38 protein-coding genes (1 of these 38 cut by a window edge) are annotated in these 43,258 nt (G+C 73.3%); 16 read left to right on the plus strand and 22 right to left on the minus strand.

Annotated elements, in window-relative coordinates:
• Nucleotides 1–403: the 5' portion of a hypothetical protein gene (locus ABZ261_RS03460; protein WP_356854958.1), read on the minus strand. The gene continues 137 nt to the left of window position 1, outside the view; 403 of the gene's 540 nt are visible here — the first part of the coding sequence; it begins with the start codon at nt 401–403; the stop codon falls past the left edge of the window.
• A 303-nt stretch (nt 404–706) separates the two neighbouring features.
• Nucleotides 707–952, minus strand: coding sequence for a hypothetical protein (locus ABZ261_RS03465; protein WP_356854879.1), 246 nt, complete (start codon nt 950–952; stop codon nt 707–709).
• A 95-nt stretch (nt 953–1,047) separates the two neighbouring features.
• Here ABZ261_RS03465 and upp point away from each other — a divergent pair, with 95 nt between their 5' ends.
• On the plus strand, nt 1,048–1,683 hold the full coding sequence (upp, locus tag ABZ261_RS03470; protein ID WP_356854880.1) for a uracil phosphoribosyltransferase: 636 nt from the start codon (nt 1,048–1,050) through the stop codon (nt 1,681–1,683).
• A gap of 110 nt (nt 1,684–1,793) precedes the next feature.
• Here the strand turns inward: upp and ABZ261_RS03475 are convergent, their stop codons facing one another.
• The 4 genes from ABZ261_RS03475 to ABZ261_RS03490 form a co-directional block, all read right to left on the minus strand.
• Entirely contained in the window at nt 1,794–2,426 is a 633-nt protein-coding gene (locus ABZ261_RS03475; RefSeq protein WP_356854881.1) for a LytR C-terminal domain-containing protein, read from the minus strand.
• 97 nt (nt 2,427–2,523) lie between these two features.
• On the minus strand, nt 2,524–2,820 hold the full coding sequence (locus ABZ261_RS03480) for a type II toxin-antitoxin system VapB family antitoxin (RefSeq protein WP_004943146.1): 297 nt from the start codon (nt 2,818–2,820) through the stop codon (nt 2,524–2,526).
• A 379-nt stretch (nt 2,821–3,199) separates the two neighbouring features.
• Nucleotides 3,200–3,691: a hypothetical protein gene (locus tag ABZ261_RS03485; protein ID WP_356854882.1), complete on the minus strand. Its 492-nt coding sequence runs from the start codon at nt 3,689–3,691 to the stop codon at nt 3,200–3,202.
• A 94-nt stretch (nt 3,692–3,785) separates the two neighbouring features.
• Nucleotides 3,786–4,529: an HdeD family acid-resistance protein gene (locus ABZ261_RS03490; RefSeq protein ID WP_356854883.1), complete on the minus strand. Its 744-nt coding sequence runs from the start codon at nt 4,527–4,529 to the stop codon at nt 3,786–3,788.
• A gap of 440 nt (nt 4,530–4,969) precedes the next feature.
• Between ABZ261_RS03490 and ABZ261_RS03495 the strand changes: the two genes are divergently transcribed.
• The gene (locus tag ABZ261_RS03495) at nt 4,970–6,715 is read left to right on the plus strand and encodes a copper resistance protein CopC (RefSeq protein WP_356854959.1); all 1,746 of its coding nucleotides are present in this window, start codon (nt 4,970–4,972) and stop codon (nt 6,713–6,715) included.
• 48 nt (nt 6,716–6,763) lie between these two features.
• Here the strand turns inward: ABZ261_RS03495 and ABZ261_RS03500 are convergent, their stop codons facing one another.
• Entirely contained in the window at nt 6,764–7,666 is a 903-nt protein-coding gene (locus tag ABZ261_RS03500; RefSeq protein WP_356854884.1) for a hypothetical protein, read from the minus strand.
• A gap of 174 nt (nt 7,667–7,840) precedes the next feature.
• Between ABZ261_RS03500 and ABZ261_RS03505 the strand changes: the two genes are divergently transcribed.
• Nucleotides 7,841–8,377 carry a bacterial proteasome activator family protein gene (locus ABZ261_RS03505; RefSeq protein ID WP_356854885.1) on the plus strand — a complete coding sequence of 179 codons (537 nt, stop codon included), beginning with the start codon at nt 7,841–7,843 and terminating at the stop codon, nt 8,375–8,377.
• Nucleotides 8,378–8,458: 81 nt separating this feature from the next.
• Here ABZ261_RS03505 and ABZ261_RS03510 read toward each other — a convergent pair whose 3' ends face one another.
• Nucleotides 8,459–10,096, minus strand: coding sequence for a protein kinase (locus ABZ261_RS03510; protein WP_356854886.1), 1,638 nt, complete (start codon nt 10,094–10,096; stop codon nt 8,459–8,461).
• Nucleotides 10,097–10,438: 342 nt separating this feature from the next.
• Here ABZ261_RS03510 and ABZ261_RS03515 point away from each other — a divergent pair, with 342 nt between their 5' ends.
• On the plus strand, nt 10,439–12,088 hold the full coding sequence (locus ABZ261_RS03515) for a protein kinase (RefSeq protein ID WP_356854887.1): 1,650 nt from the start codon (nt 10,439–10,441) through the stop codon (nt 12,086–12,088).
• 59 nt (nt 12,089–12,147) lie between these two features.
• Here the strand turns inward: ABZ261_RS03515 and ABZ261_RS03520 are convergent, their stop codons facing one another.
• Nucleotides 12,148–13,164, minus strand: coding sequence for a phosphotransferase (locus ABZ261_RS03520; protein ID WP_356854888.1), 1,017 nt, complete (start codon nt 13,162–13,164; stop codon nt 12,148–12,150).
• 549 nt (nt 13,165–13,713) lie between these two features.
• Here ABZ261_RS03520 and pdhA point away from each other — a divergent pair.
• From pdhA to ABZ261_RS03535, 3 genes are read left to right on the plus strand one after another with little or no spacing between them, the layout of a single operon-like run.
• Nucleotides 13,714–14,973, plus strand: a complete 1,260-nt coding sequence (gene pdhA, locus ABZ261_RS03525) for a pyruvate dehydrogenase (acetyl-transferring) E1 component subunit alpha (RefSeq protein WP_356854889.1) — start codon at nt 13,714–13,716, stop codon at nt 14,971–14,973.
• Between the two features lies 1 nt (nt 14,974).
• The gene (locus ABZ261_RS03530) at nt 14,975–15,952 is read left to right on the plus strand and encodes an alpha-ketoacid dehydrogenase subunit beta (protein ID WP_356854890.1); all 978 of its coding nucleotides are present in this window, start codon (nt 14,975–14,977) and stop codon (nt 15,950–15,952) included.
• A 9-nt stretch (nt 15,953–15,961) separates the two neighbouring features.
• The gene (locus ABZ261_RS03535) at nt 15,962–17,368 is read left to right on the plus strand and encodes a dihydrolipoamide acetyltransferase family protein (RefSeq protein ID WP_356854891.1); all 1,407 of its coding nucleotides are present in this window, start codon (nt 15,962–15,964) and stop codon (nt 17,366–17,368) included.
• A 242-nt stretch (nt 17,369–17,610) separates the two neighbouring features.
• Here ABZ261_RS03535 and ABZ261_RS03540 read toward each other — a convergent pair whose 3' ends face one another.
• Complete coding sequence (locus ABZ261_RS03540; RefSeq protein WP_356854892.1) at nt 17,611–18,516, minus strand: D-alanyl-D-alanine carboxypeptidase; 906 nt, start codon at nt 18,514–18,516, stop codon at nt 17,611–17,613.
• Between the two features lie 186 nt (nt 18,517–18,702).
• Between ABZ261_RS03540 and ABZ261_RS03545 the strand changes: the two genes are divergently transcribed.
• Together ABZ261_RS03545 and ABZ261_RS03550 are read left to right on the plus strand one after the other, a co-directional pair.
• On the plus strand, nt 18,703–19,377 hold the full coding sequence (locus tag ABZ261_RS03545) for a GntR family transcriptional regulator (protein WP_356854893.1): 675 nt from the start codon (nt 18,703–18,705) through the stop codon (nt 19,375–19,377).
• Entirely contained in the window at nt 19,374–20,681 is a 1,308-nt protein-coding gene (locus ABZ261_RS03550) for an MFS transporter (RefSeq protein WP_356854894.1), read from the plus strand. The genes ABZ261_RS03545 and ABZ261_RS03550 overlap by 4 nt, the downstream gene beginning before the upstream one ends.
• 66 nt (nt 20,682–20,747) lie before the next feature.
• Here the strand turns inward: ABZ261_RS03550 and ABZ261_RS03555 are convergent, their stop codons facing one another.
• Nucleotides 20,748–21,572 carry a maleylpyruvate isomerase family mycothiol-dependent enzyme gene (locus tag ABZ261_RS03555; protein ID WP_356854895.1) on the minus strand — a complete coding sequence of 275 codons (825 nt, stop codon included), beginning with the start codon at nt 21,570–21,572 and terminating at the stop codon, nt 20,748–20,750.
• Nucleotides 21,573–21,792: 220 nt separating this feature from the next.
• Between ABZ261_RS03555 and ABZ261_RS03560 the strand changes: the two genes are divergently transcribed.
• Nucleotides 21,793–22,593, plus strand: a complete 801-nt coding sequence (locus ABZ261_RS03560; RefSeq protein ID WP_356854896.1) for a carbon-nitrogen family hydrolase — start codon at nt 21,793–21,795, stop codon at nt 22,591–22,593.
• 13 nt (nt 22,594–22,606) lie between these two features.
• Here ABZ261_RS03560 and ABZ261_RS03565 read toward each other — a convergent pair whose 3' ends face one another.
• Nucleotides 22,607–23,101, minus strand: coding sequence for an LURP-one-related family protein (locus ABZ261_RS03565; protein ID WP_356854897.1), 495 nt, complete (start codon nt 23,099–23,101; stop codon nt 22,607–22,609).
• Between the two features lie 65 nt (nt 23,102–23,166).
• Here ABZ261_RS03565 and ABZ261_RS03570 point away from each other — a divergent pair, with 65 nt between their 5' ends.
• Together ABZ261_RS03570 and ABZ261_RS03575 are read left to right on the plus strand one after the other, a co-directional pair.
• Complete coding sequence (locus ABZ261_RS03570) at nt 23,167–23,736, plus strand: hypothetical protein (RefSeq protein ID WP_356854898.1); 570 nt, start codon at nt 23,167–23,169, stop codon at nt 23,734–23,736.
• A 54-nt stretch (nt 23,737–23,790) separates the two neighbouring features.
• Nucleotides 23,791–25,629: a thioredoxin-like domain-containing protein gene (locus ABZ261_RS03575; protein ID WP_356854899.1), complete on the plus strand. Its 1,839-nt coding sequence runs from the start codon at nt 23,791–23,793 to the stop codon at nt 25,627–25,629.
• On the opposite strand, the gene ABZ261_RS03580 is transcribed toward ABZ261_RS03575, so the two are convergent.
• The 4 genes from ABZ261_RS03580 to ABZ261_RS03595 form a co-directional block, all read right to left on the minus strand.
• Nucleotides 25,617–25,871, minus strand: coding sequence for a DUF6458 family protein (locus ABZ261_RS03580; RefSeq protein WP_356854900.1), 255 nt, complete (start codon nt 25,869–25,871; stop codon nt 25,617–25,619). The two genes, ABZ261_RS03575 and ABZ261_RS03580, sit on opposite strands and share 13 nt — an antisense overlap.
• A 66-nt stretch (nt 25,872–25,937) precedes the next feature.
• A complete protein-coding gene (locus ABZ261_RS03585; RefSeq protein WP_356854901.1) occupies nt 25,938–27,236 on the minus strand; it encodes a M18 family aminopeptidase in 1,299 nt (432 codons plus the stop codon).
• 86 nt (nt 27,237–27,322) lie between these two features.
• Nucleotides 27,323–29,149, minus strand: coding sequence for an acyl-CoA dehydrogenase (locus ABZ261_RS03590; RefSeq protein WP_356854960.1), 1,827 nt, complete (start codon nt 29,147–29,149; stop codon nt 27,323–27,325).
• 132 nt (nt 29,150–29,281) lie between these two features.
• The gene (locus tag ABZ261_RS03595; protein WP_356854902.1) at nt 29,282–30,028 is read right to left on the minus strand and encodes an alpha/beta fold hydrolase; all 747 of its coding nucleotides are present in this window, start codon (nt 30,026–30,028) and stop codon (nt 29,282–29,284) included.
• Between the two features lie 135 nt (nt 30,029–30,163).
• Here ABZ261_RS03595 and ABZ261_RS03600 point away from each other — a divergent pair, with 135 nt between their 5' ends.
• The 3 genes from ABZ261_RS03600 (at nt 30,164) to ABZ261_RS03610 (ending at nt 33,148) form a co-directional block, all read left to right on the plus strand.
• Nucleotides 30,164–30,652 (plus strand): SseB family protein, encoded by a 489-nt coding sequence (locus ABZ261_RS03600; protein WP_356854903.1) that lies wholly within the window; start codon nt 30,164–30,166, stop codon nt 30,650–30,652.
• A gap of 122 nt (nt 30,653–30,774) precedes the next feature.
• On the plus strand, nt 30,775–31,746 hold the full coding sequence (locus ABZ261_RS03605) for a pirin family protein (RefSeq protein WP_356854904.1): 972 nt from the start codon (nt 30,775–30,777) through the stop codon (nt 31,744–31,746).
• 349 nt (nt 31,747–32,095) lie between these two features.
• Nucleotides 32,096–33,148, plus strand: a complete 1,053-nt coding sequence (locus tag ABZ261_RS03610; protein ID WP_356854905.1) for an AI-2E family transporter — start codon at nt 32,096–32,098, stop codon at nt 33,146–33,148.
• Here the strand turns inward: ABZ261_RS03610 and ABZ261_RS03615 are convergent.
• Nucleotides 33,112–35,253: a SpoIIE family protein phosphatase gene (locus tag ABZ261_RS03615; protein WP_356854906.1), complete on the minus strand. Its 2,142-nt coding sequence runs from the start codon at nt 35,251–35,253 to the stop codon at nt 33,112–33,114. The genes ABZ261_RS03610 and ABZ261_RS03615 overlap by 37 nt on opposite strands.
• Before the next feature lie 210 nt (nt 35,254–35,463).
• On the opposite strand from ABZ261_RS03615, the gene aspS reads away from it, so the two are divergent.
• A complete protein-coding gene (aspS, locus tag ABZ261_RS03620) occupies nt 35,464–37,227 on the plus strand; it encodes an aspartate--tRNA ligase (protein WP_356854907.1) in 1,764 nt (587 codons plus the stop codon).
• 81 nt (nt 37,228–37,308) lie between these two features.
• Here the strand turns inward: aspS and ABZ261_RS03625 are convergent, their stop codons facing one another.
• The 5 genes from ABZ261_RS03625 to ABZ261_RS03645 form a co-directional block, all read right to left on the minus strand.
• Nucleotides 37,309–38,064 (minus strand): nucleotidyl transferase AbiEii/AbiGii toxin family protein, encoded by a 756-nt coding sequence (locus tag ABZ261_RS03625; RefSeq protein WP_356854908.1) that lies wholly within the window; start codon nt 38,062–38,064, stop codon nt 37,309–37,311.
• A gap of 113 nt (nt 38,065–38,177) precedes the next feature.
• Nucleotides 38,178–38,411, minus strand: coding sequence for a hypothetical protein (locus ABZ261_RS03630; RefSeq protein ID WP_356854909.1), 234 nt, complete (start codon nt 38,409–38,411; stop codon nt 38,178–38,180).
• Nucleotides 38,412–38,439: 28 nt separating this feature from the next.
• Nucleotides 38,440–39,360, minus strand: coding sequence for a hypothetical protein (locus ABZ261_RS03635; RefSeq protein ID WP_356854910.1), 921 nt, complete (start codon nt 39,358–39,360; stop codon nt 38,440–38,442).
• Nucleotides 39,361–39,547: 187 nt separating this feature from the next.
• Nucleotides 39,548–41,263 (minus strand): methionine--tRNA ligase, encoded by a 1,716-nt coding sequence (gene metG, locus ABZ261_RS03640; protein WP_356854911.1) that lies wholly within the window; start codon nt 41,261–41,263, stop codon nt 39,548–39,550.
• 242 nt (nt 41,264–41,505) lie between these two features.
• Nucleotides 41,506–43,258 (minus strand): VWA domain-containing protein (locus ABZ261_RS03645; RefSeq protein ID WP_356854912.1); only part of this gene is annotated, 1,753 nt, incomplete at its 5' end.

Raw genomic sequence — 43,258 nt, forward strand, 5'->3', positions numbered from 1 at the left:
TGTGCGGCACCGCGCCGGCGCCGGCGGCGGCGCCGGTCTCCTCCTCCTCGTCCTCGGACTCACCGTCCTCCGTGCCGTCGAGGTCCAGGGAGTCCAGGTCCGGGCCGTCGTCCGCGCCGGGCTCCCGGCCGAGCAGCTCGTCGGTGAGCAGCAGCTCCCCGTACGCGCTGCGCCGGGCGGCGGCGGCGTCGGAGACGTAGATGCGAGGGTCGTCCTCGCCGTCCACGCGGACCACGCCGAACCAGGCGTCCTCCTGCTCGATCAGGACCAGCACCGTGTCCTCGTCGGGAGAGGCTTCCCGGGCCAGGTCGGCCAGATCCGACAGGGTCTCCACATCGTCGAGCTCCGTGTCGCTCGCTTCCCACCCGTCTTCGGTGCGCGCGAGCAGTGCGGCGAAGTACACCGTGACTCTCCCACTGGTCATAGGCGTGCCGGTTGGGGGTCCCCCCGGCGGAGGTACGTGGGCGGAGGAGAGCTGGGCTCCGAGCCCACCCACTCGGAATCGTGGCAGAAACAAGGCGTTCAGGGGACGTCTTCCGCTCCCTGTGTCCGGCTGTTTCGATCGCGGATCCGTGATCGGCTCGTCCGCGCGCTCGTTGCCGCCACCTGCGGATCGTACGCGGCTTCCGCCGGTGTTCCCGCACGCCCGCCTCCCCAACACCGGTGCGGGCGGGGTCCGTCCGCGAGTGAAGGGGCTCCCGCCGGCCTACCAGCGGAAGGTCCGCATGCGCATCGCGTGGCGCAATCGGGCGACCTTGGCGCGCCGTGGCTGGACCCGTGCGCGCAGTGCCCGGGCCTCGGCGAGTTCGCGCAGGAACTGGGCGCGTCGCCGCCGGCGCTCGGCGTCGGTCTCGGGCGCGCCGGGACCGGACCGCGCGGACTCCGGCCGGGACCCGGCCGCGTCGGCGGCGGCCCCGGAGGCGTCCGCGGGCTCGTCAGGCAGGTCAGACACGTCACACCACCCCAGTCCGTCCCTTCCACTTTCCCCCGGACGGCGGGTTTGACGCCAGCGCGAGGGGGGTCTGCGGCGCAGGTACCGTTAGGGGCATGCGTCTCCACGTCGTCGACCACCCCCTGGTCGCCCACAAGCTCACCACGCTGCGCGACCAGCGCACCGACTCCGCGACCTTCCGGCGACTCGCCGACGAACTGGTCACCCTGCTCGCCTACGAGGCCACGCGGGACGTGCGCACCGAGACCGTCGGCATCCAGACGCCGGTCGCACCGACCACCGGCGTCAAGCTCGCCCGGCCGCGCCCGCTGGTGGTGCCGATCCTGCGCGCCGGCCTCGGCATGCTGGACGGCATGGTCCGGCTGCTGCCGACCGCCGAGGTGGGCTTCCTGGGCATGATCCGCAACGAGGAGACCCTGCAGGCGTCCACGTACGCCTCGCGCATGCCGGAGGACCTCTCGGGCCGCCAGGTGTACGTGCTGGACCCGATGCTCGCCACGGGCGGCACCCTGGTCGCGGCGATCCAGGAGCTGATCAAGCGCGGCGCGGACGATGTGACGGCCGTGGTGCTGCTCGCGGCCCCCGAAGGCGTCGAGGTCATGGAGCGGGAGCTGGCGGGCACGCCGGTGACCGTCGTCACGGCGGCGGTGGACGACCACCTCAACGAGCTCGGGTACATCGTGCCGGGGCTCGGCGACGCGGGGGACCGCCTGTACGGGGCCGCCGAGTAGCTCCCCGCGCCCGCCCGGGGCGCGGTCCGTCCGCGACGCCGGGCGTGTCAGCGTGCCGCGCCGCTCCCCGCGCCCTTCACGGGGCGCGGGCCCTCCGGCAGGGGCGCCGGTCAGCAGCCCTTCTTCGGGGCGGGCGTCGGCCGGGGAGCGGTCAGGGCCGTCAGCGCCTGCCGCGCGGTGGCCGGCGCGGCCAGTGAGGTGAACCTGTCCCCGATGACGAGGTCGAGCTCGGCCCCCTTGCGGCCGTCGGCACGCAGCTCCGCACCGCCGAGCTGGGTGCCGAGCACGCGCAGCGAGGTGCCCTGCGCGGCGGCGGAGCCGAGGAGCAGCCCCGGGCCCTTGACCTTCTTGTCGAACTGCGCCGGCGCGTTGCCCACGTCGCCGATCCGGAAGCCGCGTCTGCGCAGCTCGTCCGCGGTGTTCTTGGCGAGCCCGGTGCGCTTGGTGGCGTTGTAGACGTTCACGGTGATCCGTCCGGGCTCCGGCAGGGCCTTCACCTGTGCCGCCGGGGCGGCCCCGGCCTTGGTCCGGCAGTGCGCGCGACCGGCCGCCGCGGGCTTCCCGCCGCCGGTGAAGACGTCGATGAGCTGCAGGGTGCCCCAGCCGATCAGGCCGAGCGCGGCGACGGACGCCACCACGACGGCCACGAGCCTGCCGCGCCGACGCGACGGACGCATCCGAGGGTATTTGTCCCCCGTGATGCGGTACTGGCCGCCCATGCCGGGGGGAGTCAGCATGCTCATGAACGCAGCGTAGTGCCCCTGAGCGGCGATGCCTATCAGATGATCAGCCGATGCCGCCCAGCGAACCCGAAAGGGCCAATGGCCGTGTCGCGCCGGTTCAGTCGAGTTCGAGCACGCGCGCGTGCAGCACCTGGCGCTGCTGGAGGGCGGCGCGGACCGCGCGGTGCAGCCCGTCCTCCAGGTACAGGTCGCCCTGCCACTTCACGACGTGCGCGAAGAGGTCGCCGTAGAACGTCGAGTCCTCCGCCAGCAGGGTCTCCAGATCGAGCTGCTGCTTGGTGGTGACGAGCTGATCGAGGCGGACCGGGCGCGGCGCGACGTCCGCCCACTGCCGGGTGCTTTCCCGGCCGTGGTCGGGGTACGGCCGGCCGTTTCCGATGCGCTTGAAGATCACACGGAAAGCCTACCGGTCTAGACGTTCCGGGCGCAGCCATGGAGGCCGAGTGCGGCGCTTGAAAAGACGGATCAATTCCGGCGAACGGGTCACTACGGGAACCGGGGACGCGGACGAGTGACGGCTTCGCCGGGCTCGGCGGCTCCGCCGCACCGCCCGCGGAGGCCGGGGAGACCGCCTCCGGTCATCCGCTCGCCGGCCCGCCCTCGGCCTCGGCGCGTTCCGGCGGGACGGGCGGCGCCGCCCGGGCGCGTCGGTCCGCGTCCCCTGCGCGCCCCGCCGCTTCCCGCGCGGGGCGCGCCGGTGATCCCGGCGGGCGTCCGGGGCGACCGGTCCGGCACCGGCCGGCCCGGGCGGCCGGGCCTCCGCCGGTCCCGGATCAGCGGTCCCGCTCCTCGGGCGGCCGCTGCGGCCGCGGCTGCGGCGCCCGCTGGTCGGGCCGGGACGCCGTGCCGCGCCGGGCCACCGCGCGCAGCAGGGCGCGCAGGACGGCGCAGCGGTCCGTGGACATGGCTGTGTGCTCGCGGGTCCGTCGGCGGCGCAGGACCACCGTGCGCAGCGGGGGCGGGGCGTACGGCGCCCGCGGCGCGGCGGGGCGGGGGCGGGCCGCCGGCCGGGCGGGTGGCGGGGCGGGCAGGGGCGCCGGGCGCTCGGGCGCGTCGGCCCGGTGGACGGTCCGGTGGACGGTTCGGGCTGGCGGCCGGAGGACCGTGTCGGGGACGTCGTGCTCGGCGTGCCCGGCGGCGCCGGCGGTCACGGCGAGCGGCGCCGCCGGGGCCTGCACAGAGGCGCCGGGCAGCCACAGGGCGAGCAGCGGCACGAGCAGCCGGAGCGGGGTCGGGCTGCGGGACGCGTTGCCGCTCCTGTTCACGGCACCCGTGTGCCCCCGGCGGGCGGGCGGGGCAGCACGCCGGGCGTGGGATCCGCCCGCTCGGCGTACCCGCGCACGGCGTGCCCGGCGGAGCTCACAGCGTCTGCGGAACCTGGCGTGCCCGTCCCCGGATGCGGAACGCGGTGACGATCTCCACCGCGCCCACCGCGACCAGCCACAGACCGCCGACGAGGGTCAGCACCGCGACCGACTCGAACGGCGAGTCGATGAGCACGATCCCGGCGACGAACGTGACGGCGCCGAGGAGGATCTGCCAGCCCCGGGCGGGCATCCGGGAGTCGTGCAGCGCGGCCAGGGTCTGCGTGATCCCGCGGATCAGCCAGCCGATGCCGATCCACAGGGCGAGCAGCAGCAGCGACCGCATGGGCCCGCGGAAACAGAACAGCCCCAGCAGGATCGACAGGGCGCCGCTGACGAACGCCAGCACGCGCAGCGAGGTGGCCCGGTGCGTGCCGAACGCGGCCACCAGCTGGAACACGCCGCTGACCACCAGGTACACGCCGAACAGGACGGCCGCCGCGAGCAGGGAGGCGCCGGGCCACACCAGCACCAGGACGCCGAGGGCCAGCGAGGCGATCCCGGTGACCAGCACGACCTGCCAGGCGGCCCGGGACAGCGCGTGCAGGGGGCCCTCGAACGCGGGTTCCGGCTCGTGGGCGCCGGGGTGCGCGGCCGCGGGGTGGGCGCCGGGGGACCGGGCCGGGTGCGGGCCCCCGGACGGCCCCGTGGGACGACCGCCCGGCGACACCGCCTCGTGGACGCGCCGGTCGTCGAACGCCCGGTCCCGCTCCGGCCCACCGCTCGGTACGTCGCTCATGCCCCATCCTGTGACCGGCCGGACCGGCCGGGCCACCGAGCGTGGTCCGGCCGGGTGGCCGGGTGGCGGGGCCCTCGCCCCGCGAGGGCGCCGAGCCCGCGCTGCTCCGCCGGACGCACCAGCCGCCCGCCGAACGGGAGAGGACGTGCCGTGCGGGGGTGGGCGCGTGCCGTGCGGGGGTGGGCGCGTGCCGTGCGGCGGTGTGCGCGTGCCGTGCGGTGCGTCCCGCGGCCGGCGGCCCCGCCCGGCCGGACGTACGCGCTGCCGGTCCTGGACCGCCCGCGGTACCGGCCCCGCCCGGCGGGTGAGCGCGCCGGACGTTCTCCCCGTACCTTACGGAGGCGCGCGTACGCAGGTACGGGCGCCAGGGGAGGGAGGCGAGGGTGCTGCGCGAGGGACACCGGCGGCGGGGGCGGGGGCCGCGGCCCGCCACGGGTGGGCTGCTGCTGCTCCCGGTGCTGCTGCTCGGCCTGCTGATCGGCACGGCGGCCCCCGCGTCGGCGCACGCCGTCCTGCGCGGGACGGACCCGGCCGACGGAACGGTTCTGCGCACGGCCCCGCGCCAGGTGACCCTGACCTTCACCGAGTCGGTCGGCCTGCTCACGGACTCCTTCCGCATCTACGACCCGGACAACCACCGCGTCCGCACCGGCCCCGCCGGCCACGCCCCGGGCCGCTCCGGGACGGCCCGCGTCGCCCTGCCCGCCCGGCTCGCCCCCGGTACGTACACGGTGGCCTGGCGGGTGGTGTCGGCCGACAGCCACCCGGTGTCCGGCGCCTTCACCTTCTCGGTCGGCAAGCGTTCAGCGGCGCCGGCGGCCCCGCTCCCGGGCGGCACGGAGAACCGGGCCACCACGGCCCTCCACACGATCGCCCGCTACCTCGCCTACCTCTCCTTCGCCCTGCTGCTGGGCACCGCCGCGTTCACGGTCTGGTGCCGTCCGCCGGTCACCGCCCACCTGCGCACCCCGGCCCTGGCCGCCGCCGCCGCGCTCGCGGTCTCCACCGCCGCCCTGTACCTGCTGCGGGCGCCCTACGAGGAGGCCGCCGCCCCCACGACCGCCTTCTCCCTCTCCTCCCTCGCCCACACGGCGACGACCCGCCCCGGCCGCCTCCTCCTGGCCCGTCTGGCGCTGCTGCTCCTGGCCGCGGCCGCCGCGGCCGTCCTGAGCAGGCGGCGCACCGCGCTCCCGCGCCCCGCCGCCCTCGCGGCAGCCGTCGTCCTCTCCGTCGCCCTGTCCCTGACCTGGGCGGCGTCCGACCACGCCTCGGCGGGCATCCAGGTCCCGGCGGCGATCGTCTCCACCACCCTGCACCTGCTGGCCACGGCGGCCTGGCTGGGCGGCCTGGCCGCGCTGCTGTGGACCCTGCGGCAGGCGCCGGCCGGCCTGCCGGCCTCGGTGCCGGCCCGCTTCTCCCGCCTGGCCGCCGCCTCGGTGACGGTGCTGGTCCTGACCGGCGTCTACCAGTCCTGGCGGGGCCTCGGCTCCTGGCAGGCCCTGACCGGCACGACGTACGGCCGTACCCTCCTGGCCAAGCTGGCGGCGGTCGCCGCGCTCCTCCTGGCGGCGGCCTGCTCCCGCACCTGGACCCGCCGCCTGCACGCCGCGCCCGCCGCCCGCTCCCGCGTCCCCCAGCCGGCTGCCGGTCCCCCGCCGCCCGCGGAACCCGCCCCGGCCGCTCCCGCCGTCACCCCGCTCCCCCTGCTGCGCCGCTCGGTCCTGGCGGAGGCGGCGGCCGGCATGCTGGTCCTGGCCCTGACCACCCTGCTGACCGGCACCGTGCCCGGCCGCGCGGCCGCGGAGTCGTCCCCGGCGGCCCCCCCGGCGGCGACGGGCATCCCCACGGCCTCCGTCACCACCATCCCCTTCGACACCGGCGCACCGGGCGGCCGCGGCAAGGTCCAGATCACCCTGGACCCCGGCCGCGTCGGCGCCAACTCCGTCCAGGCGGTGATCTACGGCCCCGACGGCGGGCTGTCCACCGTGCCCGAACTCCGGGTGACCCTGACCCTCCCCAGCCGGCACGTCGGCCCCCTGGACACGCGGATCGCCGACCGCGGCGGCTACTGGTCCGCCGACTCCTTCACCCTCCCGCTCCCCGGCGTCTGGACGATGAGGGCGACGGTCCGCGTCTCGGACCTGGACCAGGTGACGGTCTCGGCTCCGCTCCGGGTGACGGGTTGACGCGGCGCGGCCGGGCCGCCGGCCCGGCCCGGGCGGCGCCGCCCGCGCTCAGCTCCTGCGCAGCCGCAGGCCCAGCAGTGCCAGGCCCAGACCGAGGCCGACGAGGACCAGCCCGGTGCCCAGCGGCAGGACCTGCATGACCGGCTCGGTGGCGGCCTCGCCCTGCCGGACCGCCTGCCGGGCGGGCTCCGGCGGCGGCCCGGTGGGGTCGAGGCCGGCCTCCTGCTGTGGCGGTGAGGCGATCGGCGTCCCGTCCGGCACGTCGGCCGTCTCCGGCTCCTCCGGCTCCTCCGGCTGCGCGGCGGCCGTGCCGGGCGCGGGGTCGTGCTCGCCCTCCACCTGAGCCGCGGGCCCGTCCGGGCGGCCCGGCCGCATCCGGCCCTCACCGGCCCGGCTGCCCGCACGGGAGGGTTCGGCGGGCCGGTTCCGGGCGGCGGCGCGGGAGGGTTCGGCGGCGCGGTCCCGGCCGCCCGCGCGTCGCTCGGCGGCGCGGACGGAGGGGCGGACGGACGCCGAGGCGGAGTCGGACGGCATCGGGACGGCGACGGCGGACGGACCGGCCGACGGACCGGCGGACGGACCGGCGGACGGGCGGGCCGACGGACCGGCGGTCGGGTCCCGGTGGGGGCGGCCCTGCGCGGGGCCGCCGGGGGACCCCTCGGGACCGGGGCGCCCCTCGTCCGGCCCCCCGCCCGCCGGACCGTCCGGGCCGGTGTCCTCCTCGTCCTCCCCGTCCTCCTTGTCCTCCTCGTCCTGGTCCGGGCGGCCGGGGTCCGCCGCCGTGTGCCGCGGCGTGATCAGCCGGCCCTGGTCCCGGTGCCCCGCAGCGGACGGGCCGACGGAGCCCGGCTCGGCGGCGTGCGCGAGCGCGGGGCCGCACGCCGGCAGCGCCGCCGCGAGGAGGAGCAGCAGCCGGACGCAGCGGAGCGTGAGCGGCAGGCATGGAGTCACGTCGGTGACCTCCCGGAGCCCAGGTGCAGTGACCTATGGAAAACCGACGCCCACCAGCCTCACATCCGTCCCTCTTCAGGGCATTCCGGATTGCGCCGACAGGTCTAGACGCCGGTTCGGCCCCACGAGGGGCCGCCACGGTGGTGAAGTGGTGGCGTGCGAGAGAATGGCGGCATGGAGATGCCGAGGAACGAACAGAATCCCCAGATCCTCGTCGTGGGCCAGGACGGGATGGCGCTCGGCGGCGGCAACGGGGACGACGAGTCCCGCGAGACTCCGGTGACGGAGCAGGTGGAGCAGCCTGCGAAGGTCATGCGGATCGGCAGCATGATCAAGCAGCTGCTGGAGGAGGTGCGCGCGGCCCCCCTGGACGAGGCCAGCCGGGTGCGGCTGAAGGAGATCCACGCCAGCTCGGTGAAGGAGCTGGAGGACGGCCTGGCCCCGGAGCTGGTCGAGGAACTGGAGCGGCTGTCCCTGCCGTTCACCGACGAGGCGACCCCGAGCGACGCGGAACTGCGCATCGCGCAGGCGCAGCTGGTGGGCTGGCTGGAGGGTCTCTTCCACGGGATCCAGACGACGCTGTTCGCCCAGCAGATGGCCGCGCGGGCCCAGTTGGAGCAGATGCGCCGGGCGCTCCCGCCGGGCATGGCCGGCCCGGACGGCGGCGACGAGCACCGCGCCGGCGGCCGCTCGGGCGGCCCCTACCTGTAGGGAGCCGCACCCCCGGCCCGGCCGCGACGCGGTGAGGGCCCGGCGGACGGCCGCCGGGCCCTCACCGCGTCCCGCGCCGGCTCACTGCGCCGGGTTGCCCGTCGACACGCTCAGCTGGACGGTGCCGACGTCGTCCGGGTCGACATCGGTGCCCTGCTCGGGGAACTGCTTCAGCACGGTCCCGTCGCCCCAGGTGTTCTCGTCCTCGAAGTCGGTGTCCGACTTCCAGCCCGCCGCCTGCAGGCACTGCTTCACGGAGCCGATGTCCTTGTACCGGAAGTCGGGCATCTCCACCTTGCCCGGGTCGGTGTACGACTCCTGCGGCTCGGTGCACTCGGTCTTCTCGATCTTCCGCGAGGCGTCCGGCCCCCGGTAGCCCGCCCGGTGCGGAGAGGCGGACGCGGAGGCGCTCGCGCCGCCGCCCGCGGCCCGGTCGTCGTCGGTCTTCTTCACGGTCAGCGCGACGATCAGCCCGACGGCCACGAGGGCCGCCACCGCGACCGAGCCGACCAGCACCGGCCGGCCGCTCCTGCCGCCGCCCGGGCCGGAGGGATGCGCGACCGTGTACGGCGGCGGGGTGGCGGCGCCCTGCGGGCCGTACCCGGCGGGGGGCGTCGGGTAGCCGCCCTGCTGCGGGTAGCCGTAGGCCGGGGCGGGCGCCGGGTGGCCGTAGGGGCCCGGGGCCGGCTGGTACGGCGTCTGCACCGGCCCGGGCGGCGCCGGGGCCGTCCGGTCGACCGGCGGGAACACCGCGGAGCCCACGCCCGCGCCGCTCTGCGCGGGCCCGGCGCCCGGCACGATGCTCGGCGGCGCCGCCTGCACGGACGCGGCGACGCGCAGGCACTCGGCGCGCATGGCCTCGGCGGTCGGGAAGCGCTCGTTCGGGTTCTTCCTCAGCGCGCGGGCGACCAGCGCGTCCACCGCGGGCGGCAGCGCGCGGTTGACCGAGGAGGGCGCCACCGGCTCCTCCTGGACGTGCGCGTAGGCGATCGCCAGCGGCGAGTCCGCGTCGAACGGCAGCCGGCCGGTGACCAGCTGGAACAGCATGATGCCGACCGAGTACAGGTCGGAGCGGGCGTCCACGGCCCGGCCGAGGGCCTGCTCGGGCGAGAGGTACTGCGGGGTGCCGACGACCATGCCGGTCTGGGTCATCGAGGTGACGCCGGACTGCATGGCACGGGCGATGCCGAAGTCCATGACCTTGATCACGCCACGCTTGGTCACCATGACGTTGCCGGGCTTGATGTCGCGGTGGACCAGCCCCATCTCGTGGCTGATCTCCAGCGCCGCGAGCACGTCGGCGGTGATCCTCAGCGCCTCGTCGGCGGGCATCGCCCCGTGCTGCCGGATGTCCTCCTCCAGGACCGAGCCCAGCGGACGGCCCTCGACGTACTCCATGACGATGTACGGCGTCGGCGGACCGGTCCCCGTGGAACCGTCGCCGGACAGCGTGTCCTCGCCCGTGTCGAAGACGGAGACGATGTTGGTGTGCGTGAGCTTGGCCACGGCCTGCGCCTCGCGGCGGAAGCGCTCCCGGAAGGCGGGTTCCCGGCCGAGCTCGGTGTGCAGCGTCTTGATGGCGACCTGGCGGTCCAGCACGGTGTCGTAGGCCAGGTGGACCGAGGCCATGCCGCCCTCGCCCAGCAAGCCGCGCAGCTGGTAGCGGCCCTGGGCCAGGGCCTGCCCCGCGTACCGGCCCTGTGCGCCGTCCTGGCTCATCTTCCCGCGTCCCCCACCGGCCGTCCGGCGCCGTCGACCGGCGAACAGGCCTTGATCGCATGTGTCATTCCCGGCCAAGTCTGCCCCAGGGCACCGACACGTCAAGCTCGGTGCCCGTTCCGTGACCGTACGCGCAGGAAGCGTCGCGCAAGCGTTACCGGGGGCGTGCGACGGGTGCGCGGGATTTGCACGACAGCGCGTGCTAGAGGTTTCATGGCCGGTCCGTCTCGGGCCGGTCCCGTTCCGGTTCCGGACCGGCGGCCCCCACGGAGGCTGTAGCGTGGCCGACGGAGACCGTAACAACACCGCGCGCACCGCGGGCAGAAACGACGGCGAGGACTGATGGCACAGCAGCAGCGCTCTCAGGGCCCGTCCGACCCCGAGGCGACTGGCGGCGGCATGTCAGACGCGCCGGAGATGTGGGGCAACGGCGGGCTCGTCGGCGACGGCCGGTACCGGCTCACACACCGGCTGGGCCGGGGCGGCATGGCCGAGGTGTTCGCGGCGGAGGACGTCCGGCTCGGCCGCACCGTCGCGGTCAAGCTGCTTCGCGCGGACCTGGCCGAGGACCCGGTCTCCAAGGCCCGCTTCACCCGTGAGGCCCAGTCGGTCGCCGGCCTCAACCACCACGCGATCGTCGCCGTGTACGACTCCGGCGAGGACACGGTGGGCGGCCAGGCCGTGCCGTACATCGTCATGGAACTGGTCGAGGGCCGCACCATCCGCGACCTGCTGATGAACGCCGAGGCGCCGGGCCCCGAGCAGGCCCTGATCATCGTCTCCGGCGTGCTGGAGGCGCTCGCCTACTCGCACCAGCACGGCATCGTGCACCGTGACATCAAGCCCGCGAACGTGATCATCACCGACAGCGGCGCCGTCAAGGTGATGGACTTCGGCATCGCCCGCGCCCTGCACGGCGCGTCCACGACGATGACGCAGACCGGCATGGTCATGGGCACCCCCCAGTACCTCTCCCCGGAGCAGGCGCTCGGCAAGGCCGTCGACCACCGCTCCGACCTGTACGCGACCGGCTGCCTGCTGTACGAACTCCTCGCGCTGCGGCCGCCCTTCACCGGGGAGACCCCGCTGTCGGTGGTCTACCAGCACGTCCAGGACATGCCGGTGCCGCCGTCGCAGGTCGCCGACGGCACCTGCCCGCCGGAGCTGGACGGCCTGGTCATGCGGTCCCTCGCCAAGGACCCCGACGACCGCTTCCAGACCGCCGAGGAGATGCGCGGCCTGGTCCAGTACGGCCTGCAGATGCTGTACGACCAGGGCGGCCACTCCGGCACCTGGAACACCGGCCCGGTGGAGGCGCACGAGGGCCGGAACACCCCGGCGGGCGGCTTCGCCGGGACCACCGTCATGCCGCACCCGGTGGACGCCTCGGGCACCACGCAGATCCCGCAGCCGATCCTGCCCCAGGGCTACGGCAGCGGCGACGACGGCGGCTTCGAGGGGCACGGCGGCAACGGCGGCGGCCGCGGCAAGCTGTGGATCCTCGCCGTCCTCGCGGTCGTCGCGGTCGCGGCGGGCGTGGCGCTGGCGCTGCAGAACGCGGGCGGCAACGGGGAGGGCGGCGACGGCACCGACACCAAGCCGACGACGACGCACTCCAAGTCCACGAAGCACGAGTCGCCCAAGCAGACCCCGTCCGACGACCCCGCCGACGAGCCCGCCGACCCCTCCACGGGCACCGGCGGGTCGGGCACGGGCACCGGCTCCGGCCACTGGCCGCCGTCGTACACGCCGTCGTACACCCCGTCGCAGCCGACCGCGTCCGCCCCGACCGGCCAGCCGTCGGCCCCGCCGGCCTCGCAGTCGCAGCCCACGGACCCGGCGGCCGGCGGCACCGACGCGGGCACCGGCGACGGCGGCACCGACGCGGGCACCGGTGACGGCGGCACGGACGCCGGCGCCACCGAGGGCGGCGCCGGCGCCACCGAGGGGGACACCGCGGACGGCGGCGCGGGCGACGCCACCGGCGGTTGAAGGACACCCACGGCGACCGTGACGGCGTCACCCTGAGGTGACCGGGTGACGCCGTCCGCTCACCGCACGAACGCGTCGCACACCGCGTCGTACTCGCGCGTCCACCACACCGCGAGCGCGGACGCGGCCGGGAACTGGCAGTCCGCGCGGGTGTCCCCGCGCTCGTAGTGCCAGCGCAGCATCCAGAAGTCGTTCAGCCGTTCCCACCACACCCGGTGGACGGCCGCGGCCAGCTCCGAGGGCGTGGCCCCCGCGGCGCGCCGGTAGGCGCGCGCGAAGGCGCGCACCTTCGGCAGGTCCAGCGTCCCGCCGGGGCGCACGAAGAAGATCACGGCGGCCCGTACCGCCTCCTCCGCGCGCGGCTGCACGCCGAGCCGGTCCCAGTCCACGATGGCCGCCGGGGCGTCGTCCCGATAGAGCAGGTTGAACGGGTGGAAGTCGCCGTGCACCCAGCCCACCGAGCCGCCGCGCGGCGGGCGCCGGCCGGCGTGCTGCTCCAGCAGCGCGCGGCGTTCCAGCAGCCGGTGCCGGGCCAGTTCGTCGAAGGCGTCGGCGGGCCGGTGCCGGCGCACATGGCCGAGCAGGTCGTCGATGAGGGCGAAGGTGTCGGCCGGGTCGGCGCTCTCCACGGGGTGCGGGCCGGCCGCCGGGCGGGCGCGCCCCTCGGGCGGCATCACCCGCTCCAGGCAGGCGTGGACGGCCCCGAGGAGCGCGCCCAGGCGGGCGCTCTCCCCGCGGGTGAGCTGGCCGCCGTGCCGGTGCCGGCCGTCGATCCAGGGGTGCAGGGCGTAGGCGTGGCCGCCGACGACGGCGACCGTACGGCCCTCGCGGTGCACCAGCGGCGGGGCGACCGGGACGCCCAGGTCGGCGAGGCGCCAGGTGGCGCGGTGCCGGTGCTCGATGGCGGCCGGGTCGGCGGTGTCCGGGTCGAAGTGGTGCTTGAGGAAGTAGCGGCCGCGGGTGGTGCACAGCCGGTACCCGCGGTTCAGCAGACCCTGGTCGACCGGCTCGCAGGCGAGCGCGGTACCCGCGGAGTACAGGCGGAGCAAGACGCCCAGAGGGGGCGCGTGGGGCACGAGGGGTGGTACACAAGAGCGCGGCACGCGGCAGATGCTAGGGCAAGCGCAGAGGCTGTGAGCTGGGCGTTGTCACAGGCAGTCGCCGACGGTCGCTTTCGGTCACACAGTGGGCTTTTCCGCCTGCAAGCGGGTGACGCGGCGCGGCGTGGGGAAACGCGGTGGCCGGAATCCGGCGGCGGGCCGGGAAACTCTTTCTTGATCGTCCATTCGGCCGTCCGGGGCCTTTGCCCGCACGGCCTCGCCGACTCTTCCCGTGACCTGGGTGGCCGGGATAACGTGCGGATGCTCCGGACAGCCGCAAGGCTGTGACCAGCGCGCTTCCGCCTTTCCGCGATTTACTTGGAAATCCAAGCAAAATCGCAGGTCAAACGGGGTTTCACAGAAATGTGGAGCACTGGGTAACGTGATGGTCGCAGGGCGCTCGCCGGGGCACCTGTCACGCCTGTTCCCGGCCGAGTGGCACCCACCCCGTGCCCGGTGGTCGAAACAGGTGAGCCGCACTGGCCCACCGGCAACCCCGGGGGCCGGAACGACGGAGGAGCACACGTGACCGTGGAGAGCAGTGCCGCGCGCAAGCCGCGACGCAGCGCCGCAGGCAAGGCCGGCGCCACCGGCGGCCGGACCGGCGCGACCGGCGAGACGGCCGGCACGGCCGGCGGGACCACCGCAGGCACCGGCGCCAAGCGCACCACCCGCACCACCCGCACCACCGCGAAGAAGAGCGCCGACCCCGAACTCGTGCAGCTCCTGACGCCCGAGGGCAAGCGGGTGAAGAACGCCGCGTACGACGCCTACGTCGCCGGCATCACCCCCGAGGAGCTGCGCGGCCTGTACCGCGACATGGTGCTCACCCGGCGTTTCGACGCCGAGGCCACCGCCCTGCAGCGCCAGGGCGAGCTGGGCCTGTGGGCCTCCCTGCTGGGCCAGGAGGCCGCCCAGATCGGCTCCGGCCGCGCCACCCGCGAGGACGACTACGTCTTCCCGACCTACCGCGAGCACGGCGTCGCCTGGTGCCGCGGCGTCGACCCGGCCAACCTGCTGGGCATGTTCCGCGGCGTCAACAACGGCGGCTGGGACCCCAACACCAACAACTTCCACCTGTACACGATCGTCATCGGCTCCCAGACGCTGCACGCCACCGGCTACGCGATGGGCATCGCCAAGGACGGCGCGGACTCGGCGGTCATCGCCTACTTCGGCGACGGCGCCTCCAGCCAGGGCGACGTCGCGGAGTCCTTCACCTTCTCCGCCGTCTACAACGCCCCCGTCGTGTTCTTCTGCCAGAACAACCAGTGGGCGATCTCCGAGCCGACCGAGCGCCAGACCCGCGTGCCGCTCTACCAGCGCGCCCAGGGCTACGGCTTCCCCGGCGTCCGCGTCGACGGCAACGACGTGCTGGCCTGCCTCGCGGTCACCAAGTGGGCGCTGGAGCGCGCCCGCAACGGCGAGGGCCCCACCCTGGTCGAGGCCTACACCTACCGCATGGGCGCCCACACCACCTCCGACGACCCCACCCGCTACCGGGGCGACGAGGAACGGCTGGCCTGGGAGGCCAAGGACCCGATCCTGCGCCTGCGCCGCCACCTGGAGGCGACGGGCCACGCGGACGAGGCGTTCTTCGCGGAACTCGAGACCGAGTCCGAGGCGTTGGGCAGACGAGTGCGCGAGGCGGTCCGCTCCATGCCCGACCCGGACCACTTCGCCATCTTCGAGAACGCGTACGCGGACGGGCACGCGCTCGTCGACGAGGAGCGCGCCCAGTTCGCCGCCTACCAGGCGTCGTTCGCCGAAGAAGGGGGTCACTGAGATGGCCGAGAAGATGGCGATGGCCAAGGCCATCAACGAGTCGCTGCGCCGCGCCCTGGACGCCGACCCCAAGGTGCTCGTCATGGGCGAGGACGTCGGCAAGCTCGGCGGCGTGTTCCGGGTGACGGACGGCCTGCAGAAGGACTTCGGCGACAGCCGGGTCATCGACACCCCGCTCGCCGAGTCCGGCATCGTCGGCACCGCGATCGGCCTGGCCCTGCGCGGCTACCGCCCGGTGGTGGAGATCCAGTTCGACGGCTTCGTCTTCCCGGCCTACGACCAGATCGTCACCCAGCTCGCCAAGATGCACGCCCGCTCGCTGGGCAAGGTCAAGCTGCCGGTCGTCGTCCGCATCCCCTACGGCGGCGGCATCGGCGCGGTCGAGCACCACTCGGAGTCCCCGGAGGCGCTGTTCGCGCACGTGGCGGGCCTGAAGATCGTGTCGCCGTCGAACGCGTCGGACGCCTACTGGATGATGCAGCAGGCCATCCAGAGCGACGACCCGGTCATCTACTTCGAGCCCAAGCGGCGCTACTGGGACAAGGGCGAGGTCGACTTCGACGCCATCCCCGCCCCGCTGCACAAGGCCCAGGTCGTCCGCGAGGGCACCGACCTCACCCTGGCCGCCTACGGCCCGATGGTGAAGCTCTGCCAGGAGGTCGCGGCCGCCGCCGCCGAGGAGGGCAAGTCCCTGGAGGTCCTGGACCTGCGCTCGGTGTCGCCGCTGGACTTCGACGCCGTCCAGGCCTCGGTGGAGAAGACCCGCCGCCTGGTCGTGGTCCACGAGGCGCCCGTGTTCTTCGGCTCCGGCGCGGAGATCGCCGCCCGGATCACCGAGCGCTGCTTCTACCACCTGGAGGCGCCCGTCCTGCGGGTCGGCGGCTACCACGCCCCGTACCCGCCCGCGCGCCTGGAGGAGGCGTACCTGCCGGACCTGGACCGCGTGCTCGACGCCGTCGACCGCTCGCTGGCGTACTGAGGAGAGGCCGTGACGACGATGACGGAAGCGTCCGTACGCGAGTTCAAGATGCCCGACGTGGGCGAGGGGCTCACCGAGGCGGAGATCCTCAAGTGGTACGTCCAGCCGGGCGACACGGTGACGGACGGCCAGGTGGTCTGCGAGGTGGAGACGGCGAAGGCGGCCGTCGAACTGCCCATCCCCTACGACGGCGTGGTCCGCGCCCTGCACTTCCCCGAGGGCACCACGGTGGACGTGGGCACGCCCATCATCGCGGTGGACGTGGCCGGCGGCGCCGCGCCCGCGGCCCCCGCCGCGCAGCCCGGCACCGAGCCCGCCCGGCCGCAGCCCGCGCAGCCGGCGCCCGCCCGGCCGGAGGAGGAGCCGAAGCCGCAGGGCCGCCAGCCGGTCCTGGTCGGCTACGGCGTGGCCACCTCCTCCACCAGGCGCCGCCCGCGCAAGGGCCCCGAGGCCGTCGTCCCGGCGGCGGCCCAGCCGGAGCCCAACGGCCACGGCGCGGCGGCGGACCGGCCCCGCCCGCTGGCCAAGCCCCCGGTCCGCAAGCTCGCCAAGGACCTGGGCGTCGACCTGGCCGCGGTCGTCCCGTCCGGCCCGGACGGCATCATCACGCGCGAGGACGTCCACGCGGCGGCCACCCCCGCGACCGCCCCCGAGCCGGTCGCCCAGGCCCCCGCCGTCGCCCCGGCCCCCGCGGCCGCGGCGACCTACGACGGCGCCCGCGAGACCCGCGTCCCCGTCAAGGGCGTGCGCAAGGCGACGGCGGCGGCGATGGTCGGCTCGGCGTTCACCGCGCCGCACGTCACGGAGTTCGTGACGGTCGACGTGACCCGCACGATGAAGCTGGTCGAGGAGCTGAAGCAGGACAAGGAGATGCAGGGCAGGCGGGTCAACCCGCTGCTGCTGATCGCCAAGGCCCTGCTGGTCGCCATCAAGCGCAACCCGGAGATCAACGCCTCCTGGGACGAGGCCAACCAGGAGATCGTGCTCAAGCACTACGTGAACCTGGGCATCGCCGCGGCCACCCCCCGCGGCCTGATCGTCCCGAACATCAAGGACGCGCACGACAAGACGCTGCCGCAGCTCGCGGACGCGCTCTCCGACCTGGTGGCCACGGCCCGCGAGGGCAGGACCAGCCCCGCCGCCATGCAGGGCGGCACGGTCACCATCACCAACGTCGGCGTCTTCGGCGTCGACACCGGCACGCCGATCCTCAACCCCGGCGAGTCGGCGATCCTCGCGGTCGGCGCGATCAAGCCCCAGCCGTGGGTGCACAAGGGCAAGGTCAAGCCCCGCCAGGTCACCACGCTGGCGCTCTCCTTCGACCACCGCCTGGTCGACGGCGAGCTCGGCTCCAAGGTCCTCGCCGACGTCGCGGCGATCCTCGAACAGCCGAAGCGCCTGATCACCTGGGCGTGACAGCGCGCCCCGGCGGGTGACGTCCGAGGCAGCAGGGGGCGGCCGCGACCACGTCTCGCGACCGCCCCCTTCGCCGTGCCTGTCGGCCTCCAGCCGGCCGGAACGGACGCCGTGGTGAGCGGCAACGGGGGGACGGGCGGGGCGCCGGTCGTGCGGCGTCTGTCCGCGTCCTCCCTGGTCCGGCAGCACGAGGGGCCCGCCGCTTCCGCGGCGGGCCCCTGCGACCGGGAGCGGTCGTGCCGTCAGGCGAGCTTGGCGAAGCCGTAGTTGAGGAGCTTCTTGGCGTCCGCCTCGCGCTGGGCGATGGAGGTGGAGGCGAGGACCGTGCCGATGACCGTCCTGCCGTTCCGGGTCGCGGCGAAGACCAGGCAGTACTTGGCCTCCGGGCCGGAGCCGGTCTTCACGCCGATGGTGCCGCTGTAACTGGACAGCAGCCCGTTGGTGTTCGTCCACGTCTTCATCGTGCGGGTGCTGCCCGTCTTGGTGACCGTCTTGGCCGTGTACGACTTGGTCTTGACGATCGTGCGGAACGTGGAGCTCTTCAGCGCGCTGCTGGCGAGCTTCGTCAGGTCGCGCGGCGTGGAGTAGTTGGCGCCGTGGCCGATGCCGTCGAACGAGTCGAAGTGCGTGTTCGTCAGGCCGAGGTTCTTGGCGGTGGTGTTCATCTTGCCGATGAACGACTTCACGCGCGCGTCCCGGCTCGAGCCCGAGCCGAACTTGTCGGCGAGGGCGTACGCCGCGTCGCAGCCGGAGGGCAGCATCAGCCCGTACAGCAGCTGGCGGACGGTGACCTTGTCGCCGACGATCAGCCCGGCGTTCGAGGCGTAGTTGTTGGCGACGATGTAGTCGCTGTAGGCCTTCTGGATCGTGACCTTGGCGTCGAGGTCGAGGTTCGGCTGCGACAGCACGACCTTCGCGGTCATGATCTTGGTGGTGGAACCGGTGGACCGCCTGGTGTCGGCCGCCTTGGTGTACAGCGACGAACTGTTGGCGTTGTTCATCACGTAGCCGCCCTTGGCCACGATCGAGGGCGTGCTGACGGCCTGGGCGGGCGCTGCGGTGAGGGCACCGGTCGCAAGCAGTGCGCCGGAGGTGACGGCCACGGCGGCTGCTCTGCGGAGGCGGGTGCCCTTGATGCCGGTAATCAAAGTGAATACCTCGAATGTCTTGAATGCCCGTGGGATGCGACCGAGTTGACCTGGAACGAGAGGGGCCGCACGTGTGTGACACGTAAGTAGCACAGAAGGTTGTGCGGTCGCTGCGAGTGGTGTCCGTCACGTCCGCATGATGGACGGCACCGGCGCTTGTGTACGTGTTGTATCTAAGCTGTCGGCATGAGAACGGCCGTCGAGCAGTCCACCCCGCAGTCCCTCAAGCAGCCGCCCGCCGCGGACCGCGTGTACGCCTACGTCAAGCAGGGCGTGCTCGACCGCCGCTACGAGGGCGGCACCCTGCTCACCGAGGGCGAGCTGGCCGACGCCGTCGGCGTCTCGCGCACACCCGTCCGGGAGGCGCTGCTGCGCCTGGAGGTCGAGGGCCTGATCCGGCTCTACCCGAAGAAGGGCGCCCTGGTCCTGCCCGTCTCCGCGCAGGAGATCGCCGACGTGGTGGAGACCCGGCTGCTGGTGGAGGAGCACGCGGCCCGCAAGGCCGTGCCCGCCCCGCCCGGACTGCTGGAGCGGCTGACGGAGCTGCTGAAACGGCAGAAGGCGCAGGCCGCCGCCGGCGACCTGGCCGGGGCCGCCGTCACCGACCGCTGCTTCCACGCCGAGATCGTGCGCAGCGGCGGCAACGAGATCCTCTCCCGGCTCTACGACCAGCTGCGCGACCGCCAGCTGCGGATGGGCGTCGCCGTCATGCACTCGCACCCCGACCGGATCGCCAAGACGCTCGCCGAGCACGAGGAGATCCTGGACGCGCTGCGCGCCGGCGACGCCGAGGCGGCCGTCGCGGTCGTGCACCGGCACGTGAGCTGGTTCTCCCACCTCGCGCGCGGGGAGGTCCGATGAGCAGTCCCTGCAACGCCACCCTTCCGGGTGACCCGCCGGGCGGGCGCCGGGCCGTCGCCGTGTGGTCCACGGGCGTCGCCGTCTACTTCGTCGCCGTCATCTTCCGCACGTCGCTCGGCGTCGCCGGACTCGACGCGGCCGACCGCTTCCGGGTGAACGCCTCGGCCCTGTCGACGTTCTCCATCCTCCAGCTGCTGGTCTACGCCGGCATGCAGATACCCGTCGGCCTGCTCGTCGACCGGCTGGGCACGAAGAAGGTGCTGAGCATCGGCGCGGTGCTGTTCACGGCCGGGCAGCTGGGCTTCGCCTTCTCCCCCTCGTACGGCGCCGCCCTCGCCTCCCGGGCCCTGCTGGGCTGCGGCGACGCGATGACCTTCATCAGCGTGCTGCGGCTCGGCACCCGCTGGTTCCCCGCCCGGCGCGGACCGCTGGTCGCACAGCTCGCGGGGCTGGCCGGCATGGCGGGCAACCTCGTCTCCACCCTCGTCCTGGCCCGGCTGCTGCACGGCCTCGGCTGGACCCCGGCGTTCGCGGGCAGCGCGCTGGCGGGCGCGGTCGTCCTCGTCCTGACCCTGCTGTTCCTGAAGGACCACCCCGAGGGCTGCGCACCGGAACCGTCCCGGCACCGGGGCGCGGCCTACGTGCGCCGGCAGATCGCCGAGGCCTGGCGGGAGCCGGGGACCCGGCTCGGGCTGTGGGTGCACTTCACCACCCAGTTCCCGGCGATGGTGTTCCTGCTGCTGTGGGGCCTGCCCTTCCTGGTCCAGGCGCAGGGGCTGAGCCGCGCCACGGCCGGCGAGCTGCTCACCCTCGTCGTCCTGTCCAACATGGTGATCGGCCTGGTCTACGGCCAGATCATCGCCCGCCACCACGCGGCCCGGCTGCCGCTCGCGCTGGGCACGGTGAGCGGCACGGTGCTGCTGTGGGCGGTGACGCTGGCGTACCCCGGGCAGCGGGCCCCGATGTGGCTGCTGGTGGTGCTCTGCGCGGTCCTCGGCGCCTGCGGGCCGGCCTCGATGATCGGCTTCGACTTCGCCCGCCCGGCCAACCCGCCCGAGCGACAGGGCACGGCGTCCGGCATCACCAACATGGGTGGGTTCATCGCCTCCATGACGACGCTGTTCGCGGTCGGGGTGCTGCTGGACGCCACCGGCGGCGACTACGCCGTGGCCTTCTCCGCGGTGTTCGTCCTGCAGGCCCTCGGCGTCAGCCAGATCCTGCGCCTGCGCGGGCGGGCGGCCCGGCGGGAGCGGGAACGGCTGGTGGCGAGCCGGGTGGAGACGGTCCACGTGCCCGCCGCGTGACCCGCACCGCCCGCGGCCGCGGGCGGAGCAGGCGTCGGTCCGCACCGGGCGTCCGGCGTCACGGCGTCACGGCGTCACGGCGAAGTTGCGCAGGATCGCCGCGGCCAGGTCCTGGTCGCCCTCCGTCTTCACCCGGTCCGCCACCGCCTCCGGGCTCACCCGGCCGCAGGCCAGCCGGACGTACGTCTCCCAGTCGAGGCTGAGCGTGGCGGCGGGACCGAGGGCGGGGGTGGCCTCCAGGGTGCCGCGGCCCTGGATGTCGACGCGGACGGTGCGCAGGAACTCCACCGGCCCGTGCACGTCGAACACGATCGCCGAACTGCGCGGCGCGTCCGCGTCCTTGGCGACCACCTTGGGCAGCACCTCCAGCAGGACGTCACGGGTGACGTACGCCCCCGGCGAGTCCAGGTTGCCGGGGCGGCCGAGGGCCGTGCGCAGGTCCTGCTCGTGCACCCACACGTCGAACGCCCGCATCCGGTAGGCGTGTTCCAGGGTGATCTCCGTGCCCAGCGGCCCGCGGACCAGGGTGCCGGGGTCACGGGACTCGTTGCGCAGCTGGCGGTTGCGCCGGATGACCGTGTACTCCAGCTCCGCCGTCATCTCCGGCGCCGTGTGGTGGCGGCGGACGTCGACCTGCATCTCCATGTACCGCTGGTGCTCGGTGGCGACGTGGAAGAGGTCGCGCGGCAGGGCGTGGATGGGACGCGGGTCGCCGAGCATCTCGCAGTCCAGGCCGATGACGTGCGACACGATGTCCCGGACCGACCAGCCGGGGCAGGGGGTCCGCCGGTTCCACTCGCCCTCGACGAGCGACTGCGCCATCTCGGATATCGCTTCGATGGAGTGCGTCCAGGCGTCGGCGTAGGGCTGGAGGGTGGGATGCAGACTCACGGAACGGGACCCCTCGGCGGTCGGTACACGGGCAGGTTGTGGCGGCGTTGCCAGCGGGCGGCGGCTGCACTTCGGCGGGTGTCTCGAAACTCCCCCGGGTCTCGACTGGGCTCGAACCGGGGGCACCCCCAAAGTTACGCTGCTGAGAGCGCCCCGGCAGTGCTTTCGTGTGACGATCGTAGGCCGGTGCGGACGACTCGAGTGCCAGGACGGTGGTAGTGTGCGCGCCTCGCTGATCCAGATCGCCGTGGACGACGGCGAACCGGTGGACTCCCGGCGGCAGCGGGCCGCCGCCCTGGTGCGGGAACAGGCCGGCGCCGACCTCGTCGTGCTGCCCGAGCTGTGGACCACCGGTGCCTTCGCCTTCGAGGCCTTCGACCGCGAGGCCGAGCCGCTGCACGGGCCGACCTACGAGACGATGGCCGAGGCGGCGAGCGACGCGGGCGTGTGGCTGCATGCCGGTTCCCTCCCCGAGCGCGACCCCGACGGCTCCCTCTACAACACCTCCCTCCTGTTCTCCCCCTCCGGTGAACCGGCCGCGGTCTACCGCAAGATCCACCGCTTTGGCTTCGACAGGGGCGAGGCCGTGCTGATGGCAGCGGGACGGGACCTGGTGACGGTCCGGCTGCCCGCGACCACGCTCGGCGTGGCCACCTGCTACGACCTCCGCTTCCCCGAACTCTTCCGCGGACTGGTCGACGCCGGCGCGGAGATGCTCGTGATCCCGGCGGGCTGGCCCGAGCGGCGACGCGCGCACTGGACGCTGCTGGCCCGGGCGCGGGCGGTGGAGAACCAGGCGTTCGTGCTCGCCTGCGGAACGGCCGGGACCCACGCCGGAGTTCCGCAGGCGGGTCACTCGATCGTGGTGGACCCGTGGGGCGAGGTGCTCGCCGAGGCCGGCGCGGGCGAGGAGGTCCTCACGGTCGACCTCGACCCGGCGAGGACGGCCGCGACCCGGGAGCAGTTCCCCGCGCTGAAGGACCGCGTCCTCGGTCTGCAGCCGCCCCGGCCGCGGGGGTAGCCCCGCACGGCGGTCAGTCCTCCTCCCCGTCCTTCTCGGCGAGGTGGATCACGCACACCGCCACCGCGATCAGCAGCGCCGGGTCGGCGTCCTCCCGGACGACGTCCACGCCGTAGGTGTCCCGGACGGTGAGCCGGCGGCGGGAGATCACCGCGAGGAGTTCGCCGTCGTACTCGACGGCGAACTCGCGGTCCAGGATCCTGCCGCTGACGTCCAGTTCGGTGCCGTCCGCCAAGGTCACCCGGTAGTGGTTGCGCAGCAGGGACAGCCGCTTGCGCCTGATCCTGGCCAGGGCCTCGCCGTCCCGTTCGATCACCATCGTGTCGCGCAGGGCGAACATCTTCTGGTGGATGTCGATCAGGACGCGCCCCTCGGTGTCCTTCAGCTCGAAGGTGTCCCGCAGCCGCATCGCCTTGCCGTCGACGAGGAAGACCTTCCGGCCGTGCTCGTCCTCGATCCACCAGTCGTCACCGATGCCGAGGATCCGGTCGCGTACGAGGAATCTCATACGTGGGATGCTTCCCCGGCGCCGGTCGATCGTCACGGAACCGGCGCACCCGGAGGAGGCGGACGTTGCTGCGAGGGGGGCGTGCCGGCCCGTCACGGCGCGGGGGCGCGGCGCGCAAGGGCCGGCAGGGAGCGGGGCGGGCCGGGCGGGCGGGTCTCGCGGCCGTCGCGGCGGCCTGGCTCGCGGCCGTCTCCGGGTGCTCCGGCGCACAGCCCTGCGCCGGCTACGGCGTCGTCTCCGCCGTCGTCGTGACGGTCGACCGGACGGGGTACGGCGATCTCACCGGCGCCTCGTTCGAGCTCTGCGCCCGGGGCGAGTGCAGCCGGGGCGGGCTGCGGCGCGAGCGCGTCACCCGGGTGAGCCTTCCGCTGCCGCGGGACGCCGACCCCGGCCCCGGACCGGTCCGGTTCCGGGTGGTCCGGGAGGGCGCCGCCCGGCCCGTGATCGACACGTCCGCCGATGTGGCACTCGTGTTCCAGCCCGACGGCTGCGGCGGCGGCGCCTACAGCCGGGCGCTCGCCCTCACCGGGGAGGGCGGCCTGACCACGAAGATCCCGAAGAGCGTGACGGACGCCTGGCGCAAGCAGCTCAGGTCCGAGGACACGGCGGACCCCGCCCCGCCCCCCTCCCCCTGACCGACGCGACCGGCGCCGGACCGGTCGTCCGGCGCTGATGGCACCCTTGGATCCATGACCGACTCCGCACCCCGACGCGCCCGTGTCCGCGCCCCCGAGCTGATCGGCAAGGGCGGCTGGCTGAACACGGGAGACCAGCAGTACACCCTCGCCGATCTGCGCGGACGGATCGTCGTCCTGGATTTCTGGACGTTCTGCTGCATCAACTGCCTGCACGTCCTGGACGAGCTGCGCGAGCTGGAGGAGAGGCACCGGGACACGGTCGTGGTGATCGGGGTGCACTCGCCGAAGTTCGTGCACGAGGCCGACCACCAGGCGGTCGTGGACGCGGTCGAGCGGTACGGCGTGGCCCACCCGGTCCTGGACGACCCCGAGCTGGCCACGTGGAAGCAGTACGCGGTCCGGGCCTGGCCGACGCTCGTCGTGATCGACCCGGAGGGGTACGTCGTCGCCCAGCACGCGGGCGAGGGACACGCGCACGCCATCGAGCGGCTGGTCGAGGAGCTGGAGGCCGAGCACGGGGCGAAGGGCACCCTGCGCCGGGGCGACGGCCCCTATGTGCCGCCGGAGCCCGAGCCGACGACCCTGCGCTTCCCCGGCAAGGCGCTGCTGCTGCCGTCGGGGAACCTGCTGGTCAGCGACACCACCCGGCATCAGCTGGTGGAGCTGGCCGAGGACGCGGAGACCGTCGTGCGCCGGATCGGCTCCGGTCAGCGCGGGTTCACCGACGGCGGCCCCGCGCAGGCGTCGTTCAACGAGCCGCAGGGCCTCGCGCTCCTCGACGACGGCGGGGTGGTCGTCGCCGACACCGTCAACCACGCCCTGCGCCGCCTCGACCCGGCCACGGGCGAGGTGACGACCCTGGCGGGCACCGGGAAGCAGTGGTGGCAGGGGTCACCGACCTCCGGCGCGGCCCGTGAGGTGGACCTCTCCTCGCCGTGGGACGTGGCGGTCTTCGGCGGCCGGGTGTGGATCGCCATGGCGGGCGTCCACCAGCTGTGGACGTACGACCCGGGCACGCGGACGGTCGCCGTGGCGGCCGGCACCACGAACGAGGGCCTGGTGGACGGTCCGGGCGCCGAGGCCTGGTTCGCCCAGCCCTCCGGACTCGCGGCGACCGCCGACCGGCTGTGGCTCGCGGACTCCGAGACGAGTGCGCTGCGCTGGGTGGACCTCGACGGGCGGGTGCACACGGCCGTGGGCACCGGGCTGTTCGACTTCGGCCACCGGGACGGCGCCGCCGAGCAGGCGCTGTTCCAGCATCCCCTGGGCGTCACGGCCCTGCCGGACGGCTCGGTCGCCGTCGCCGACACCTACAACCACGCCCTGCGCCGCTACGACCCGGCCACCGGCGAGGTCACCACCCTCGCCACCGATCTGCGTGAGCCCAGTGACGCCGTTTTGGTCGGCGAGGACATCGTGGTGGTGGAGTCGGCGCGGCACCGGCTGACCCGGCTGCGGCTGCCGGAGGAGGCGGTGCGGGTGGAGGCGGTCGCCCACCGCACCCGGCGGGAGGCGACGGAGGTGGCGCCCGGCAGGCTGCGGCTGGACGTCGTCTTCCAGGCCCCCGCGGGGCAGAAGCTCGACACCCGTTACGGGCCCTCGACCCGGCTGCTGGTCTCCTCGACCCCGCCCGAACTGCTGCTCGAGGGCGAGGGAGCGGACACGGAGCTGTCCCGGGAGCTGGAACTGAACCCGTCCGTCACCGAGGGGGTCCTGCACGTCTCGGCGATGGCGGCCTCCTGCGACGACGATCCGTCGAACGAGTATCCCGCCTGTCACGTCCACCAGCAGGACTGGGGCGTCCCGGTCCGTCTCGCCGAGGGCGCGGCGGACCGCCTGCCGCTCGTCCTGGCGGGCATGGACGAGCAGAGGCAGCCTCAGACGCCGTAGCCGTCGGAGTAGCCGTCGACGTGGTGGTGGCGGTGGGGCTGCTCCTCCACCACCGGTGTCGTGGGCGGCACGACCACCCGGCGGCGACGGGCGATCCCGCTGAACGTCGCCACCCCGATCAGGCCCACGGCCATCAGGATCAGGCCGACGACCGTGACGTTGACGCCCTGCATGTGCCAGTCGGTCGCGAACGTCAGGATGGCCCCTATGGCGATGAGGATGATGCATCCGCCGAGACCCATGAGACCTCGCCTCCCCTTCCGGTGCCGGAATCTCCGGTGCCGTCCGGATACCCGGCGAGGTCCGAACTAGCCCTCCAGGAAGGCCGTCAGGGCGTTGGCCAACAGGAACGGGTCGTCGGCGCCGCACAGTTCGCGCACACTGTGCATGGAGAGGATGGCGACGCCGATGTCGACGGTGCGGATGCCGTGCCGGGCGGCGGTGATGGGGCCGATGGTGGTGCCGCACGGCATGGAGTTGTGGGAGACGAAGGTCTGGAAGGGGACGTTCGCCTTCTCGCAGGCGGCGGCGAACACCGCGCGGCCCGAACCGTCCGTGGCGTAGCGGTTGTTGACGTTGACCTTGAGGATCGGTCCGCCGTTGACCCGCGGGTGGTGGGTCGGGTCGTGCCGCTCGGCGTAGTTGGGGTGCACGGCGTGGCCGGTGTCGGAGGACAGGCAGACGGTGCCGGCGAAGGCGCGGGCCCGGTCCTCGTAGGACCCGCCGCGCGCGAACACCGAGCGTTCCAGCACCGACCCGAGCAGCGGGCCGTCGGCGCCGGTGTCGGACTGGGAGCCGTTCTCCTCGTGGTCGAAGGCGGCCAGCACCGGGATGCGGGTGAGCGGGGCGCCGGAGGTCGCGGCGGCGGCCAGTGCGGCGGCGCCGGCGTGCACGGACAGCAGGTTGTCCATGCGCGGACCGGCGACCAGCTCGCGGTCCCGGCCGAGGCGGGCGGGCGGTTCCACCGGGTGCGCCATGAGGTCCCAGCCGGTGACGGAGCCCGCCGCCGCCCCGGCCTCCTGCTCCAGGAAGGCGATCAGGTCGCCCTCGGGCACGTCGTCGCCGAGGCCCCACACCGGTTGCAGGTGCCGCTGCTTGTCCAGCTTCAGTCCTTCGGTGGAGACCGAGCGGTCCAGGTGGATGGCGAGCTGCGGGACGCGCAGCAGCGGCCGGTCGACGTTCACGAGCACCGAGGAGCCGTCGCGCAGGGTCAGCCGGCCGGCCAGGCCGAGGTCCCGGTCGAGCCAGGAGTTGAGCAGCGGGCCGCCGTAGATCTCCACGGCGACCTGGCGCCAGCCGTGCGCGCCGGTGTCCGGGCGGGGCTTGACGCGCAGGTTCGGGGAGTCGGTGTGCGCGCCGATGATGTGGAAGGGGGTGTGCGGCCGGGCGTCCTCGGGGACGTACCAGGCCACGATCGCGCCGCCGCGGAGCACGTACCGGCCGCCGGCGCCGCCGGTCCAGGCGTCCGTCTCGGCGACCTGCCGGAAGCCCGCCTTCTCCAGCCGCTCGGCGGTGTTCGCCACGGCGTGGTACGGCGAGGGACTCGCCGCCAGGAAGGACATCAGGTCGTCGGTGTGGCCGCGGTCGAAGCGGGCTGGTGCGCTCATGGGATTCACCTTAACGACGTGCACGGGCCCGCTCCCGGAAAGGGGAACGGGCCCGTGCCTCGATTCGGCGGGGAGGTCCGGAACGTCTAGAACGCGGCCTCGTCCAGCTCCATCAGGTCGAGCTCGACGTTCGCGGCGACCTTGCGGGCGAGCGTGACGCCGGGCAGGACGTTGGCCGCGAAGAACTTCGCGGCGGCGATCTTGCCGGTGTAGAACGCCTTGTCCTTCGCCGAGGCCGTGGGGAGCTTCTCGGCGGCGACGGCGGCGCCCTTGAGCAGCAGGTAGCCGACGATGACGTCGCCGGAGGCGAGCAGGAGGCGGGTGGTGTTCAGGCCCACCTTGTAGATGTTCTTGGTGTCCTGCTCGGTGGCGGCGAGGTCGGTCAGCATCAGGCCGACGATCGCCTCCAGCTCCACGGCGGCCTTGGCCAGGTGCTCGCGTGCGGCGGCCAGTTCCTCGCCGCCGGTGCCGAGGGCCAGGAACTTCTTGATGTCCTCGGCGAGCGAGTTCAGCGCGGCGCCCTGGTTGCGGACGATCTTCCGGAAGAAGAAGTCCTGGCCCTGGATGGCCGTGGTGCCCTCGTACAGGGTGTCGATCTTGGAGTCGCGGATGTACTGCTCGACCGGGTACTCCTGCAGGAAGCCGGAGCCGCCGAAGGTCTGCAGCGACTGCGCGAGCTGCTCGTAGGCCTTCTCGGAGCCGTAACCCTTGACGACCGGCAGCAGCAGGTCGTTCAGGGCGTGCTCGGCGGAGGCGTCCTCGCCGTTGGCCTCCTTGATCTGGATGGCGTCCTGGATGGAGGCGGTGTACATCACCAGGGCGCGCATGCCTTCCGCGTACGCCTTCTGCGTCATCAGCGAGCGGCGCACGTCGGGGTGGTGGGTGATGGTGACCTTGGGCGCGGTCTTGTCCATGAAGTTCGCCAGGTCGGGACCCTGGACGCGCTCCTTGGCGTACTCCAGGGCGTTCAGGTAGCCCGTGGAGAGCGTGGAGATGGCCTTCGTGCCGACCATCATGCGGGCGAACTCGATGATGCGGAACATCTGGCGGATGCCGTCGTGCTTGTCGCCGACGAGCCAGCCCTTGGCCGGGTGCCGGTCGCCGAAGGTCATCTCGCAGGTGTTGGAGGCCTTCAGGCCCATCTTGTGCTCGACGTTGGTGGCGTAGACGCCGTTGCGCTCGCCCAGCTCGCCGGTCTCGAAGTCGAACAGGTACTTCGGGACGAGGAAGAGGGACAGGCCCTTGGTGCCCGGACCGGCGCCCTCGGGGCGGGCGAGCACGTAGTGGAGGATGTTCTCCGACATGTCGTGCTCGCCGGAGGTGATGAAGCGCTTCACGCCCTCGATGTGCCAGGAGCCGTCCTCCTGCTGCACCGCCCTGGTGCGGCCGGCGCCCACGTCCGAGCCGGCGTCCGGCTCGGTGAGCACCATGGTGGAGCCCCACTGCCTGTCGACGGCGATCTTGGCGATGTGCTTCTGGACGTCGTTGCCCTCCTCGAAGAGGATGCCGGCGAAGGCCGGGCCGGAGGAGTACATCCACACGGCCGGGTTGGCGCCCAGGATCAGCTCGGCGTAGGCCCAGATCAGGGAGCGGGGCGAGGTGGTGCCGCCGATCTCCTCGGGCAGGCCGAGCCGCCAGTACTCGGAGTCCATGAAGGCCTGGTAGCTCTTCTTGAAGGACTCGGGGACCGGCGCGGTGTTGGTCTGAGGGTCGAAGACCGGCGGGTTGCGGTCGGCGTCGGCGAAGGACGCGGCCAGCTCGTTCTCGGAGAGGCGGGTCAGCTCCTCCAGGACGCTCTTGGCGGTGTCGACGTCCATCTCCTCGAACGGGCCGGTGCCGTACACCTTGTCGCGCCCCAGCACTTCGAAGAGGTTGAACTCGATGTCGCGGAGATTCGGCTTGTAGTGCCCCATGGCGACGGCTCCGTAGAGGGATCGGCGAGGCACTGGCTCCTCGCACCTAGTTCACGTACCAACAAGTAGCTCCGATGATGCTACCCGCCGGTAATAAGGCGCAACCCCCGCCGGTCCAAGTGTGAGAAGGGTCTACTCCACCGAGCCGGTGAGCAGGGCCGCCCACCGGTCCGGGTGCTCGGCGAAAGGCAGGTGACCGCCCGGTATGCCGACCAGGCGCGCTCCCCGTATCCCAGCCGCCACCGCCCGGTGCAGCCGGGGCGGGACGAGGGCGTCCTCGGCCGGGGAGACGACCAGCGTCGGCACGTCGATCCGGGCGAGCTCGGCGGTCACGTCCAGCCGCTCCACCAGCTCCACCTGCTGGGCGGTTCCCTCCGGGGCGCCCGTCCCCGCCTCCTTCACCGCCTCCTCCAGGCCCGCCGGGTCCAGTGCGTCCAGCGCGGCCGGGCTCAGCCCGTGGGCCAGCAGGAACCGGCCCAGCGGGTCCGGGTCGCCGGCCTCGACGAGCGTCCGCCACAGCCGTGCGGTCAGGCGCATCTGCGCGTCGGCGCGGGCGAAGGGCGCGGTCAGGACCAGGGAGGTCACCCGCTCCGGGTGCCGGGCGGCCAGCCGGATCGCCACGGCCCCGCCCAGCGAGTATCCCGAGACGGCGAACCGCCGGGCGCCGGCCGCGTCCGCGGCGGCGGTCAGCCGGTCGGCCAGCGCGTCCAGTTCCAGCGGTCCGGCCGCGCGCGGGGCGTCGCCCGAGCCGGGGTAGTCGGCGCCGATCAGGGTGTACCGGCGACTCAGTCGCTCCGTCACCGGGCCGTAGTTGGCCGCGATCGAGCCGCCCGCGCCGTGCGCGAGGAGCAGGAAGGGGCGGGAGTCGGCGTCGGGCATGGAATCCCCCAGGATGCGGAGAACGGGCTTCAATCTGTAGTGGTCGCTAGAGAAACCGTACTGTATATGTCTATCGATCGCTACATAACTTTCCCGGCGTCCTCGCCGCATGCGTCCCTCGGTACGCTTGCGCGCATGTACGGATACGGCCAGCCCATGGACGGGGGAGCGGCGCAGCAGCAGTACGCCCCGCCGCAGCAGCAGATGCCGGGCGGCGCCGGCGGGTACGGCCAGCAGCCGCCGCTCTATCCGGAGCCGTCCCAGCCCTCCCTCGCGGACGCGGTGCGCGCCTTCACCACCGGTCAGATGTCCGCCGAGGACTTCCAGCAGATCTTCGCCACCTCCAAGGTGTACTGCCCGCGCGGCGACACCCCCGGCTTCCTCGCCCTGCACAACACCCAGCAGCCGGTGATCCCGATGTTCACCTCGCTCAAGGAGCTGCGCCGGTACGCGGGCAAGGAGTCCAAGTACTTCGTCATCACCGGCGCCGAGGTGATCGACCTGCTGCCGACCGGCTACGGCTTCGTCCTGGACATGGAGGGCGAGCACCGGATGGTGTTCGACGCCAAGGCGGTGGAGCAGATGGTCGACTTCGCGATGCGCCGGATGTACGGGGGCGGCTGAGCCGTCCCCGCGCCGTCGCCGAACCCCGGAGCCCGGAGGGAATGCCCTCCGGGCTTTCTCCGTTACGGATGGCAGAAAGTTCAACGCTCAACTAAAGTGGGCGTACCAAGGAGGTACCGACCATGCCTGCAGTGACCGTCGAGAACCCGTTGACGCTGCCCCGCGTGACCGCTCCCGCCGACGCCGTGGCACGTCCCGTGCTCGGCGTCACGACCGCGCCGAGCGGGTTCGAGGGCGAGGGCTTCCCGGTGCGCCGGGCGTTCGCCGGCATCGACTACCGCCACCTCGACCCGTTCATCATGATGGACCAGATGGGGGAGGTGGAGTACGCGCCGGGCGAGCCCAAGGGCACCCCCTGGCACCCCCACCGCGGCTTCGAGACCGTCACCTACATCATCGACGGCGTCTTCGACCACCAGGACTCCAACGGCGGCGGCGGCACCATCACCAACGGCGACACCCAGTGGATGACGGCCGGTGCGGGCCTGCTGCACATCGAGGCCCCGCCGGAGCACCTCGTCGTCTCGGGCGGCCTCTTCCACGGTCTGCAGCTGTGGGTGAACCTCCCCGCCAAGGACAAGATGATGGCCCCGCGCTACCAGGACATCCGCGGCGGCAGCGTCCAGCTGCTCACCTCCCCGGACGGCGGCGCGCTGCTGCGCGTCATCGCCGGCGAGCTGGACGGCCACGCGGGCCCCGGCATCACCCACACCCCGATCACGATGATCCACGCCACCCTCGCCCCGGGCGCGGAGGTCACCCTGCCCTGGCGGGAGGACTTCAACGGGCTGGCGTACGTCCCGGCCGGGCGCGGCGCGGTGGGCGCCGAGCGGCGTCCGGTCCGCACGGGCCAGACGGCCGTCTTCGGCAGCGGAGGCTCGCTGACCGTCCGCGCGGACGAGAAGCAGGACTCCCACACGCCGGACCTGGAGGTCGTCCTCCTGGGCGGACAGCCGATCCGCGAGCCCATGGCCCACTACGGCCCGTTCGTCATGAACACCAGGGACGAGCTGATGCAGGCCTTCGAGGACTTCCGGAAGGGCCGGCTGGGGACGATCCCGGCGGTGCACGGGATGTCCGAAGGCGGGCTGTGACCCGCCGGCGCCCGCCCGGCCGCCGCACCGCAGGGCTGTGATCCTCGGACACCGGTAGGCACCGGTGGGCACCGGGCCGGCCGGGCGCCGACGACGCCCGCAGGCCGGACGACCGCGGCCCGGACCATCGCCGGTCGCCGGGCCGGCGCCCGTGCGCCGGACGGTCCCGCGCCCTCGGACAGGGCGGTGCGCGGCTGCCAAGGCGCGCCCGGTGCCGCGGTGGACGCGGTGACGTGGCTGTGGGGCCGTTCCTTCCGGGCGGCGGGTGCGGTGACGTGGGTGTCGGGCCGCTCACCCGGACGGCCGTGCGCCGCGGGACAGGGGGCGGCGCGCTTGGTCGACTGGGTGCGTGCACCTGCTGCCCGATCCCGTCCGCCGGTTCGCCGCCTGGTGTGCCGTCCTGCTGCTCGCCGCCGGGGTCGGCTGGGTGGGCGTGCGGCTGTGCGCGGAGCTGCGCACGGCCGTCACGCCGGTGCTGCTCGCGCTGCTCGGCACCGCGCTGCTCGGGCCGCTGCACCGGCGGCTGGTGTCGGCCGGGGTGCGCCCCTCGCTGTCGGCCGGGCTCACCTGCGTCGCCGTGGTGGCGGTCGTCGGCGGTGCGGTGTACATCGTCGTCGCCGCCCTCATCGGCACCGGCGAGCAGATCGTCTCCTCGGTGCGGGACGCAGCCAAGGCCGTCGCCCGCCACTTCGGGGCCGCCGGCACCGGGCTGGACGACCTCGCCGCCAATGCGCGCAAGCTGCTGGGCCGGTTCGGCGCGACGGCCGCGTCCAACGTCGTCAGCGGCGTCAGCGTCGTCGGGGAGACCCTCGCCATGGCCGTGCTCGCGCTGCTGCTCGTGTTCTTCTTCCTGCGCGACTCCGGCCGGGCCGTGGACGGCCTCCGGTCGCTCGCGCCCGGCGGCACCGCCGACACCGTCGAGGCCATCGCCCGGCGGGCCTTCGCGGCCGTCGAGGGATTCATGCGCGGCACCACCCTCATCGCCCTCATCGACGCCCTGTGCATCACCGCCGGCCTGCTGGTCCTGCGGGTGCCCGGCGCGGTCGGGCTGGGCGCGCTGGTGTTCGTCGGCGCCTACGTCCCGTACCTCGGCGCCTTCCTCTCCGGCACGGTCGCCGTGCTGGTCGCCTTCGCCGACCGGGGCGTCGTCATCGCGCTGTGGACGCTCGGGGTGGTGCTGGCCGTGCAGGTGCTGGAGGGGCACGTGCTGCAGCCGATGATCCAGAGCCGGACCGTGCAGATGCACCCCGCCGTGGTGCTGCTGGCGATCACCGCGGGCGCGTCCGTCGCGGGCATCCTCGGCATGCTCCTCGCGGTGCCGCTGACCGCGGCGGCCTTCGGGGTCGTGCAGGAGCTGCGGACGCGTCACACCGGAGCGGCGGAGGCGTCCGGGGACTCGTAGAGCTCGAACCAGATGCTCTTGCCCTCGCCCCGCGGGTCCACCCCCCAGGCGTCCGCGAGAAGCCCGATCAGCACCAGGCCGCGGCCGGAGGACGCCAGTTCGCCGGGGCGGCGCATGTGCGGCAGGTCGTCACCGGTGTCGAACACCTCCACGCGCAGCCGCCGCCCGTCGCCCTCGCCCGTGACCTCGGCGAGGAGCAGCGCGTCGGCGTCGGTGTGCACCAGCACGTTGGTGACCATCTCGGAGACCAGCAGCACCGCCGAGTCCACCTGGTCGGCCGACGCCCAGTCGTGCAGCAGTTCGCGCAGGTGCTGGCGGGCCTCGGCGATCCGCTCCGGCTCGTCCTGCGCCACCGACAGCAGCGTGCGGCGCACCGCCGGCCGCACGGCGGCGCCGGTCCCGGGGCCCGAGGCCGCGCCGCAGCCGTAGCCCTCGCCGGGCCGGCACAGCAGCAGCGCGATGTCGTCCTCGCGGCGGTCGGCCAGCGGGCCGGTGGTGTGGTGTGAGGACGGGCCGTGCACGCCCTGGACCAGCGCGTCGGCCAGGGCGTCCAGGTCCTCCTGGTCGTGTTCGAGGATCGCGCGCAGCCTGCGCCAACCGCTCTCCATGTCGTGCCCGCCGGTCTCTATCAGGCCGTCGGTGCACAGCATCAGCGTCTCACCGGGCTCGAGGGCGAAGCGGGTCGTCGGGTAGTCGGCGTCCGGGTCGATGCCCAGCGGCAGCCCGCCCGCGGTCGGGCGCTGCATCACCGTGCCGTCGGACATCCGGATCACCGGGTCCGGGTGCCCGGCGCGGGCGATCTCCAGCATCCCCGTGGACGGGTCGGCCTCCGCGTACAGGCAGGTGGCGAACCGCAGGTCCGTCATGTGCTCGTCGTGGGTGATGCCGTGCAGGAAGCGGGAGGCGCGGGCGAGGACCGCGTCCGGGCGGTGCCCCTCGGCGGCGTACGCGCGCAGGGCGATCCGCAGCTGCCCCATCAGCCCGGCGGCCCGCACGTCATGACCCTGCACGTCCCCGATGACCAGCGCGAAGCGGCCGGACGGCAGCGGGATCATGTCGTACCAGTCGCCGCCGACCTGGAGTCCGCCGCCGGTCGGGATGTACCGGGCGGCCACCCGCATCCCCGGGATCTTCGGCCCCAGCGACGGCAGCATGGAGCGCTGTAGGCCCTCGGTCAGCTCCCGCTGGGACTCGGCGGCGCCGGCCCGGGACAGCGCCTGCGCGAGCATTCGGGCGACCGTGGTCAGCACCGAGCGCTCGTCGGGCGTGAACGCCACCGGGTGGGTGAAGGCCGCCATCCAGGCGCCCATCGTGCGCCCGGCCACGGTCAGCGGCAGGAACGCCCAGGACTGCCGGGCGAAGCCGCGGGCGAGCGGCCAGGTCACCGGGTAACGCGCCCTGTACTCCTCGGGCGAGGACAGGTACACCGCGCGGCCGGTGCGGACGACCTCCGCCGCCGGATAGTCGGTGACCAGCGGCATGTACGAGAAGGGGCCCAGGTCGCCGGGCTGGTGCCCGTGCTGGCCGGTGATCGTCAGCCGGTCGCCCTCGACACCGAACACGACGAGCCCGTCCGGCGAGAACCCCGGCATGGACAGGCCGCCCGCCACCCGCAGCACTTCCTGCGTCGACCGCGCCTCGGCCAGCGCCCGGCCGGCGTCCAGCAGGAACGCCTCGCGGGAGCGCCGCCAGTCCCCGGTGACCGCGCTGCGGGCGGCCGTGCCGGGGGTCGGCTCGGTCACCTCCTGCAGGGTGCCGATCAGCTCGTAGGCGCGTCGCTCGGGGTCGAAGGACGGCTTCGAGCGGCTGCGGACGACCCGCAGGACACTGCCGTCCGCGTTCATGATCCGGATGCGCACCTCGGCGAGGGTGCCCTCGGCGACGGCGAGCTGCACGACGCCGGTGATCTCGTTCCAGTCGACCGGGTGCAGCCGGGCCCGGGTCTGGGCCTCGGTGAGGGTGGCCGGCTTCGGGGGCAGCCCGAGCAGCCGCGCCGCCTCCGCGTCCACGGTGACCAGCCCGGCGGCGGTGTCCCAGTGCCAGAGCCCGGTCGCGAGGGCGGCGAGGACGTCCTCGACGGACGGGAGGGGCTCGCCTGTGCGCATTGCCCTACTTTAGGAACAGGTGACCGGTGGGTGCCACCGTTCGCCGGCGGTCGGTCCGGCGGGCGGTCCTGCGGGCAGTCCGGGGGGTGGTCGCGGTGGGGAGCCGATCTTGGGGTGCCCGGTACCCTTGATGGGTCCGGGCCCCGTGCCCGTTCCGCCGGCCCGCGAAGCCGGCAGGAGAAACCCCACCACGAAGGACGATGAACGACGATGCATCGGTACAGGTCCCACACCTGCGGCCAGCTCCGCGCCTCTGACGTCGGCACCGACGTCCGGCTGAGTGGCTGGCTGCACAATCGGCGCGACCTGGGCGGCATCCTCTTCATCGATCTGCGCGACCACTACGGCATCACGCAGCTGGTCGCCCGCCCCGGCACCCCCGCCTACGAGGCCCTGGACAAGATCTCCAAGGAGTCCACGGTCCGTGTCGACGGCCGCGTTGTTTCACGTGGAACAGAGAACGTGAACCCCGACCTGCCGACCGGCGAGATCGAGGTGGAGGTCGCCGAGGTCGAGCTGCTGGGCGCGGCCCAGCCGCTTCCCTTCACCATCAACACCGAGGACGGGGTCAACGAGGAGCGGCGCCTGGAGTACCGCTTCCTGGACCTGCGCCGCGAGCGCATGCACCGCAACATCATGCTGCGCACGGCGGTCATCGGCGCGATCCGCCAGAAGATGACGGCGCTCGGCTTCAACGAGATGGCCACCCCGATCCTCACGGCCACCTCCCCCGAGGGCGCCCGTGACTTCGTGGTCCCCTCGCGCCTCCACCCGGGCAAGTTCTACGCCCTGCCGCAGGCCCCGCAGCAGTTCAAGCAGCTGCTGATGATCTCCGGCTTCGACCGCTACTTCCAGATCGCGCCCTGCTTCCGCGACGAGGACGCCCGCGCCGACCGCTCGCCGGGCGAGTTCTACCAGCTCGACGTCGAGATGAGCTTCGTCGAGCAGGAGGACGTCTTCCAGCCGATCGAGCAGCTGATGACCGAGCTGTTCGAGGAGTTCGGGGGCGGCCGCCACGTCACCTCCCCGTTCCCCCGCATCCCCTTCCGCGAGGCGATGCTCAAGTACGGCTCCGACAAGCCGGACCTGCGCGCCAAGCTGGAGCTGGTGGACATCACCGACGTCTTCGAGGGCTCGGAGTTCAAGGCGTTCGCCGGCAAGCACGTGCGCGCGCTGCCGGTTCCGGCGGTCCAGGACCAGCCGCGCAAGTTCTTCGACCAGCTCGGCGACTTCGCCGTGTCCCTCGGCGCCAAGGGCCTGGCCTGGGTCCGCGTCGGCGAGGACGGGTCGCTGTCCGGCCCGATCGCCAAGTTCCTCACCGAGGAGAACGTCGCCGAGCTGACCAAGCGGCTCTCCCTCGCCCCCGGCCACGCGGTCTTCTTCGGCGCGGGCGAGTTCGACGAGGTCTCCAAGATCATGGGCGCGGTCCGCGTCGAGGCCGCCAAGCGGGCCGGCCACTTCGAGGAGAACGTCTTCCGCTTCTGCTGGATCGTCGACTTCCCGATGTTCGAGAAGGACGAGGAGACCGGGAAGATCGACTTCTCGCACAACCCCTTCTCGATGCCTCAGGGCGGCATGGAGGCCCTGGAGACCCAGGACCCGCTGGACATCCTGGCCTGGCAGTACGACATCGTCTGCAACGGCGTCGAGCTGTCCTCGGGCGCGATCCGGAACCACGAGCCGGAGATCATGCTCAAGGCCTTCGAGATCGCGGGCTACGACCGCGAGACCACGGAGCGCGAGTTCGCGGGCATGCTCCGCGCGTTCCGCTTCGGCGCTCCGCCGCACGGTGGCATCGCGCCGGGCGTGGACCGCATCGTCATGCTCCTCGCCGATGAGCCCAACATCCGCGAGACGATCGCCTTCCCGCTCAACGGCAACGCCCAGGACCTGATGATGGGCGCCCCGACCGAGCTGGAGGAGTCCCGCCTGCGCGAGCTGCACCTGTCCGTGCGGAAGCCGCAGCCCAAGTAGTACGGCCCTGTGCGCGCCGGCCGCCGTGACCCGCTCACGACGGCCGGCGCGCACAGCCGTCTCCCGGCCCGGTGACGGCGGTCATGCGCCGGTGCCCGGTCCGGGTTCCTCGTCCGGGTCCTCGTCCCGCTCCTCGTAGGCGGCTTCGTCCGGTCCCCCGTCGTCCTCCTCGTCGGGGGACGTCCCCTCCTCCAGCAGCCGCTCGGCGATGTCGTCGGACCACTGCTGGGCCCAGGCCCGCAGCGCGGCGGTCTGCCGCTCGTCCAGCCCCAGACGGCGGAAGTCGGCGTCGGCGTAGAAGTCCGAGCCGGTCAGCCGGGACTGCAGGGTGGGCAGGTCGAACGGGTCGTGGGCGTGCCGGCGCCCCAGCTCCTCCAGATCGGGCAGCGAGAACCGGGCCGCCGCCGCCCGCGCGTCCACGAGGTCCACGGCCGAGCCCCGGTCGTACAGCGCACGGATCTTGGTGCCGACGGCGTCCTCCAGGGAGAGCGCCGGGCCGTACGCCGTCAGTTCCGGCGGCTGCCAGAACGCCTCCTTGTGCAGCGCCAGCGCGCAGCTCTCGCCGCTCGGCGGATCCGTGACGGTGAGCTGGGCGGTACGCGCGGTCACCGCGTCGATGCGCACCCGCCGCCCCCGCGCTTCCAGGGCCGCGCCGACCGCGGCGGCCAGGTGCTCCATGGCCTCGGAACTCTCCGTGGCGAAGTCGAGGTCGGCGTGCGGGCGCCGGAGCAGCCCGTGGGCCTGGAGGGCGTAGCCGCCGGCGAGCACCAGCCCGTAGGGGCCGCCCGCCGGGACGACATCGGCGAGGAGCCGGCGATGAGGTTCGGGGATGTCCACGGGGAGATCTTTTCCGGCTTCCCGTCCCCCACGCGTGACGACCCCCGTCGCCGGGGTGTCCGACGCCCACGGATCACCCGACGGGAGCCCCGCCCGCGGGGGCCGTCCCGGGACTACTCCTCCGCGAAGAGGTCTTCGGCGGTGTGGGCGGTGAGGGCGCGGTCCAGCCATCGGCGCAGGATGTCGAGGTCGTCGCAGGAGGTGATGCGTGTGCGCGCCGCGTCGGGGACGTGGACGCCGCGTCGTTCCAGGACGAACAGAATGTCCTCGGCCCGTCCCTCGGCCCGTCCCTCGGCGCGGAGTTCCTCGGAGAGGGGCGACTTGTAGAAGGAGAGGTCCACGGCCACCGGTTTCCTCCGTGCTGGTCCGACTGGATCACTGGTCGGCGAAGAGGTCTTCGGCGGTGTGGGCGGTGAGGGCGCGGTCCAGCCATCGGCGCAGGATGTCGAGGTCGTCGCAGGAGGTGATGCGTGTGCGCGCCGCGTCGGGGACGGGGACGCCGCGTCGTTCCAGGATGAACAGAATGTCCTCGGCCCGTCCCTCGGCCCGGCCCTCGGCCCGTCCCTCGGCCCGGCCCTCCTCCCGGCCCTTGTTTCTGCCTTCGGCGCGGAGTTCCTCGGAGAGGGGCGACTTGTAGAAGGAGAGGTCCACGGCCACCAGTTTCCTCCAGAGTTCTGCGGCTGGGTGCTTACCCATGCCCTGTGCGATGAGTTCGATAACAGGGTCGGCGAGGGCGTGCGGGGTGTCCCGCAGCACGGTCGTCATTGCTTTGAGTATGGCCCCGACGTCCGGATGCGCGACGTGCGTGATGGCGGACAGCGTGGCCAGCGCCAGGTCCTTGCGCACCTCGGCCGGATCGGTGATCACCGGCATGTTGTGCGGGCCCGCGACCATCGGGCGCAGGGTGAGCAGCGGCCACTGGCGGGGTCCGAAGCGGACCGGCCGCGCCGCCCATTCGGCGGTCGCGCGGTCCTGGCAGACGACCAGCAGCATCGGTTGCAGCCGGTACTTCGTGAGCAGGTACGAGGCGTAGTAGGCCCAGCTCGCGGGCTTGTCCGGATCCTTCTTGCCCTGAGCCTCGACGGCGAGGAGAAGTGGTTCGTCGTGCTCTGTCTCCAACCGCAGCAGGGTGTCGATGCGGCGTTCGAGCGGGCGGGTCTCGGTGAGGTCGGTGGGCAGGACTGTCACCGAGGTGGGCGGGCCGAAGTCGACGCCGAGTGCCTCGGAGACACCGGAGAAGAGGCCCGGATAGTCCTGGAAGATGCGGTGCATCGCCTCGTGGGGTGAGCTGACCATGCGATTCCTAGGGTGTGTGCCGTGCTGCGCCGAGCGTAGGGCAGGCAACCGTGCACGCATCGAGGTCAGTTGGCGATGTTCACCCGGGGGGGGTGAGGGTGCGCCGTGGGCGGGAAAGACGGGGCTCGAACGGCACGCGCCCCGCGCCCGGTGGGTACCGGGTGCGGGGCGCGCCGCGTGCGGGGCGTCAGTCCTCCTCGCCGCCGAAGCGCTCCTTGTACGCCGCCAGGTCCTCGTCCGTCAGCTTGGCGAACAGCACCGGCGGCACCGTGAACGCGGTGCCGGCCGGGACCGCGGTCAGGGCCTTCGCCTCGTCCCGGCTCACCCAGGTCGCGGTGTCGTCCCCGAGGGAGAAGACCTCGCGCATCGTCTTCGACGTCGCCGGGATGAACGGCTCCGAGACCACCGCGTACAGGTGGATCAGGTTCATCGCCGTCCGCAGGGTGAGGGCCGCTCCCTCCTTGTCCGTCTTGATCTCCAGCCAGGGGGCCTTCTCCTCCAGGTAGGAGTTGCCGGCCGACCACAGGGCGCGCAGCGCGGCCGCGGCCTTGCGGAACTGGAGGGCCTCCATCTGCTCCTCGTACTCGGCGAGCAGCCGGGCGATCTCATCGCCGAGGCGGGCCTCCGCCTCACCGGGCTCGCCGCCGGCCGGGACCGCGTCACCGAAGCGCTTCCGGGAGAAGGACAGCACGCGGTTGACGAAGTTGCCGAGGGTGTCGGCCAGGTCCTTGTTCACCGTGGCGGTGAAGTGCTCCCAGGTGAAGGACGAGTCGTCCGACTCGGGGGCGTTGGCGATCAGGAAGTAGCGCCAGTAGTCGGCGGGCAGGACGTCCAGCGCCTGGTCGGTGAAGACGCCGCGCTTCTGCGAGGTGGAGAACTTCCCGCCGTAGTACGTCAGCCAGTTGAACGCCTTGACGTAGTCGACCTTCTTCCACGGCTCGCGCACGCCCAGCTCGGTGGCCGGGAACATCACCGTGTGGAAGGGGACGTTGTCCTTCGCCATGAACTCGGTGTAGCGGACGGTGCCGTCGGCGTCGTACCACCACGACTTCCAGTCCCGGTTCTCCGGGTCCTGGTCCGCCCACTCCTTCGTCGCGCCGATGTACTCGATCGGGGCGTCGAACCAGACGTAGAAGACCTTGCCCTCGGCTGCCAGCTCCGGCCAGGTGTCCGCGGGGACCGGGACGCCCCAGTCCAGGTCGCGGGTGATCGCCCGGTCGTGCAGGCCCTCGTTCAGCCACTTGCGGGCGATGGAGGAGGCGAGCTGCGGCCAGTCCTCCTCGTGCCGGGCGACCCACGCCTCCACCTCCTGCTGCAGCTTGGACTGGAGCAGGAAGAGGTGCTTGGTCTCGCGCACCTCCAGGTCCGTCGAGCCGGAGATCGCCGAGCGGGGCTCGATCAGGTCGGTCGGGTCCAGCACGCGGGTGCAGTTCTCGCACTGGTCGCCGCGGGCCTTGTCGTAACCGCAGTGGGGGCAGGTGCCCTCCACGTAGCGGTCCGGGAGGAAGCGGCCGTCGGCCGGGGAGTACACCTGGCGGATCGCCCGCTCCTCGATGAAGCCGTTCTCGTGCAGCTTGCGGGCGAAGTGCTGGGTGATCTCGCGGTTCTGCGCGGAGGAGCTGCGGCCGAAGTAGTCGAACGCCAGCGCGAAGCCGTCGTAGACCGCCTTCTGGGCCTCGTGGGCCTGGGCGCAGAACTCGTCCACCGCGAGGCCCTGCTCCTTGGCGGCCAGTTCGGCGGGCGTGCCGTGCTCGTCCGTGGCGCAGATGTACAGGACGTCGTGGCCGCGCTGGCGGAGGTACCGGGAGTACACGTCCGCCGGGAGCATGGACCCCACCATGTTGCCCAGGTGCTTGATCCCGTTGATGTACGGAAGGGCGCTGGTGATGAGGTGTCGAGCCATCGGGGGCTGCTCCCAGGTCGGGTCGATTGACGAACCTTGAAATCGTAGCCGAGACGGGTGGGCCGCCCGCTTCCCGTTCTGCGGAATGGGAAGGGGCGGCCAGGGTGTCACCGACGGTCGCCGCGGGTGACCGGGAGTACGGGCGGGGCGGGGCTTCTGCGGGTGACCGGGTACGGCCGCCCCCGTCACGCCGCTTCGGTCACGCCGCCCCCGGTCACGCCGCTTCGGTCACGCCGCTTCGGTCACGGCCGCCAGTCGGCGAGCACGCCCTCGTACAGCTCCGTGTCCGTCAGCTCGCGGGGGGCGGGGCCCGCGTGGAAGAACGACGTGTTGCCGGTCTTCAGCTTGCGGAGGTAGTCGAACGCCTTGTTGTCGTGCTCCCCGAAGGCGACGAAGGAGAAGAAGACGGAGGGATGCGCGTCCGCCGCCGCGGTGAGGGCCTGTGTCGCCGGGGTCTTGGCGTCGGGGGCGCCGTCCGTCTGGAACACCACCAGGGCGGGGGTGCCGGGGGCGGTGTTCTCCCCGTAGTGGGCGAGTACGGCCTCCACGGCGGCGTGGTAGCTGGTACGGCCCATGCGGCCCAGGCCGGCGTGCACGTCGTCGATCTTCGTCTCGTGGTCCGGGGTGAGGGTGAGGTCGGTGGTGCCGTCGACCTCCGTGGAGAAGAAGACGACGTGGACCGTGGCCTCCGGGTCCAGGTGGGCGGCGAGCGCGAGGGTCTGGTCGGCGAGGGCTTGGGCGGAGCCGTCCTTGTAGTACGGGCGCATGCTCGCCGAGCGGTCCAGCACGAGGTAGAGCTTGGCCCGGGTGCCGGTGAGGCGGGACTTCTCGAGGGTCGTCGCGGCGGCCTTGTAGGCGGTGGCCAGGGCGGGGGTGAGGGCCTTCAGCCTGGTGAGGGGGGTGGCGGGCTCGCCCTTGTCTCCCTGGGCCTGCGGGGTGGCCTCGGCGGGGGTGTCCTGCGGGGCGTCGGTGTGCGGGGTGGCCTCGGCGGGGGTGTCCTGCGGGGCGTCGGTGTGCGGGGTCGCCTCGGCGGGGGTGTCCTGCGGGGCGTCGGTGTGCGGGGTCGCCTCGGCTTCGCCTTCGGCGTCCGGGTTCCCACCCGCACCACCCGTGCGGGTCTCGTCGTCGGGTGCGGGTGGCCCCTGTGGGGTGTTCTCGCCGTCGGCGGCCTGCGGGGACGTCGCCTCCTCGGCCTCCGCCTCGGCCTGCGGCTCCGGCTCGGTCTCCGTCTGCGGCTGGTCCGCCGCTTCCGGCTCCTCGCCGCTCCGCTCCGCCTCCGGACCGGCCTCGGGTTCCGGGGTTTCCTCCGGCTTCTCCTGCGCCTTGGGTTCGGCCTCGGTCCCGGTGGGCTCCTCGGTCTTCGGCTCAGGTTCGGCCTCGGCCGTCGCCTCGGTTTCCGGCTCGGTGCGGGACGACGCGGACGCTTCCTCAGCCTTGGCCCCGGACCCGGCGGACTCCTCCGGCCTCGCCTCGGCTTCTGCCTCTGCGGTGTCCTCGACCTTCGGCTCGGTTTCGGCCTCGGCCGTCGCCTCGGCCGCCGGCTCGCCTTCCGCCGTGACCGGCTCCTCGGCGCTTTCCTCCGCCTCGGCCCCGGCCTCGGTCTTCTCCGGGCTGCTCTCTTCTGCGGCAGGCTCGCCCTCCACCGCAGGCTCCGCGACCGGCTTCTTGGTGCTCTCCTCCGCCTTCGGCTCGGCAACGGTGCCGGTGCTCTCCTCCGCCTTCGGTTCGGCAACGGTGCCGGTGGTCTCCTCCGCCTTCGGCTCGGCTTCGGCCTGCGGGGTCTCCTCCGCCTTCGGGTCGGTCCCGGCCTGCGGGGTTCCCTCGGCCTCCGGCGTCGGCTCAGCCGCCGGGACTTCCTCCGGCTCGGGCTCAGGCGTCGGGGTTTGCTCCGCGGCGGGTTCAGGCGTCGGGGTTTGCTCCGCGGCGGGTTCAGGCGTCGGGGTTTGCTCCGCGGCGGGTTCAGGCGTCGGGGTTTGCTCCGCGGCGGGTTCAGGA

It is taken from the genome of Streptomyces sp. NPDC006193 (assembly GCF_040613915.1).
In the GTDB taxonomy this organism is placed as follows: domain Bacteria; phylum Actinomycetota; class Actinomycetes; order Streptomycetales; family Streptomycetaceae; genus Streptomyces.

Coding starts and splice junctions, on each gene's coding strand:
- upp (WP_356854880.1), top strand. CDS start 1,048: ATGCGTCTCCACGTCGTCGACCACCCCCTGGTCGCCCACAAGCTCACC.
- ABZ261_RS03475 (WP_356854881.1), bottom strand. CDS start 2,426: ATGAGCATGCTGACTCCCCCCGGCATGGGCGGCCAGTACCGCATCACG.
- ABZ261_RS03490 (WP_356854883.1), bottom strand. CDS start 4,529: ATGAGCGACGTACCGAGCGGTGGGCCGGAGCGGGACCGGGCGTTCGAC.
- ABZ261_RS03505 (WP_356854885.1), top strand. CDS start 7,841: ATGGAGATGCCGAGGAACGAACAGAATCCCCAGATCCTCGTCGTGGGC.
- ABZ261_RS03510 (WP_356854886.1), bottom strand. CDS start 10,096: ATGAGCCAGGACGGCGCACAGGGCCGGTACGCGGGGCAGGCCCTGGCC.
- ABZ261_RS03515 (WP_356854887.1), top strand. CDS start 10,439: ATGGCACAGCAGCAGCGCTCTCAGGGCCCGTCCGACCCCGAGGCGACT.
- ABZ261_RS03530 (WP_356854890.1), top strand. CDS start 14,975: ATGGCCGAGAAGATGGCGATGGCCAAGGCCATCAACGAGTCGCTGCGC.
- ABZ261_RS03545 (WP_356854893.1), top strand. CDS start 18,703: ATGAGAACGGCCGTCGAGCAGTCCACCCCGCAGTCCCTCAAGCAGCCG.
- ABZ261_RS03550 (WP_356854894.1), top strand. CDS start 19,374: ATGAGCAGTCCCTGCAACGCCACCCTTCCGGGTGACCCGCCGGGCGGG.
- ABZ261_RS03565 (WP_356854897.1), bottom strand. CDS start 23,101: ATGAGATTCCTCGTACGCGACCGGATCCTCGGCATCGGTGACGACTGG.
- ABZ261_RS03575 (WP_356854899.1), top strand. CDS start 23,791: ATGACCGACTCCGCACCCCGACGCGCCCGTGTCCGCGCCCCCGAGCTG.
- ABZ261_RS03580 (WP_356854900.1), bottom strand. CDS start 25,871: ATGGGTCTCGGCGGATGCATCATCCTCATCGCCATAGGGGCCATCCTG.
- ABZ261_RS03585 (WP_356854901.1), bottom strand. CDS start 27,236: ATGAGCGCACCAGCCCGCTTCGACCGCGGCCACACCGACGACCTGATG.
- ABZ261_RS03590 (WP_356854960.1), bottom strand. CDS start 29,149: ATGGGGCACTACAAGCCGAATCTCCGCGACATCGAGTTCAACCTCTTC.
- ABZ261_RS03595 (WP_356854902.1), bottom strand. CDS start 30,028: ATGCCCGACGCCGACTCCCGCCCCTTCCTGCTCCTCGCGCACGGCGCG.
- ABZ261_RS03600 (WP_356854903.1), top strand. CDS start 30,164: ATGTACGGATACGGCCAGCCCATGGACGGGGGAGCGGCGCAGCAGCAG.
- ABZ261_RS03605 (WP_356854904.1), top strand. CDS start 30,775: ATGCCTGCAGTGACCGTCGAGAACCCGTTGACGCTGCCCCGCGTGACC.
- ABZ261_RS03615 (WP_356854906.1), bottom strand. CDS start 35,253: ATGCGCACAGGCGAGCCCCTCCCGTCCGTCGAGGACGTCCTCGCCGCC.
- aspS (WP_356854907.1), top strand. CDS start 35,464: ATGCATCGGTACAGGTCCCACACCTGCGGCCAGCTCCGCGCCTCTGAC.
- ABZ261_RS03635 (WP_356854910.1), bottom strand. CDS start 39,360: ATGGTCAGCTCACCCCACGAGGCGATGCACCGCATCTTCCAGGACTAT.
- metG (WP_356854911.1), bottom strand. CDS start 41,263: ATGGCTCGACACCTCATCACCAGCGCCCTTCCGTACATCAACGGGATC.